Here is a 57,671-nt window from a genome sequence, read left to right on the forward strand (position 1 = left end):
AATTGGTGAAAAGTATAGAAGATTATGTGAAATTAGAACCCCAATATTATCGGTATGTCTTGGCAAACTATCAAGAATTGTTTGTCCAAAAATTTGCTGAGCTTGACACGAGTAAGATTGATAATGTGGTGATTTATGCAACAGGTTCAAGTGCTAATGCTGCTTATGGCGCCTTACCCCTGATGAGTAAAGTGCTGGGGATGCCGGTCCAGATTGAGGAACCATCTATTGCTGAGAATTACTTGCTAAAGGTGAAGCAAAACACCCTTTGTATTGCAATTTCTCAGGGAGGACATAGTTATTCAGTAGTTAAGCTTATTGAACGGTTGCAAGCAACTGGTCATGCGGTCTTTACGTTAACTAGTGAACTCACTAGTCCGGTTGCCCGTGTCAGTCAAAATGTCTTAACAATGGGTATGCCAGTTGAAGAAATGCCATACGTTAGTGCAGGTTACAGTATCGAAATTTTGGATCTAATGATAATTGCTCTAACTATTGCTCAAAAAGAACAAAGGCTAACAACAAAAGAATTTAACCAATATTTAGCCGAATTAAGGACCATAGCCCAAAATTTACCTGACGTTATCAGGCGTGCAAGTGAATGGGTTGCTCGGCAGTTACCTAGCTTTGTCACCGCTAAAAGACTAATGTTCATCGGTTATGGTGCGGCTTATGGTGTAAGTCGTGAAGGAGAAACTAAGACTACTGAAGCCGTGCGGATTAGTTCTTGGGGCAAAGAGCTAGAAGAATACATGCATGGGCCCTATCTCGGACTCACAGCTGATGATTTCATCATTTGTTTGGAACCAAATGGTAAGTTGCAGAAGCGGGCAGACTTGCTAAAACAATTTTTGGATAAGCATGTTAATAACATCTATACCATTTATGCCAACGATGCGCGGAATAAGCAAGGTCATGACTTGAGTCTTGGCATCGAAACGGATGAATTATTGACGGCACTCTTTATGACCGTACCGGTTCATTTGCTGGCCTACAGTTTGTCAAAAGAGCACGGTCATGACTTGCAACACTCTGCTTACCCAGACTTCGATGAAATCACTTCGTCAAAAATATAAGTACTACTAGCAATAATTTTAGAAAACAAGAGGAATAAGATGCGTAAATATAATCAAGAAAAATTAGTTAACAGTATGAATGGCGCGCTTAAGTTGCGTGAACAGATTAATGAGATCATCGATCCCTTATTTGAACAAGGGATTTCAAATATTTGTTGGTTGGGCATTGGTGGTACATACGCTTCTGGGATGCAGGCCAATATCCATATGAAAGAAAAGACCGCCCTAGAAACGTTTTATCAAAATGCTGCTGAGTATCTCGTTACTGGCAACAAGCGAATTACTGCTAAAACCTTGGTAGTGATTTCATCAGTTACTGGTAACACGCAGGAAATGGTCGATGCTGTTAAGCGGTTGAATGAGGTAGGGGCAACTATCTTGGGCTTCATGGATGATTCTAAGGCCAAACTAGCTGCAAGTTTAACCTACTGCATTTCATACCCGGAAAATGAACAACTGAAGTTTTTCATGGTTGGTGACCGGCTAATGTACCTAAATGGTGAATTTCCAGACTACGAAGACTTCTATCAGGAAATGGACGCCCACTTTGCTGAAGATATTGCTCAAATTGGTAAGCAAGCAGATGATTTTGCGCAAGAGTTTGCTATTAAGCACCATGAAGATGCACTTCATTACTTTGTTGGTGCCGGTAACCAATGGGGGGCAACTTATTCTTACGCTATGTGTTATTGGGAAGAGCAACACTGGCTTAGAACGCGCGCAATTGAGTCTGCTGAATTCTTTCATGGAATGTTTGAAGTGGTGGAACGTGATACTCCCGTTACGGTATATGTTGGCGAGGATACACAAAGAGCACTCAGTGTGCGGGTAGCTAAGTTCTTACCGGAAATTTGTGGTAATTACACCATTATTGATACCAAAGATTATGCTTTACCAGGCTTTTCAGAAAAGTACCGCGGAACTTTGTCGCCCTTTGTTTTCCATGAAATTAATAACCGGATTGATGTCCATATTGAACATCTCAACCGGCACCCGATGGATATCCGGCGCTATTATCGTGCCTTAGATTATTAAAAAAGGTGGGCTTGACCGTAATGACTGGAGTGATAATCTGTACCCATGGCAGTTCTGCACCAGAATTATTGAATTCTGCGGAAATGATTTGTGGAAAACAAGTAAACTGCCGTACTGTAAACTTTGCAATGGGCGAATCGCTAGATGATTTAGAGCAAGAATTGCGTCAAGCAATCGCCTCACTTTCTGGACCAATAATCGGTCTAACCGACTTGAAAGGTGGGACTCCGTTCAACATCTTGGTAAAACTAGTTGCTAGCCAACCAGATATGGAAATTGTGACCGGAGTGAATATTCCACTACTACTTGAATTGTTTATTAACCGTGAACAAGTTGCGCTTAAAGAGTTAGTCAAGCTAGCGGTTGAAGCAGGGAAAAGCGGTGTATACCACTATCAAGAGGAAACACCAAGCAAGACTGATGAAGAATTTTAAGGTAAAAATGCGAAGCGTAAAGCGACGCATTTTTTATTTTATTTGTGAGTGAAAGTGCTATCATGGTAAGTATCTAAACAGAAGCAAAAAAGCTTTAATTAAGGAGGCAAAATCATGTTTTTATCTGAAAATTTAGCCAGTTTGTTAAAAGGCAGTGTTATTGGCAGAGTGAGTGCAGTAGTTCTTGTTGTTTTAGGGCTGGTTGAGCTGCTACTTAGCATAAAATACAGTAAGCAAATATTACAAAAAGGGACCCAAAATGGTTTTGCTCCAATTTCAATAGCTTCGTCCTTATTCTTTGGTCTTGTCTTACTGGTAGTAGGTATTATGCTGTTGATTGCGACGTTTTAAGGGCTAGGCAAACTAGTTATTTTCAATGGGAATTTCACTTTTTTATAGAAAGCGCTAACGCAAAAGTGCTATAATAAAGTAAATCTTATGATACATTCAGGAGGAATACACTATTATGGCAAAACAGACAATTATGCTAAATTGTAGTGCTGGAATGAGTACTTCATTACTGGTAACTAAAATGCAGCAGGCAGCCGAAGAACAAGGGATTGATGCGAAGATTTTCGCTGTTCCAGCAGCGGAGGCCGATAACCACATTGAGCAGGATGATTTGGATTGTGTTTTGCTGGGGCCACAGGTTCGTTACATGGAAAATGACTTTAAAAACAAGGTCAAAGGTCGCGGAAAAGATGGCAAAGATATCCCACTAAGCGTGATTGACATGCGCGCTTACGGTATGATGGACGGCAAGAAGGTTTTACAACAAGCTGAAGACCTAATTAACGGGTAATACAGGAGATAGAGATGGCAGAAAATAATACATCTGAACAGGCAACTTTGGAATCAGCGATGGGCTTAATTGTCAATGGTGGTAACGCCAAAAGTTCGGCATTTGAGGCTATTCGGCTGGCAAAAACAGGTGATATTGAAGGTGCTCGGGCCAAACTGAAGGAAGCTGATGAAGCGCTCAACGAGGCCCATAATTCGCAAACAGGAATGCTAACCAAAGAGGCACAGGGTGGTCATACCACGGTTACCTTGCTGGTGGTGCACTCACAAGATCACCTGATGAACGCAATTACCTTCAGAGATTTAGCTGGTGAAATGGTCGATTTATACGAAAAACTGTATGAATCTGGTACTTTAACCAAGTAACTGGCAGTTTACTGTTATTGAATGCAAACAAAAAGCGAAGTTAGTAATAACTTCGCTTTTATGATGCTTAAAAATCCTAGTCGAGATCTAAACCGTTAGTTTGGATCACTTTCTTATACCAGTCAAAGGAATCCTTGCGTGAACGCATTAGGTTACCTTCGCCAGCGTCATTTTTGTCAACATAGATAAAGCCATAACGTTTATCCATTTGACCAGTACCTGCTGATACCAGGTCAATTGGTCCCCATGGCAGGTAACCCATCAAGTCTACACCATCGATTTCAACTGCTTTTTCCATTTCTGAAATATGCTGTTTCATATAGTCAACTCGGTAGTCATCGTGGATTGAACCGTCAGCTTCGACCTTATCGTAAGCACCTAAGCCGTTTTCAACGATGAATAATGGCTTGTGATAACGGTCGGTCAAGTGGTTCAGAGAAATCCGCAAACCTTCTGGATCAATTTCCCAGCCCCAGTCGCTTCGCTCCAAGGTTGGATTGACAGCAACGGCTTTTTCTAAATCATTTAGTTGATCGGGATTAACTTTTTCGGCAGAAACGGTTGTTGACTGGTAGTAACTAAAGCCAACATAGTCAACTGTGCCTTCCTTTAGAACAACGCGGTCCTCATCTGTAATGTCAGGCCGATAGCCGTTACGGGTAATGTAAGCCTCAACCTCGTTAGGATATTCACCGAAGACGTGAACATCGGAGAACCAAGCGCGTCTTTGTTCATACTTGTCTGCCAGCAGCACGTCGTCTGATGAAGGCGTTAATGGCCGGACCGGAGAATAGTTAATCATACAACCAATTTGGAAGTCGGGATTGATCTTGTGACCAATTTTAACGGCTAAAGCAGAGGCCACCAGCTCGTAATGGGCTGCTTGGTACATTGCTGCTTCTTTTTCTTGATCGGTGAGCTTATCTAAAATCACCCCGGAATTAGTAGCCATCAAAAAATCATTATTGTAGGAAGATTGGTTGTCAATCTCATTGAAAGTCATCCAGTACTTAACGCTGTCCCGGTAACGTTCAAAGCAGACCGTTGCAAAGCGAACAAAAAAGTCGATTAACTTGCGGTTGGTAAAGCCACGATATTTTTTGACTAAATTAAACGGAATCTCAAAGTGTGAGAGGGTGATTACCGGTTCAATTCCATATTGGTGGCACGTAGCAAACAGGTCATCATAGAATTTTAGACCGGCCTCATTGGGCTGCTCATCGTCCCCATTTGGAAAAATTCTGGTCCAAGCAATTGAAGTTCTGAAGGCCTTAAAGCCCATTTCAGCCATTAACTTGATATCTTCCTCATAGTGGTGGTAAAAGTCAATTGCGCTGTGATTAGGGTAATTTTTCCCGGCAATAACTCCATCGGTAATTTCACGAGGCTGAGTAGCTGAGCCAACAGTCATGACATCGGCAACGGACATGCCCTTACCGTCAACATCCCAAGCACCTTCTAATTGGTGAGCAGCAACGGCGCCGCCCCATAAAAAACCATCTGGCATTTTTGCTGAATACATTTTGTCTCCTTACTCAATTAATTATACTGATAGCGTTAACACTTATATTTTATACCAAATGAGACAAGGACAGCAAGTTAATCTATAATAAACGTAAACTAATGTGATAAGCATATAATTAAAAACATTATTAAATCAAGTGGGGGAAGACATGACAGACAATAAAGTTAAGGCAAACGAAGTTGAACGTAAAAAACGTGAAGATAAAATTAAATATCTCTATTTCAGTCGATATTTAATGTTGCGGTATATTGTGACCTTTTTTTTATTTGCCAACCTCTTTTGGTGGTTGATTTTAATCCAGGATAAAGTGGGAGTAGGGATGACGGTTGCGGGCCTAATGACGGTTGGTGCTGGAGCCGCAGCGGTGGAACAACTGACCAAATTGCATCATCGGAAGCTTGATGTGCCAGTGACACGTATCTATCTTTGGCTGCAAGTGGCGGTTAATCTGTTCTTAAGTTGCCTTGTTGTTCTGCCAATCAGACCGTGGTTTTTCCCTTTTATCACGACGAGCAATACGGCCTATGTAGTTCTGGCTATCCTGCTGAGTGGAATTGTGCTTGCGTGCGTAGCTGAACAGCGGATTCATAATATTCTTATTGGCAAAGACAAGTATCAGCAAGTAATTGATATCTATCAAAAAGAAAAATAAAATTTGGAATTCCCTAAGAAAAGGCTTACAATAAATCTTATCTTAAATTTAAAACCAAATAAAGAATGGAGTTTAAAAAATGGGTGAAACAACAAAGATACCGTTAAAGGATCGGATTGGCAATGCGGCTGGCAAGTTTGCGGCTAGCCGGTTTGTAAGAGCAATTATGGATGCGGGCTTCAGTGTCATTCCGTTTTCTATTATCGGATCGATCTTTCTGATTTTGACGGTGTTACAGCAAGCGGTACCAATACCGGGCTTTGATGTCTGGTATACAGCTACAGTTGGGCACTTTACCAACTTATTTCAATCGGTCTATAATGCCACCATGGGGATAATTGCACTGGTCTTTTCAGGTACATTTGCTTATTCTTATACCAAAATTTATCGGGATGAGGAACAGTTAAACCTAATTCCAATAGATGGGTTAATGATGTTTTTAATGGGCTTCTTCATTACGGTTGCCGAACTAGTTTGGAAGAACGGCAGAGTGGAATTTCTGCAAACCATCACTAAAGATAAGATGGTTGCTGGCGGCTATCAGGCTTCAACTGCGGGTATTTACCGCATTGGGGCGGTTGGTATTTTTGTAGGCCTGGTGGTTGCCTGGCTGACAGTGCAGATCTACCGCTATACGGTCAAGCATAACTGGCAAATTAAGATGCCACCTTCAGTTCCATCGGGAGTGGCTAACTCGTTTAGTGCGATTATTCCGGGCTTCTGCGTTGCGGTAACTATATCCGCAATTAATATGGCCCTAGTTTTTGCCGGCACGGATTTATTCAATCTGTTGTTTATCCCTTTTTCGTTCATCAGCAATATTGTTGATACTTGGTGGGGATTCTTGATTATCTTGTTCTTAATTCACTTCTTGTGGTGGTTTGGGATTCACGGTGCAACTATTATCAGTTCATTCTATTCACCAATTGTGTTGGCCAACATGACGGCCAATTCTCATGGTGCCCACCACATCTTTGCCGGTGAGATTCTGAACGCTTTTATCACGATTGGTGGTTCGGGTGCTACTTTAGGCTTGGCAATCTGGCTCGTGCTACGGGCCCGGTCGGCTCAATTGAAAGAATTGGGTAAAGTAGAAATAGTTCCGGCATTCTTTAATATTAATGAACCGATTCTGTTCGGCTTACCAATTGTCTATAACATTAGTTTGATGATTCCGTTTATTTGCGCACCGCTTGCATCTGGGGTGGTTGCATACACTGCATTTGCAATGAGGCTGGTGCCGGTGATTAGAATTCAGCAGCCTTGGCCTACCCCGGTCGGAATTGGTGGTTATGTTGCGACGGCTAGCTGGCAAGGCGGTGTGCTGGCAATTATTTGTGCAATCGTGGCCTTTATCGTCTGGTATCCATTTATTAAGCATTATGATAATGTGTTGCTAAAACAAGAAAAAACTACTGCGACCGCCTAGTAAAGGGCTAGTCATGGTTGATTGAAGTAGTAAACAAATCTTTAGTAATCTAACCGCTTTCCTGCTAAGATGAAGGTGTCAAGTAAAGTATCTAAGTGGAGGCGTTTTGATATGAAATATCCTAAGACAAAAGAAGTATTAAACCAACTGGTTGCTGACCTTACGCAGATGCAGATGATTGTCCACCAACATCATTGGTATATGCGGGGCAACCGTTTCTTAAAATTGCACCCGTATTTGGATAAGGTCATGGACGAGTTAGCAGACCAGCTTGATCAAGTGTCGGAGCGCCTGATTACACTTGACGGTTCCCCGGTTTCTACTTTAAGTGAAATTGCCGCCAAAACTAAAATTAAGGATGAACCAGGCAACTGGAATGAAACGATCGATGAACGCTATGCCAAGATTATTGCGGGCTATCATTACCTTGATCAACTCTATGAACAAGGGATCAAAGCTAGTGATGAGGAAGGCGATTATTCTACTAATGATCTACTGACCGGTTTTCATACTGAGATTGAAAAGCGGATTTGGATGATGGCAGGTGAAATTAACCAGGCGCCAGAACTTGATCCGGAATAAAAAGTTAATTAAGTAAATAAAGGCGGTTTGGTTAAACCGCTTTTTTGCTATAATAAGTTTAATAATGGTAATTGGTAAAAAGAAGGAAAATGATGGATAAACAAGCACAAGATAAGCTCAAGGAGCAAGCTGGCGTAAAGGCTGCTAGCTTGGTTAAGTCCGGGATGAAGTTAGGCGTGGGGACGGGTTCAACCGTTGCCTATTTGATTGCCGAATTGGGTCGACGGAAAAAAGAAGAGGGCCTAGAGTTAGCAGCGATTGCTACGACTTCTAGTAGGAGTAAGAAGCAGCTAGAAGACCAGGGTTTCATGGTGACAGAGCTAGCCGCCATTGATCAGCTAGATCTGACCATTGACGGGGCTGATCGCTTGGCCACGAATTTTGATGGTATTAAAGGTGGCGGTGGAGCTCTAACCATGGAAAAAAACGTGGCAATTAATTCGAAGCGGGTAATGTGGATTGTCGACGAGTCTAAACTAGTTGACCGTCTGGGTGGCTTCCCCCTGCCCGTTGAGGTCTTGCCCGTTTCTTGCGAACAGAATTTCCGCCGCTTTCAGGCAGAGGGGTTAAAGCCAGCCTGGCGCATGGCAGGCAATCAGCGCTTTGTGACGCATTATGGTAACTATCTGATTGACCTCAAGGTCGATCCCATCCCTGTGCCGCATAGTCTAGCCGCATACTTGGATCAGACCGTTGGTGTCGTAGAACATGGTTTGTTCCTCGACATGTGTGATGAAGTTATCATTGCGCACACGAGTGGTGCAATAGAGGATCGCCAGAAGTATTAAGCAAGTATAGATTAGCTGTTAGTAATAAGCTGGATTTTTGCTGATTAGAAAAGCAAGGATGGTCTATATTTGGTATGATTACCTGATAGACTTATTGATAAAGAGGAAACCTTATGACGAAAAAACCGTTGATCATTAGTACTGATCCTGGAATTGATGATGTAGCGGCAATTACGATTGCCCTGTTTGCCGAGCAAGTTGATGTTAAGCTGCTAGCAGCAACTTGGGGAAATGTCCCTTTAGCCAAAACATTAATCAACACGCTAAAATTAGAGACCTTTTTAAAAACTAAGGTGCCAGTCGTTAGTGGGGCTACCCTGCCGCTAATGCGGAAGATTATTGATGCTGCTGATGTTCACGGCAAAAGCGGGATGGCAGGGTATGAATTCCCTGAGCCCGACCAGAGTTTATTAGTTCCTGGTCTTGCAGCTGAGCGCATCCATGACTTGGTGGCTAATAGCCCTGAAAAAGTCACTTTGATGCAAATTGGGCCAGCAACCGATTTTGCCCTTTACTTTAGACAATTTCCTGCTGATTTGGCTAACATTGAACAGCTAGTAATCATGGGTGGTGCAATCGGCCGGGGTAACTGGGGGCCATACAGCGAATATAATGTTGCTGGCGATCCCGAGGCCGCACAGATTGTTTTTTCGAGTGGGGTCAAGATTTTACTAGCTCCGCTAGAATTAGGCCACCAAGCCTTTGTAAGTCAAAGCACCCTGCATGAATTACAGACTTTAGGTCGAACTGGCGATATGCTCTATCATTTGTTGACCAACTTAAATGATAAGACAGACACGGATGGCCGTGAAATATATGACGCGTTGGCTGTTGGGATGTTGCTTAATCCGGCAATGTACACCTTCAGACCAGCCTATGTCGTTGTTGATACTAAGAGTCCCAGTGCTTATGGCGCTTCAATTATTGATTTTGACAACTTCTTTAAGCAACCGGCCAATGTTCAAGTGGGAGTCAGCGTCGACCGTGAGGCTTTTGCGGATTGGTTCATTACCGCAATCAAAAAAGCGCACTAATTGAGGTAGATTATGGCAGATTTCGTTTATCGAACTGTGATGCATGACATTAAACAGAATATTTTAGATAACAAGTACGAAGGGATGCGTCTGCCAGATGAGCGGAGTTTAGCTGAACACTACCAGGTCAGTCGTTCTTCGATGAAGCGGGCAATGGAGCAGCTCTCACAGCAAGGGATTGTTTTTAAAAAAAGGGGCAGTGGCACCTTCATTAACCCACTTTATTTAAAAAATCAGTCCCTCTTTCGTTATGAGGGGTCAAATCTGGGCCTGACTGACAGTCTGAAGATGCCAGGGAAGACTCAGGGGATTAAGCTACTTGACTATCACGTCATTGAAGCACCCAAGGCAATTGCCCAGGATTTATTTCTTAATTCCGGCGACTTTGTCTATGAGTTTCGGCGTCTGCGTTTGTTAGATAACCGTCCATTTTTGATTGAAACCGGCTACTTACCGATCAAGATTGTACCGGAGTTAAAGCCTGAACACTTGCAGAAGTCGCTCTTTAATTACTTGGAAGACACGCAAAATAAAGTAGTGACTAAATCATTTCTCAATATTACGGTTGAACCCTCCAGTCAGGAAGATCAGAGTCGTTTAAACTTAACTGCGACCGAGCCCGTGGGCGTGTTGGAAGGAATTTTCTTTTTAGACGACGGTACGCCGTTTGAAGTATCTACGATGCGGATTCATTACCAGTACATGCGCTTCAATACCTTTGTTAATTTGAATAAGTAAAAACAGCAGGCTAAAACCTGCTGTTTTCAGTTGGATACATTCTATTTAAAAGAGGAAAGTTAAATACTGCTAAATTGATGTGCATCCGTGAGCGGTCCTGAATAAACAAAGTTCAAATTAATGTTTTTGGTCTGGTCCGCTAGCTTGTGCAGTAATTGGCGTTGTTGCTTGGTTAACTGTAAGTGATTAAGGGCAAGTTGTCCCTGAATATACATTACCAACTTGCCAGTATAAGCTAGCGGATGGTCACAGGCGTCAAACTTACGCATGACTAGCCCAATCGCATCACGAATGTGCTTATATTTAGCAATATTCAATTCATTATAAATATTGGAAAAAAAACTACAATAAAATTGCTCTAATTCTTGATACACTTCTTTATTTAGTAAGTCACGTTTTTGCGCCGAACTACCAATAAAAAAGGCTTGCATGGCCTCACCTCCTTAGTACTGGAATAATCTGGGTATTTGGTGAAAAATTGCTACTAAGTTCTTGGGGCAGAGGTTCGTCCGTAATCAGGACATCGATCTGACTCAAGGGGATCGACAGGTAAGGAGAATTATTTCGACTATTGAACTTGTATTTTTCGGCGACTACCACAACTTGTTTAGCTCTTGAAGCGGCAACCCTAATTAGTTCAGAATCACTCATTTTGGCCAGATAGATACCATCACTTCTAACGTTAGAAGTACCGATAAAGGCGGTATTAAAACTCATCCGTTTAAGCGTCTCAAGTGCCGTAACTGAATAACTGAACCGGTGGGTTTTATCAATTTTTCCGCCGAGCAGGCGGACTTGCGGCAAGGTAGCCTGCATTAATTCCAGCGAATTATCGATCGAATTAGTGACAATTTGTAAGTTCAGGCCATCGATTAGTTCACACAACTTTTTTAGGGTAGTTGAGGGACCAATAAAGTCGCATTGATTGGGATGGACAAAGCGTTTAGCCATTTGGGCCATCTTGGTCTTAATGGGAGAAGCAATTTGACTTCTTGCTAAAAAATTGGGCACACCGTCCTGATTGTTTGCAATTAGCCCGCCGTGTACCCTAATCGCTTGCCCAGTCGAAGTCAACTGCAAGACATCACGGCGGGCGGTGTCAAAGGAAACGGCAAAATAGGTCGCCAAGTCCCTCGTCACTAAATGGTGTTTTTCGGCTAAAAGTTGCTTAATCTTGTAAATACGCTCTTCTTGAGTCATCTTTCTGCTCCTTACTGTAATTTAGCATGTCTGCCAGGATTGTTTAACGATTATTTCAGCGTTATAGCTATAACTTAATCATTTATCAGTATTTGATCATTAAAATGCAGCTAAGTAAAGAGCGATTGCTTGATATAGCAGACTTTTGCATGCTTGCACAGCAGGCAACTACAGTTTTTAAAATTGGTACGTTCCAATTATCAAAATGGTTGAACTATTTTGAAAACTTGCTATAATTAATTTAACAAATTCTAAGCAAGTAAAAATGGTAAAGGAGATTATAAATGGCAGTTGATTATGATTCGCAAGACTTCTTAAAAAGCGTTGACGCACACTGGCGTGCCGCTAACTATCTTTCAGTTGGACAGCTCTTTTTGATGGACAATCCATTGTTAAAACATGAGCTAGTGGCTACTGAAGTTAAGCCCAAGCCGATTGGTCACTGGGGGACAATTTCTCCGCAGAATTTTTTGTATGCCCACTTAAATCGGATAATTAAAAAATATGATTTGGACATGTTTTACATTGAGGGCTCTGGTCACGGCGGTCAGGTAATGGTTTCTAACGCCTACCTTGATGGTTCTTACAGCGAACTTTATCCTGAAATTCAACAAAATGAAGCGGGAATGGCCAAACTGTTCAAACGTTTTAGTTTTCCTGGTGGTTCGGCTTCTCACGCTGCTCCAGAAACACCTGGTTCCATTCATGAAGGTGGTGAATTGGGCTATTCCATCTCTCACGGTACTGGGGCAATCTTGGATAATCCAGATGTGATTGCTGCGGTTGAAGTCGGTGATGGCGAAGCTGAAACAGGCCCGCTGGCTGCTAGTTGGTTCAGCGACAAGTTCATTAACCCAATCAAAGACGGGGCTATTTTGCCTATTTTGCAAATTAATGGCTACAAGATTTCTAACCCAACCATTGTTTCCAGAATGTCCGATGAAGAATTAACTAAATATTTCGAAGGGATGGGCTGGCACCCTTACATCATTTCGGCATACCAAGGCGGCGAGTTTGATGGTTATCAAGACCACATGCAGGTACACGCGGAAATGGCCCAGTTGATGGACACCGTGATCGAAGAAATTAAGGCGATTCAGCACCATGCACGAGCAAATAACGATGCGACCGTACCACACTGGCCAATGATTATTTTTCGGGTGCCGAAGGGTTGGACTGGTCCCAAGTTTGATGTCGATGGCAACCCGGTGGAAAACTCATTTAGAGCCCACCAAATTCCCCTGCCAGTGGACCAAGACCACATGGAGCATAAGGAGATGCTGGTTGATTGGCTCATGTCTTACCGACCAGCAGAATTATTTGATGAAGCGGGCGCGCCGACTGCGCTCGTCAAAGCAGACAATGTTAGCGGCGAACAGCGCATGGCCATGAACCCAATCACTAATGGTGGCCAAGCGGCCAAGCGCCTGAATTTACCCGACTACCGCAAGTATGCCCTCAAAATTGATCAACCTGGGTCAGTTGAAGCAGAAGATATGACAGAATGGGCTAAATATCTTAACGAAATTGCCGACCTAAATCCGGATAACTTCCGTGGATTTGGTCCGGATGAGACTAAGTCAAACCGGCTATTTAAGTTGCTTGATCAACAAAAGCGGCAGTGGGAAGGTTCAATCCATACACCTAATGATGAAAACTTAGCTCCAAGTGGCCGCCTGCTTGACTCCCAACTATCGGAGCACCAGGCTGAAGGCTGGCTTGAAGGTTATGTCTTAACGGGGCGGCACGGTTTCTTTGCTACTTATGAGTCTTTTGGTCGGGTAGTTGACTCAATGTTGACGCAGCACATGAAATGGTTGCGCAAGGCTAAGGAACAATATTGGCGTAAGGACTATCCGGCACTTAACTTTGTTGCCACCTCGACGGTTTTCCAGCAAGATCATAACGGGTATACACACCAAGATCCCGGTATTTTGACTCATCTGTATGAAAAGAACCGGCCGGATCTGATTCATGAATACCTGCCAGCAGATACCAACTCGCTTTTGGCTGTTTCCCAGAAAGCCTTCAGTGAGCGGGAATGCATTAATATTCTGGTAACTTCCAAGCAGGTTCGGCCGCAATGGTTCTCAATCGATGAGGCGACTAGGCTTGCTGACCACGGTCTATCCTATATTGATTGGGCCTCAACGGATCAAAATGCTAAACCGGATGTGGTCTTTGCTTCGACTGAGACCGAACCAACGATGGAAACATTGGCGGCCATTGATCTTTTACACAAGGAGTTTCCAGCGCTTAAGCTGCGCTACATTAACGTCATCGACGTGATGAAGCTAATCAATCCGGTGGACAACCCAGAAGCAATTTCGACCACCGAATTTGACCAACTATTCCCAAGTGATGTTCCGGTAATCTTCGCTTGGCACGGCTACAAGGCAATGATGGAATCAATCTGGTTTGGGCGCAACCGTAGCAACGTTCATATTCACTGCTATGAAGAAGAGGGCGATATTACTACCCCCTTTGACATGCGGGTGGTCAACGAGCTTGACCGCTTCCACTTGGCCAAAGATGCCATCCTGAGTGTGCCCCAATACGCCGACCAGAGTGCTGGCTTTGTAAGTAAGATGGATAATTTGTTAGCCAAGCACCACCAATACATTCGTGACCATGGTAAGGATATGCCGGAAGTGACGGGGTGGAAATGGTCCGGCTTGAAGCAAAACTAAAGCATCTGTTATTGAACTAAAGGCGGGCAGTTGCCCTAGCATAAAATCCTCCTATTTCGCAGGTAGTGCGAAGAGGAGGATTTTTTTGTTGTTTAAAAGAGGCTTTGCCCAGAAGGCTAATTTAAAAGTAAAATGACTAATTTTGAAAAAGCATTGCTGTTGATAAGTCGTTTATTATAAAATTAAAAGCGTTGTTGAAGTTATTTTATTACACTAGCGTAAAGGAAAAATGATGAGTAAGCAAATCAATGTGTTAACTACCACCGATCTGCATGGTTTTATTGCCAATCAGGGCGATCAGCCGGCTTTAGCTCTGCAAGGGTTAAAACAAAAATTTTCGCATTCATTACTAATGGACAGTGGCGATTTTTTTGTAGGGAATCCCTTAACAACCTTTTTTACAACGGAAATGGCGGTTTCACCCTTGGTCGCATACGCCAATAAAGTTGGCTTCGATGTGATGGTGCCAGGCAACCATGACTTCGATCACGGCATTGCCTATTTAAAAGAGCAGGTTAAACACCTGGATGCAGACTATGTTTGTTGTAATGTCTTTTCAGAGGAAGGTGAACTGATTTTCCCACCATTTGCCATTAAAGAAGTTGCGGGCATCAAGCTTGGCGTAATTGGTCTTTTAACCAGCAGGATGTCGATGATCAGTGACTTTGAGGTAACGCGTGGCGTGGTTGTAAAGGAAGCCTTGCTCGAACTGAAAAAGCAAGTAGCAGCCCTGCGTGAGCAAGTTGACTTAGTTCTGGTTGGCTACCATGGTGGACTTGAGCGGGATTTAGCGACTCATAGCGAGATTAATTATGCCACCGGTGAAGATGAAGCATACAAACTAATATCACAGACTGAAGGAATTGACGGTTTCAGTTGCGGTCACCAACACCGCGTTAATCATGGTCAACTTAAGCAAACCTTAGTTGTGCAGTGTGGCTATCGCGGCAGCTATTTTGGTCATTTGACCTTTGACTTTAATGAACAAACGGAAGTCGTTAAGCGCCAGGAAGAAGTGCTGGCAACGAACTCTTTACTACCAGCGCAAAAGGGCGATTTTTATAAAGAGGAAGACTACCAGAAGTGGCTAAAGGAATCATTGGACCTCACTCATTTGACCGAATTTTTGCAGGAAAAATATGGTCGCCAGCACATGGGGATTTTTATTAGTTTGCAGGGTAAGAGCAGGCAGCAAGTGATAAACTCCTTCACTATTCCTTATGGTGTCAGGATCTATCACCTGAGTTTAGCTGAATATCAGACCCTGCTTAAACAGGATTGGACGTTTAAAGTAGAAGATTATCCAGCAGGTGCGCAAGACTTTGTGATTATGACTAATTCATATGAAGTACCAGAGTACCGGCTAACAGATCAGTTTGTCGATAATATTTTTGACGAGTATTCATACTACTTGAAGCAGCACGATTAAGGAGAAAATAATGGGAATAATTGGAATAGTATTAGTGCTTGGACTATTATACTGGGCAAGTTTTGATCGCCAAAAGGTTGATTTTAAGTCAATTCTGTTTTTGTTTGTGACCGAATTGGTGATCTTATTTTTGATTTTAAAAACATCGATTGGTAATTCGATTATCAAGGGCTTGTCTGGCAGCCTAAATATTATCAGTGCATCAAGCAGCAAGGGAATTAACTTTGTGTTTGGGGACCTCAAAAATCCGGCGGCGGCTTCACAGTTTTTCTTGGACGTGCTGCTACCCTTAATCTTTATCTGTGCCCTGATTGAGTTGCTGCAGTATCTGCGCATTCTGCCATTCATAATTAAATATGTTGGTAAGGTGCTAAAAAAGCTTTTCCACATTGATGAAATTAACGCCTTCACGATTTTGAGTTATCCTTTTGTCAGCAACGGGGTTTTTGTTCCGTTCAAGGATCAAATGAAGAACATGTCGCCCAACCAGCTGTTTACGCTATCAATTTATACACTATCTAATACGACAGTAACGATGCTGGCCTCATACATGCATATCATCAAGTCGGAATACATCATTGTGGCGTTGGTGCTCAACCTGTTTACTTCGATTATCGTTGCAAAAATTGTTGCACCCTACGATGTTAGCCAGGTTAACTATGAGATTTCAACTAAAGATACTAACCAAAAGTCGTTGATCACCCGTCTACTTGACAGTATGAACCTCGGTTTTAAGTTAGCCATCAACATTTCTATTTCAATCATTGGTTTTGTCTCACTGATTACCTTTGTTAATATCATTTTCAAGGCAATTTGTGGCAAAACGTTGACGGCGTTAATTGGTTATGTTTGTGCACCGATTGCTTTCTTAATGGGGATTGATCTGCATTCAGCAATTAGTGCAGGCACGGTTCTGGCTACCAAAGCCTTTACTAATATCTTTGTGGCAATCGATCAGATTAACATGAATACTGTTCCAGTTAAAACTCAGGCGATCGTTAGCGTTTTTTTGATTTCCTTTGCTAATCTGCCTAACTTGGGTACAACCCTGGGGATTATGCATACCATGGTTGATGAAGACCATGGTGAAGCGATCGCCAGCCATGCCTTGCGCCTGTTCTTGGTTGCAACCGGGGTCAGCATTATTAACGGTGCCTTAGCTGGGCTATTCTATTCATTTTAAACTTTGCGCTTGTTAATTGGGTTAGTTTTATTTATAATAAAATTAACCATAAGGGAGTAACGGCAATTACTTGCGATAAGCCCAACAACCGAAGAAATACTTCTGGACTTATCTTAATTAGTGAGACTTGTGTGTGTTAGGCACATAAGTCTCTTTTTATTTTTGGAGGGTCAAGATGGCGCAAAATTTTTACCAGCAAGCAGTTAAGGACGTTGAAAAAGAACTGGCAACGTCCCAGACTAGCGGACTAAAGTCAGATCAGGTGAAGCAACTGCAAGAAAAAAATGGTCCCAACAGTTTGGCTGGGACTAAGAAAACTAGTATTTGGCAGCGTTTTTTAGCTCAATTTAAGGATTTCATGATTATTGTGTTAATCATTGCCGCCCTCTTGTCCGGCTTTGTAGCTCAGGAATGGACGGATGCAGCAATAATTATGATTGTTGTTCTGCTTAATGCAGTTCTAGGGGTTTTTCAAGAAACGCGGTCCGAAGAAGCAATTAATGCCCTAAAGAAGATGGCAACCCCTAACGCGCATGTCCGGCGAAACGGCCAAGTAGTTGTATTACCGAGTACCGAACTGGTGCCAGGTGATGTAGTCCTGCTTGAAGCTGGTGATGTGGTTCCCGCTGACTTGCGCTTGGTAGTCACCAAAAGTTTGAAAGTTGAGGAGTCGGCCTTAACGGGGGAATCTGTCCCAGTTGATAAGGATGCAGCCGCGATTAATGCGGCCAAAGTCCCGCTAGCTGATCAAGTTAACATGGCCTTTGCCAATACTAATGTGACTTACGGTCGTGGTGAAGGAATTGTTACTCAGATTGGGATGGGGACTGAGGTTGGCAAAATTGCAACTATGCTCAACAATGCTGATGAAACCGATACGCCACTCAAGCGCAATTTAAACCAACTGGGTAAGACACTGACAATAATGATCCTGTTGATCTGCGCGGTTGTCTTTGTGGTCGGTTTTTTGACCAAGCGGGGAAGTGCACCAGCAGACAAGCTGGCAATTGACATGTTCTTAGTTGCTGTTTCACTTGCAGTAGCTGCAATTCCCGAAGGGCTGCCGGCCATTGTTACGATTATCTTAGCTCTGGGTACCCAAGTAATGGCTGCCCACAAGGCGATTGTGCGCAAGCTGCCAGCAGTTGAGACATTGGGGGCAACCGATGTTATTTGCTCAGATAAGACGGGAACGTTGACCCAGAACAAGATGACAGTTGAGCAGCTGTATTATAATGGAAGAGTTCAGCAAGCAGACCAAGAGATTACTGAGGATAATCGGGCACTGCTAGCAATGATTTTGGCGAATGACTCTAAACTAGATGAAGCCGACCAGCTTCTTGGTGATCCTACTGAAACTGCCTTGGTGCAGTATGCCCTTGACCAAAAAATTGCCGTCCGAGCATTAATTGATGGTCACAAGCGAGTTCAGGAAGTACCATTTGACTCTAGTCGTAAGCTGATGAGTACGGTTAATGAGAATGACGGCCAGTATTTTGTGGCGGTTAAGGGTGCGCCTGACCAGCTTTTAGAGCGGGTAACCCAGATTGATCTGGCTGGCCAAGTGCAGAAAATCACGGCTGCCCAAAAAGACCAAATAATGGCTGCCAACCAAAAAATGGCCAAACAGGCTTTGCGGGTGTTAGGCTTAGCTTATAAAACAACTAAGCAGCTGCCAGTTGACCCAACGACTGACAATGTTGAAACGGATTTGACTTTTGCTGGATTAGTGGGAATGATTGATCCGGAACGACCGGAAGCTCAGGCGGCAATTGTAGAAGCCCGCAATGCTGGCATTCGTACTGTTATGATTACCGGTGACTTCCAGGTTACTGCTCAAGCAATTGCGGAGCGCTTAGGGATTTTAAAGGCTAACCAAGATGATCGGGTGGTCACGGGTAGCCAGCTTGATGAGTTCAGTGATGAATATCTGCAAAAACATGTTCGTGACTATAGTGTCTATGCGCGTGTTTCACCTGAACATAAGGTTCGGATTGTAAAAGCTTGGCAAGCCGCAGGTAAAATTGTGGCTATGACCGGTGATGGGGTGAACGATGCGCCGAGCCTGAAGCAAGCCGATATTGGTATCGGCATGGGCATCACGGGGACTGAGGTCTCAAAGGGTGCCAGTGACATGATTTTAGCGGACGATAATTTTGCTACAATTGTGGAAGCCGTTAAACAAGGGCGCAAGGTCTTTAGCAATATTCAAAAGGCCATCCTGTATTTGATGAGCTGCAATGTCGGAGAAGTTCTGACCGTCTTTATGATGACCATGTTGGGCTGGGATATTCTGGCTCCGGTACAATTATTGTGGATCAATCTAGTTACCGACACGCTACCGGCGATTGCTTTGGGCCTTGAACCGGTCGAAAAAGGCATAATGACGCGCCTACCACGCGGAAAGAAGTCAAACTTTTTTAGTGGAGGTGTTTCCAGCTCCATTGCCTACCAAGGAATTTTAGAAGGAATAATTGTGTTATTGACCTATCAGTTAGGCTTAAATATGGGTCCGCACGTGGGTAACGCTAACATGCAACACGGTGATGCCTTAACCATGGCCTTCTTGACTTTGGGTCTGATTCAACTTTTCCATGCCTTTAATTCTAAGTACATTCACCAGTCAATTTTTTCCAAACAGACCTTTACCAATAAGTGGTTTAACTGGGCGATTGTGATTTCGGCACTGGTAATGGCAGCGGTCGAATTGCCTTTTTTGACGAAGTTCTTCAATGTAACTGAGCTCAATGGTATACAATGGCTGATAGTGCTGACCGCTGGTCTTAGCATGATTATCATTGTGGAAGTAGTTAAATATTTCCAGCACCGACTGGGTCAAAAGTAAAATAGTTAAAAGAGCTCTTCGAGGAAGAAGGGCTTTTTTAGTATGAAGTTTTATTGCCAAAGTAAAAAATAGCGGCACCACAATTTTGTAACTATTATTTTTATAAATTTTAATTAAAAAGAGAGCTTAACTTTTAAAAATCTTAACAGCTATAGTAAAATGTGATAAGCACTCATTGCATTTCACTGTGATGACTATGAAAGGGGCGATAACAATGTCGATGATAGAATTCCATGATGTGCAGAAATATTATGGCCATTTTCATGCACTGCACGACATTAATTTAGAGATTGATCAAGGTGAAACGGTGGTTCTGATCGGACCATCCGGTTCAGGTAAGAGTACCTTGGTACGTACCGTGAACGGACTTGAGTCAATTCAAGAAGGTCAGTTGATTGTTAATGGACACGATTTGTCCGATTCCAAGACTAACCTAAACATCTTGCGTAGTGATGTAGGCATGGTTTTTCAGCACTTTAATTTATACAAAAATAAAGACGTGCTTGAGAATATCATGCTGGCACCGCGAATCGTCAGTCACATTCCTGAAGAAGAGAATAAGAAACAGGCGATTGAACTGCTTGAAATGGTTGGCCTAGAAAAGTGGGCTCATAATATGCCATCACAGATTTCCGGTGGGCAGAAGCAGCGGGTGGCTATTGCCAGAACGCTGGCGATGCGACCAAAGCTTATTCTTTATGATGAACCAACTTCAGCGCTTGATCCGGAAATGATTGATGACGTTTTACAAGTTATCAAAAAGGTTACTAATGAAAGTGGCATGACCTCCCTGATCGTGACCCACGAAATGGGCTTTGCCAAAGAAGTTGCCAACCGGGTAATTTTTATGGATAAGGGTCAAATTGTTGAAGATGATGATAGTCAAAGTTTCTTTAAGCAGCCTAAGACAGAGCGTGCCCAACAGTTTTTGAGTAAGATTATTTCGCACTAAGGAGGCCAATGATGAAAAAGAAATTTTGGCTACTTCCCTTATTGGTCGGTGTTCTTTTTTTGACAGGTTGTGGTAAAAGCTTATCGGACCAGTCCGTTTTAGATAATGTTAAGCAATCTAATACCATTACTTGGGGCGTTAAAGGTGATGTTAAACTTTTTGGGCTGATTGATGTCCGTGATGGCCAACAAAAAGGCTTCGACGTTGATATGGCTAAGCATATTACTAAGCACATTTTGGGCCCGAAAGGGCAGGCCAAATTTGTCACGACTACCTCCCAATCAAGGGTACCACTGCTTAAGAACGGTAACGTTGATGCAGTGATCGCGACCATGTCAATTACCCCAGAACGAAAAAAAATTATCTCTTTTTCTAAGTCATATTTTGATGCCGGTCAATCACTCTTGGTTTCAAAGAAGTCCTCAATTAAGAGTGCGAAAGACTTAAATGGCAAAACGGTAATTGGGGTAGTTGGAGCTAATTCGGTCCAAAATATCAAAAAAGTGGCGCCCAAAGCTAAGGTAATTGAGCTCCAAGACTATGCTCAGGCGATGAACGCGCTGAAGTCAGGCCAAGGCGATGCCTTGACCACCGATAATGGTATTTTGTTTGGTTTAGCCGTTCAAAATCCGGGCTATGTAGTCCGCGGAGGTACTTTTACAGTAGAACCTTATGGCGTTGCAGTTAATAAGGGGCAAACCTCATTCACCAAGGCGGTTGATCAGGCCGTGCTTGAGATGCAGCATAACGGTGAATACAACCGTTTGATTAAAAAGTGGTTTGGCGATGTCCCAGGATTCAAGTATAAGGAGCTGTATCGCCAATGATTAGTATCTTTACAAAATATAGCAACGATTTGCTTATCGGTTTAGGTTGGACGGTTTTGTCCAGTGTGATTGCCTTGTTTTTCAGTTTAATAATTGGTACGGTATTTGCGATTATGGAGGTCGTTCCGAGCAAAACAATGCGGACAATTGGACGGGTATACGTAGAGATTTTGCGTAATATTCCCCTGCTGGTAATCACCATGTTCTTCTACTTGGTTATTCCCAAGTATGTGGTTAGTATCAATGGGTTTACTGCCGGCACGATCGGCTTAACGCTCTATACTTCGGCATTCATTGCCGAAACGATTCGTTCTGGTATTCAGTCTGTTTCAGGCGGCCAGATGGAAGGGGCCAGATCGACCGGAATGACCTACTGGCAGGCCATGCGTCACATTATTTTGCCGCAGGCTTTCAAGATTGTCATCCCACCGCTTGGTAACCAGTTTGTTAATTTGGTTAAAAACTCGTCAGTACTCGCTTTTGTGGCGGGCTTTGACTTGATGTATCAAGCAAATACAGTCGCTTCAGCTACCTTTGATACGATTAATAGTTACTTGGTGGTAGGGTTTTTGTACCTAATTGTTACTTTGCCGCTAAGTTATTACATGCAGCATTTAGAAAAGAAATTAGCCTAGAAGGGGGACGGTAAAATGCAAAATTGGATTAACGCCTATTCATGGCTTAATATGCGCTTTTTATTGATGGGCCTCTGGGTAACGATTTATGTATCAGTTATTTCGGTTGTTCTTAGTTTTATTTTAGGCTCAATTTTAGGCATTATTAGATATTCAAAAATAAGATTCTTGGGTATTTCCAAAATAGTTGGCTTTATTATTGATATTATTCGTAATATCCCACTACTGCTGATTATCTTCTTTACCTACTTTGGTCTACCCAACTTTGGTTTAAGACCAGAAACGATTCCGGCAGCGATCATTGCAATGACCGTGTTTGAATCAAGTATGATTGCGGAAATTGTCCGTTCGGGTATTCAATCAGTATCATCTGGTCAGATGGAAGGGGCCAGGTCAACCGGAATGTCCTTTGTTCAGGCCTTGTGGCACGTTGTGCTGCCGCAGGCCTATAAGAACATGATTCCCACCATTATCAGCCAGTTTGTTTCGCTGATTAAGGATACATCGCTGGCTACGATTATTGTGGTACCGGAGATGATGCAGCACGCACAAGTGATTTACGGCCAGAATGGTAACTACATGATTCCAATGTTTGTCGCACTGGCAGTACTTTACTTCATTGTCTGCTTTACCCTGTCGGTAATTGGCAATCAGCTGGGTAAGCATTTGACGTAAAATTAAATTTTTACTTAATAAAATTAAAGTAGATTTCACAAATTTGTGAAATCTACTTTTTTATTTACTTTGATATATCAGTTATTGGTTTATAAAAATTCACAATAAGACAAGTATGATGACCGATTTTAGTTGATTACGATTAAAATATTTTAATAAAAAGCTTGACAGATTAAAATGGGATAATTATATTATTATATAACATCATATAACAATTACTGATTGAGAGGTTTATTAATGAAGAAAGAATATCAACAAGAAATTGCCAAGGTTGTTGCTGCAGTCAAAAAGCGGGGAGACCTTAATCACGTGTATTTTGCAGCTTGTGGTGGCTCCATGGCCTTCTTGCAGCCAGGTGAATACATCATCAATCGCGAATGTGATATTCCAGCAACGGTATTACCAGCACGTGAGTTTACCACTCGTAACCCCCACGACTTAGGAAAGCACAGTTTAGTGGTAACTTGTTCTCATTCGGGGAGTACGCCGGAAACTAATGAGGCAACCAAGTTTGCCAGCCAAAAGGGCGCAATGACGGTTGCAATTACGTTTGCTACTGGTTCAGACTTAGAACAGAATGCTGATTATACTTTGCATTATAGTTGGGGGAAGGGAACAGACGCAGCTGATTTGAATACAGGGGTCTTGTACGGGTTCATCTTTAGCCTATTAAAGGCAGTAACGGGTGACGGTAAATTTGATAAGGGCTTGGCCGCACTGGCTGATTTAGAAAAAATTGCGGCCAGAACTAGAGCACAATTTGACGCTATCACGAAGAAGTGGACTAGTGAGTTAAAACGAGAAAAACTAATCTATGCAGTCGGTTCGGGCATTAATGCGGGTCAGGTATATTCGTTTTCAGCCTGCTGGCTACAAGAAATGCAGTGGATTAACAGTAGTTATATTAACTCTGGTGAATACTTCCACGGTCCATTTGAAATTACTGACTTTGATGTTCCCTTCATTATCTGTATTGGCATGGGAGTCACGCGCGAGATGGACCAACGTGTAGCTAACTTTGCCCAGCAGCATAGTGAAAAAGTTTATCTAATTGACAATAGTAAGTTTAATTTGCATGAAATTGATCCAGAGTTCCAAGAGTATTATTCACAAATTCTTGCTGGTGTAGTCTTTCGGCAATTGGCTGAAGGCTTTGCTTATGAGCGGGGTCACTCACTTGATGTTCGCCGCTACATGTGGCACTTGGATTATTAGAAAGTAGTTACTGATGAAACTAATTTCAATTGGCGATAATGTAGCCGACACATATGTTAAGCAAAGGAGTTACTTTCCTGGGGGGAACTGTGTTAACGTTGCGGTTGACGCCAAAAAGGCTGGGGCTGAGGTGTCCGCCTACCTAGGGATTCTGGGTGACGATGATCGCGCACAACACATTGAAAAATCATTACAAGCAGAAAAGGTCGATTTGGTTAATTGCCGCAAGGCATATGCACCAACTGCACAACCACGGGTTTTGCTCACTACAGCGGGAGATAGAACCTTTAAGGCTGGCCCGAAAAATTCGGCCTTGCACCTGCTGTCTTTGAGACTAACCCCAGACGATTTCAAAAAAATTGCTACTTTTGATGTTAGTCACTTGAGCATCGATTCTGGCATCGAAGCTTATCTTCCTGAACTTCATCGCCTAGTTAAAGTATCATTTGATTTTTCAGATTTACGCGATGATGATTACTTCAAAAGGGTTTTGCCTAACGTTGATTATGCTTTCTTTTCAGGGGCAGCTTTAGAAGATGAGCAAGCGGTTGAATTTGCCAAAAAATACTTAACCTTAGGTCCTGAAGTTGTTGTAATTACCAGGGGTGAGCAGCCAGCATTAGTGTTAACTTCGCAAACTGCTTGTTATCAAGATCCCCAAAAAGTTGAAGTCATCGATACAATGGGCGCTGGAGATAGTTTTATCGCAGGTTTTTTGGTTTCTTATTTTGACCACAAAAACTTGGTTCAGGCAGCGCAAGCAGCCAGCAAAAATGCTGCTGCCACTTGTCAAATACAGGGTGGTTTTGGCCACCCAAAATCTTTTTAGAAAAGAGGGATACTCATGAAAAAAGGCACAAAAATATTAGCTGCTACTGCTGCATGTTTAGGTTTATTTCTGACTGCTTGTCAAAAAAATGCAGATTCTGGTACGAACAACCAGACTAAAATCACGGTTGTTCAGAATGCGGCCGTTGACTCGCTAGATCCAATTCTAGCCTACCAAAATACTTCGTCAACAGTGGTGGCAAATGTGAATGAAGGGTTATATACCATTGATGCTAATGACAAAACACAGTTAGGACTGGCCGCCAGCGTTAAGACCAGCAATCACGGATTGACAAAAACGTTTACCATTCGTAAGAATGCGAAGTGGTCAAATGGTGATGCAGTTACAGCTAACGATTTTGTCTTTGCTTGGCGGCGCTTGTCTGATCCTAAGTTGGCTTCAGCTTTCAACTTCCAACCGGGAGCTGCAGGAATCAAAAATGCCAATGAGATCGTAGCTGGTAAAAAACCAGTTGAGTCATTGGGGGTCAAGGCAGTTGACGCCAAGACCCTAGTGGTCAATTTGGATCATGTCGTCCCCTATATGGATAAGCTACTGGCTTTCAGCGACTTTGCTCCAGTTAACCAAAAGTATTTTGAACGGGCTGGTAAGAAGTTCGCTCAGGATTCAAACCACTTAATTTATTCTGGCCCATACCAACTCAAGGATTGGAAATTAGGGGATAACACTATTCAATTGGTCAAAAATTCCAAGTATTGGGATGCCAAGAACGTTAAAGTTAAAGAAGTTAAGCTTGACGTTATCACCGACCCCGAAAAGGCAGCAATTGCTTATGAAAATGGTAGTGCTGACTATGTTCATTTGAGCGGTCAATTAGCTGCTAAGTACCGTAAAGATAAAGGCTTTGAAAACGACGTAGGGAACTTTACCCAGTACATTATGTTCAACCTCAAAAAGCCCGGAATGAATAATGAAAACTTGCGGAAGGCAATTTCTCACAGTATTGACCGACAAGAAATCACTACCCATATTTTAAAAGATGGTTCAATTCCGGCACACTCAATGGTTATGAAGGATTTGGTTAAGAATCCGGCTAATAATAAAGATTTTGCTGACGAATCAACAAATAATTTAACAAATTATGCGCCTGCTGCTGCCAAACAGTACTGGAACAAGGCTAAAGCGACAACTAAGGTAAGAGACTTCACCTTGTTATACGATGATAGTGATCCATCGTATGCCAATGTGGCGGCCTATATTAAAGCTCAAGTTGAAAAACATCTTCCTGGCATGAAAGTCAACCTGCAACAAGTAGCCAAGAAAACCAGATTAGATAAAATGTCGAAGGCCACTTATGATGCAACACTGACTCGGTGGGGGCCAGATTATGCGGATCCAACTGCTATTTTGAGCATGTACCAATCTAAGAATGACAGTAATTATGGTCATTGGGCCAATGCTGAATTTGATCGTTTGCTAGCGCGAGCAGACCAGACGACTGACCAGAAGAAGCGCTATCAGCTTTTGCTAAAGGCCAACAATGTCTTAATTGATAGTGCTTCTTGCCCGCCGCTCTATCAAAACGGCGCGCCTGTTCTGAAGAGAACAAATATTGAGCACCTACCAATGCATATTGCCGGTGTACCGTTCTTCTTCAAGTATGCATCAATTAAGTAAATTAATTTAAGCCAAGTTGCAAACGGGGCTGGGATGCGATCTCAGTCCTGTTTGCTTATCTTAGGAAGTAAGGAGGGATAAAGTTGAAAAAATACGTTTTAAAAAGAATTTTAATTGCTATGGTAACCCTATTTTTGATTACCTTGATTTTGTTCATGTTGGAAAAGGCAATGCCGGGCTCCCCGTTTAACGATGAAAAAATGTCACATGACCAGGTTGCCGCTCTTTATCACAAATATGGACTAGATGGTCCTGATCCGCTGCAATTTTTGAACTACCTGAAAAATATGTTGACTGGTGATTTTGGCATATCGTATACAGTTCAAGTTAATACGCCAGTCACAACGATGATTCTGCAGCACTTTACTATTTCATTGCAAATTGGCTTACAAGCAACTTTGCTAGGCGCAATTTTAGGATTCTTCATGGGAGTTTTAGCAGCTATCAAAAAGGGCACAATCTGGGATAACCTGATGACTGGTATTTCGGTTTTAGGCATTAGTTTGCCCAACTTTGTGGTAGCGTTGATTGTTTCTTTGCTGTTTGCCTACAAGTTGATGATTTTTCCAGGGACTTACCAGCAGACCCAACCATTTATTTCAAGCATTTTGCCGACAATTGCCCTCAGTACTTTTACTATGGCAAGTATCGAGCGCTATGTGCGCAATGACATGATTACTATTATGAATTCTGATTATTATCGATTGGCAGATTCTAAGGGAATAAAGAAAAGTCAACTAATTATGCACCATGTCATTAGAAATACCTTGATCTCAGTGATTACCGTTTTAGCACCACTGATGATTGACCTGATTGCGGGGAGTATGGTAATTGAAAAAGCATTTGCAATTCCCGGATTGGGAACGCTCTATATCAGCGCAATTCAAGCCAATGACTATAATGTCGTGCTTGGTATTACCTTCTTTTATGCTGTGCTGTTCATCGGCATCATGTTAGTGGTTGATATTCTTTATGGCTTAATTGATCCGCGAATTAGATTAGATGAGGGTGAATAATTATGACAAATAAAACAAATACTGATTTTACTTTTGTCTCTAAACCTGAAATCGTTGACCATTATGCGGGTAAGTCTGCTTCTTACGGTCAGCTGGTTTGGCGGCGCTTTTTAAGGAACAAGGGAGCGGTGGTTAGTGCAATAGTGCTAATTGTCATTGCCTTGATTGCATTTTTGGCACCGTATTTAAGTCAATTCTCACCAACTACACCGTATCCGAGCCAGTCTAATTTGGCTCCCGGGACAAGTGGTCATTGGTTCGGAACCGATAACTTGGGGAGAGATATCTTCGTCAGAGTGGCAGCTGGAACTTCCGTTTCATTGCGCGTTGCCCTGGTGGCAATGGCCATTGATCTGGTGATTGGAACTAGCTATGGGCTCATCTCGGGTTATTTCGGTGGTAAAGTCGACTTGTTTATGCAGCGAATTACAGAAATTTTGAGTACCATTCCAATGATTATTATTGTTACACTATTAGTCTTAGTAATGCGGCCTGGGCTGGTAAGTATTATTACTGCGATGATGATCGTCGGGTGGATTAATATGAGCCGCATCGTTAGGGCGCAGGTGCTCGAACTAAAAACAAGAGAATTTGTTTTGTCAGCCAAAACAATGGGAGAAGCAAATAGCAAAATTATCTTCTCCCAGATTTTGCCCAATGCACTAGGACAAATTATTACTACCTTTATGCTGTCTGTTCCTAATGCCATCTTTTTAGAAGCCTTTTTGGCCTTTATTGGCCTGGGCGTCCCGGCACCACTTGCTTCCTTAGGAACAATGATTAACGATGGCTATACCCAAGCAATCGTCTATCCTTATATGGTGATTTTCCCAGTTTTATTCTTGGCGCTAATTATGTTGAGCTTCAACATTATTGCCGATGGTTTGCGCGATGCGCTTGAAGGGAGTTAGGAGATATGTCTCAAACGGTGTTAGAAATTAAGAACTTACAGGTCGCCTATCAAACTGAACATGGAGAAGTGCAAGCAGTTAGAGGAATTGACTATCAAGTCCAAAAAGGTGAAACAGTGGCTTTGGTGGGAGAATCAGGTTGTGGTAAATCAGCCAGCGTAAAACCAATTATGGGTGAAAAAGAAGCCAATCAAGTAATTAAGACTGGTGAAATTAAGTTTACCTATCAGAGTAAAACCGGCGAAAAGACAATTGATTTGTTAAAGGTCAATGCTAAAGTAATGCAAAGTCAAATTAAGGGTAAAGAAATCGCGATGGTTTTCCAAGATCCGATGACTTCGCTAGATCCAACCATGAAAATTAATAAACAGGTGGCAGAGGCGGTTAAAGCTTCCTATCCAGACCTAAACAAGCTACAAGTGAAGCAAAGAGTTTTGGAGTTGATTGCAACAGTTGGTATTCAAAATGCAGAAGTTGTGCAAGAGCAGTATCCCCATCAACTGTCGGGTGGGATGCGCCAGCGAATTGTTATTGCGATTGCTTTAGCAGGTAATCCTAGTCTGTTAATTTGTGATGAACCGACTACCGGACTCGACGTTACAATCCAAGCCAAAATTTTAAACTTGATTAAGCACATCCAAAAATCCAGAAAACTAGCAGTGATTTTCATTACGCATAACTTGGGCGTAGTAGCCAACATTGCGACCTTTGTGAATGTAATGTATGCTGGCAAAATTGTTGAAACAGGGACAAGTGAAGATATTTTCTTTGATCCTAGACATCCTTATACTTGGGGCTTGCTGACTGCTGTTCCTGACGTTAATGAACAAGTTAAGAAGCTGCCCACCATTGCCGGGACGATTCCTAACCTGACCCAGCCAATTGTAGGCGATGCCTTTGCCCCGCGGAATAATTATGCTTTAAAGATTGATTTTGAACAGCAGCCGCCAATGTTTAGAATTAACCAGCACCACTATGCCGCCACGTGGCTCCTGGATAAGCGGGCTCCGCGAGTAGAAATGCCGGCATTACTGCAAACACGAATTGCTAAAATGAAGGGAGCGGGTGAGGCTGATGGCAAATAATATTTTAGAAGTGCAGCATTTAAAACAGTACTTCCCGGCGTCCAGTAAAAAGCTGGTTAAGGCCGTTGACGATGTTTCTTTTTCGATTGCCAGTGGTGAGACCTTTGGCCTAGTAGGAGAATCTGGTAGCGGCAAAACGACAATCGGTCGATCAATAATTCGCCTGTACAAGCCCACGGCGGGAACCGTCACCTTTGAGGGCGAGCAGATAGCTGGTTCATTGAATAAAGCACAAGCGGCGAAATTACGCAAAGACATACAGATGATTTTTCAAGATCCAATGTCTGCGCTTAACCCCCGTAAAAAGGTGGGTGAAATTGTCAGACTGGGACTTGATATTCATTATCCACAGCTTGATAAAACGGAAAAACTAACTCGTGTTCGAAAGATGCTTAAAGTGGTGGGACTCGATAGCTCATTTATTAACCGTTATCCGCAAGAGTTGTCTGGCGGTCAGCGGCAAAGAGTGGGCATTGCACGAGTTGTGATTATGCACCCGCGGCTAATTATTGCCGATGAGGCGATTTCAGCATTAGATGTGTCGGTGCAAGCGCAAGTGGTCAACTTGTTGCAAAGCATTCAAAAGGAAAGTGGCAGTGCCATGCTCTTTATTGCGCATGACTTAGCAATGGTTAAACATCTCTCCAGCCACATTGGGGTAATCCATTTGGGACATATTGTGGAGACTGGTCCCACCGCTGAGCTTTTTGCTAATCCGGTTCATCCCTATACTCAAAGTTTGCTTACCGCAATTCCATCAACTAATCCTTTGGCAGAACAAAACAAGCAGTTGACTGACTATCAGGCTAATCGTCAGCAATATGAACATAAAGCAATGAAAGATCTTGGTCAGGGGCATTTGGTCTTAGCCGATGGATCTTGGCCAATTTAAACTGATTAATTTAGTTATATTAATTTATACAGTTTATATAAAATAATATTACACAAAAAGCTTAAGCAATAATGTACTGCTTAAGCTTTTTACCTGTTGTGAACAAACTATGCCAACTAGTCAGTTAAGTTTGCACTGATTTGCCGTTTGAGTAGAGTCATATCGGCGGAGTCATCAGCAGCTTTAAGGTTAAACAGCTTAACCTGAATCACATACGCTAGCATTGGGCTAATCAGAATGCGCAGAATTTGGACAGGCGTCAACTTTTGATTGATTTCGGTAAAACGATGCTGTAAGTTCTGACAATATGCCAGTACTCCTTTTTCACCAGCGACGTATTTTTTGATGAGGTTAAGCATGTTCTGGTTGGTCAATAATTCCTGGAAAAATAGGCTGAAAAAATCAAAATTAATGAGCAGAAAATGAACGCGGTCCTCAACTACAAAAGCTACTAACTTGGATAAATCTTGGTAGTCATTTAGCTGCACAAAAAAGTTTTCTTGGACTTCTTTTAGTAGTGGATTCAATAGTTTAGTCAGGAGATCATCCTTTGATTTGAAATACTTGTAGATCGTCCCTTCACTTACGCTGGCTTCATGGGCTATCTCAGCTGTTGTAGTTGCGTGAAATCCCTTTTCAGAAAATAATTTTAGCCCGGCTAGCAACACCTTTTTTTGGCCAGAAGGTATTTTTTGCTGGTTGATTTCTTCTTTGTAACTTGCTAAAACTTTTGCCATAATCACATCTCCATCATTATTGTTATACTTTACGATACCGCTTTAAGCCGAGGATATTCAAGTACAATAATATTATCAAAAAAATCAAGAGTGCTCCAATATCGTTTGTGATATTGGATAAGCCTTGGCCATACATCATAATCTTGGTTAAGGCGTCACCGGTATAAGTTAGGGGTAAAATTTTTCCGATATACTGTACCCACTGCGCCATTGAATCTAGTGGAATGAGTCCGGAAAAGAAAACTTGTGGCACTATAACTACCGGAATTAGTTGCATCATCTGAAATTCAGATCCAGCTAAGGTTGAGAGCAATAACCCAAAAGCTAGTGCAACAAGGGCTAACAGAAAACCGATTAAAATCACATTAAAGAGGCTACCAACCACTTCGACTTTTAACAACCAAATTGTTGCAAGTACAATAATCGTAGCCTGTACAATTGAGATCAGGCCGTAGCTAATTAGATAACCAAAGACAATTTCGCTTCGCCTGACAGGTGTGGCTAGTAAGCGATCGAGGGTGCCACTGGTGCGCTCTTTGAGCAGTGCCATACCAGAAATTAAAAAAACAAAAAGAAAAACGAAGAAACCGAGCAAAATTGGTACCATTTTGGCAAAGAAGCCAGTGTCTTTGTTGCCGTACCGATAATGATTATTAATTTTCACCTTAGAAGTTTGCTTGGGTTGCTTTATCTTTGAAGCAATTAGAGGATCAGCCTTTAACAATACTCTTTGGATTTGCTTAAGTTTACTCGTTAACGTTGAAAAGTTTTCTTTTGTTAGCGCTGCGCTCAGTGCTTGCTTAGTTAGGGTGGTTTTACCAGAATCGGTGTTAGCGTAAGTAACATCGTAAGTGTTATTTTGGTATGAAATAGCGGCATCAATTTTGTTGTTTTGTAAGTTAGCGTTAGCGCGCTTCTTTGAGTGGTATTTCTTAACCGTAACATGGTCAATCTTATTAAGTTTCTTATTAACAGATTGACTAACATTAATGGTGGCAATAGTTGTTTCTGTTTGCGAATTTGCCGAAAACATAACATTCATCAACCACATGACTAAGATTGGTGCAAGAAACATTAGTATCAATGACCGCTTGTCGCGGAATAATTCCAACCAAACTTTTTTGGCAATAGCTAAAGTTCTCATTATTCTTGTTCCTCACTTTCGGCTTTTAGGAAAACTTCTTCAATTGTATCAACACCATATTGCTGCTCGAGCTTTTTGGGTTCCGCAAAGGCAATGATTTTTCCGCCTAGCAAAAGAGCAACCCGGTCCGTTAATTCAGCTTCGTCCATAACGTGTGTAGTAATTAAAACACTGCGTCCTTGCTGTCGAATTAAGGCCAGTTCATGCCATATTTTGCGGCGCAGAGAAGGGTCAATTCCAACAGTCGGCTCATCGAGCACAAGCAAGTCAGGTGCGCCCAACAGGGCAATTGCTAGTGATAGTCTGCGCTTCATCCCACCAGAATAATTGCTAACCTTTTTATTTAAGTCATTAGTCAATTCGACTACATTAGCAGTATAATCAATTTCTTCGGCAAGTTTATTACCTGTGACACCTTTCATATTACCAAAAAACTCCAGATTTTCTTTAGCTGTTAGTGCTTCATACAAGGCATCAGACTGCGCCATATAACCAATTTTTACAAGTATTTTGCGAGCCGGCATGGTGGTATTAAGAACTACTGCATCACCGGAGTCAACTTTTTCCATACCCAGCATAGTTTTAATAGTTGTCGATTTACCGGCCCCCGATGGACCAATCAGCCCCACAATTTCTCTTTTTTTAACAGTTAAGCTAATATTATTTAGCACTACCTGCTTGCCATATGCCTTGTACAGTTGACGTAAATCAATGATGTTTTCCATGTTTTGCTTTCCTCCTTATTTAATTTAGCGAGTGATTACTCACTAAATTATTAAAACGATATTTTAGCCAGTTAATACTACCTTGTCAATCAAAAGGTAACTTAATTCAATTTTTTATGAACTGAGTTACTGGAACTAATAAATTGTTATTTCTTTTTTAATTTAGTAATATTGGAATGATGAAGGAGCAGAGAAATGAATTCCGATAAGACAATTGCGGCCGTTCCGCTCTATAGAAAAGTTTATCTGGATTTGAAGCGGCAAATCCAGCAGGGGCAATTAAAGCCAGAACAAAAATTACCAAGTGAACAATATTTGTGTGAGAAGTACCAGGTTAGTAGGATAACGGTGCGCCGCGCGCTCAAGTTACTGACAGAGGAAAGGTTAATTGCCACAATTCAGGGCAAGGGGTCTTATGTCAATGCCCAAAAAATGAGTGGCAAGTTGGAGCAGATTCAAGGTTTTTCAGAGTTTGCGCTTTCCCGTGCAAAAACTAACAAACAGCTTATTATTAAACGTGAAATATTACAAAATGCTGATGTTGCCAAAGTCCTGCTTTTACCTGAACAGGCGGATTTGATTTATATTAAACGCCTTTCCGAAATAGCGGGGACACCAATGGCAATCGATGAGGCTTGGCTTTCGGCGGAACGCTTTCCCGATTTATTAGTTAACATTAATACTGCTACTTCACTGTATGAGTACCTGGAAGAAAAGTACCATGAGAGCCCGGCAAGTTCATACCGGGAGATTGGAACCATCTTGCCTAATGCTAAGCAAACGCACTTGCTGAAGTTAACTACGACTGTACCTTTATTTGAAGTAAATAAGACGGTTTATAACCAGTTTGAGCAGCCGCTTGAGTTCTCTCACTATGTTGTCCGCGGTGATGAAATGACCTACACGATTGATTCGACGTCGGATAGCCACATTTACTTTAACAATAAGAAAATGTCGTAAAAGACCATAAAAAGCCAGTTTGAACAGTCCCTTCGGGACCATTCAGACTGGCTTTTCTTGTTTTGGCTAGGGAGCTTGGTGGAATGGAAAATTAGTGAGTTTTGACAATACAATAACAAGGGCATACTACTCAAGGAAGACGGTCAAGAAATGACTGAGACTATTCCATGATTTTTTTCTAAATGCATTTTGATGGGACTTTGTATTAGGTTGCAATGGTGTAATAAGCAATATTACGGGCTGGCTTGCGCTAAAATAAATTGCTAAAAAGTTGTTAATACTTTTTTAGTGGGTGAATGGTTAAAAAACTAAAAAATAATGCAAAAAAGCTTGAGTTTGCGCAGGTGTTTTCTGTACCCTTAAGCTAAGTGAAAATTGGAGAAGGTTAAGAATGAAGAATTTTTTGTTTCGGCTGTATCTGCGTCTAATGAAGCTAGGCGCGAGTTTGACGAAAATCAATCAAAAGCACCTAGTGATTTTGAATGGTGCGGGGAGATCGGGCTCCAATGGTTACCTTTTTGCTAAGTACATGAGGGCTAACCATCCCGAATACGATGTGACTGTGGTTGAACCATGGCCATCATCACATTTATCATTTAAGACCTGGCGCAAAATTGGCCGGGCCAAGTTTGTCTTGACTACTCATTCTCCCTTTAAGGTCCATGCTAAGCAGGTTAATATCCAATTTTGGCACGGCATTCCGCTCAAACGGATGGGCATCATGGCCAATAATACTACTAGTAGAGCCGATTGGCGCAATGCCAAGTTATGGCAAAAGAATACTGACCTTGTTTGCTCCAGCTCTGACCTCTATGAAACCCTGATGAGTGCTTGTACTGCGGTAGAGGCAGCTAAGTATCATAAAGTAGGTTTTCCCCGTCTTGATGCACTATCAAGGCCGGTAATTTCTAAGGATCAATTACTGCAAGACTTGTTTAAGCAAAGGGATGAACAAGCGCAAATCGTTATTTACATGCCAACTTTTCGCTATGAGCTGGCCGACCAGGAAGTTATGGCGCAAATTAGTGCAGGTAACTTTTTAACCCTACCGGATTTTGCTGCAGCGCGCTTGAATGAATCACTTAGAATTAACCACCAGTACCTAATTGTTAAGCTGCATCCCTATGAGCTGAGTCTAATCGGTGACTTGAACAGTCACTTTTCCAATATTAGTTTTCTTAATAATGACTACTTAACTGAACACGATGCCGATCTTTATGAACTCTTGGGCAGTACGGATAGCCTGATTACCGACTTTTCCTCGGTTTACTTCGACTACTTGAACTTGGACAAACCAATCATCTTTGTGACTAACTACCTAAAGCAATATGAGCAGGAGCGGGGGCTACTGCTTGGCCCGTATGATCGCGTTGTCCCCGGTTCCTGTGTTAAAACGCAGGCTGAATTGGTGCATGCCCTGGCTGCACCAGATAAGTACCAAACCCAGCGCAAGTACTGGCTAGACCTGACCAATCAAGTTCATAGTGATTCGTACTGCGCTGATATCTTTAATTTGATGATACAAAAAGGTGAAGAGGATAAACTGTGAAAAAAACATTTTTGAATATTTTATATAATGCGGTTTACCAAATTTTCCTTGTCTTAGTGCCACTGATCACGGTACCCTACCTGTCGAGAATTCTAGGGCCAAAAACATACGGGGTCTACAGTAATGTGAACAATATTGTCCAATTCTTAATGATCTTTTGTACATTATCAGTTTCTTATATCGGTATGCGGACAATTTCGCAGACGCGCGCTTTTGGCAATAAGGCCGACCTTACCGAAGCGTTTTGGGGTTTATGGTATTTCCAAGCAATCGCTGGTGCAGTGACTATTGTGCTTTTGGTAGTCGTTACTAGTTTTTTTCATCTCAAGTACGGCCCCTACCTGTTGCTCATGGTGCCCTACCTAATTTCAGCTCAGGTTGACATTTCTTGGTTTTTTCAGGGCCTTGCGGCCTTTGGCCGGGTGGTAGCAAAGAACACGGCAGTTAAACTTGTTTCCGTTATCCTGATTTTACTTTGGGTGAAAGAACCTGGTGACCTCTGGAAGTATATGCTGATTATGTCGGTGTCGACGATGTTGGGATCATTTGTCTTTTGGCTCGATATTCGCCGTTATGTTGGTCGGCCAGTGGGGCATTTTTACCAGTATCAAACGACGGTGCGAGCAATTATTACCTTGCTGGTTCCGCAGATTGCTACCCAGATTTATACCTCACTCGATAAACCACTTTTGGGCCTTTTTCAGAACTCAACGCAGGTGGCCTTTTATGACAATTCGCAGCGTATTTCTAACATGGTTCTGGGGATCATTACCAGTATTTCACTGGTGATTATGCCTAAGATGGCCGGTGAAGGACAAGGCAAGCAGAAGGTGATCTTAAAAAAATCGCTGGAAGCGACGGTCATGCTGGGAACGATCTTTGCAGTCATCATCATGGCCAATACCAAGGAATTTGTCCCCTTTTTCTTTGGCCATAAGTTTATTCCGATGACGCCGTTGATGTTTTTCTTCACCTTGACCATTATTATGATTCCAATGGGCGGTGTTTTTGCCAATCAGTTTGCCTTGGCCAATCACCGAGATCGTGATTATGCTATTCCGGTAATTGTTGGTGCAATCCTTGAATTGGTGCTAAGCTACTTCCTTGACCGCTGGTACGGCGCCACAGGAGCTATGGTGGCCATTCTACTAACGGAATTCATTGTGCTCCTTTTGCGGCTCTGGATTGTGCGTGATGGTTATGATTTCAAATATTCCTTCCGTGAAATTCCCAAATATTTGCTGATTGCGGTAATTGTCTTAGCTGTTGGGATGGTACTACCGCAGCTGGTTTCGTCCGCCTTTCTGAATATGACCCTAAAGTCCATCATTATGTTTGTTTTGTATATTTTACTGATGTTTATGATGAAGCTTGACTTTAATGAAGATATAATGATGTTACTTAAACGTTTTTTTACACGAGGCTAAAATGATTCCCAAAATTATCCATTACGTTTGGGTTGGGGGTAACCCTAAACCCAAGAACATTCAACGTTGCATGAAAACCTGGAGTAAGCACCTGCAAGACTACCAAATTATTGAGTGGAACGAGCAGAACTTTAATATTCACGAAAATCCCTACATTGAACAAGCCTACCAGGAGCAAAAATGGGCCTTTGTGTCAGATTATATTCGGGCCAAGGCAGTTTATGAGCAGGGCGGCATTTACCTGGACACCGATGTATTGGTTTTGGATGATTTGACAAGCCTATTGGCTGATCGCGCGTTTGTTGGTTTTGAAAATAAAGCTAATCCCTTTACTGCTGTTTTTGGTGCGGAAAAAGGACATCCGCTGGTTAAGGACATGTTGTCCTACTATGATAACCGTGATTTTACCTTTGACACCAAAGATCAACTAGCAGGAGTCAACACGCTTTCCGTTTCGGACATCCTTAAAGACAAGTATGGCGCCAAGCCAACTAACCAGGAACAGCTATTGCCAACGGGTATTCATGTCTATCCTGACGGAATCTTGTGCAATCCCTCTGCTGCTTCTAAGACGATCCACGTGTTTACTGGTACCTGGATGGAGGGCGCTAAGCCTTTTAAGCGCAAGCTGGTGACGGCGCTAAAGGTCAGAATCAGAAGTAAAGCTGCTGCGGGACTTTACGCTAAATTAATCAGATAAGATGACTGAGCAAGAGTTACAAAAATTGGTAGAGCAGATATCCCTTACTTACTTTGGTCGTCCCTTTAAGCATCGCGTAAAAATTAACCGCCGCTTAACCACCACTGGGGGCCGTTACCACTTAGAAGACCATCATCTTGAGATTAATGCGCATTTTTTAGTAAAGCAGTATCAAAGTGAACTAGTGGGAATTATTAAGCATGAATTGGTACACTACCATCTCCACTTAGCTCAACGAGGATACCGCCACCGTGATCGGGATTTTTCCAGGCTGCTTAAGCGGGTAAACGGTTCGCGTTATGCCCCGGACATTGGTTTGAGTCGCAAGCAATCGCCGCGTTATTGCTACACTTGCCAAAAGTGTGGCCAAAGCTATCAGCGGGTGCGGCGAATCAACGTTTTTAAGTATGCTTGCGGAAGGTGTGGCGGTCGCCTGAGTGTTGTTAATCAGCGGTAAAGCCAAGTGAGAGGTGAGGAATTATCGGGGTGGCCTAGCAGCTACTTTGTTTGACAAGTGATTAGTAAGCAAGTTATAATTCAAGTATAAAATTTAGGTACCTAACTATTTTTTGAAAAGGAGTTATCTCATGAGTCAAACAAGCGATAAATTAATGAAGCAACTAAGTTTTGTCATGCGGGCCAGTCGCTACTTTATGTTCGAAAATAAGCAGCCAATTTCAGGGCAAAAGCGGGTGTTAGCTGTACTCAAGTTGGGCGATGGCTTAACCCAGAATTACTTAGCAGAAATCCTGGCCTTAAGACCGGGATCGCTAGCTGAATTATTGAAAAAACTGGAACTAAAGGGTGATATCAGACGTGAAACTGATGACCAAGATAAGCGGGTAAAACGGGTATATTTGACTGAGGCCGGCAAGAAAGAGGCTAGTCTGCTTGATCAGGAGCAAAAAGAGTATGATACGGCAACTTTTTTTGCCGGGTTGAACGAGGATGAACAAGCAGAATTGAGTAAGTCGTTGGAAAAGATTTCTAATGGTTGGGATGAAGGCTTCCGTAAACAAACGCAAAGGTTTGTTGATCCGACTTACCGGATGAAAGCACTGGCTAAGTGGCACAAATTTTCTGACCAGCAAGATTATCGCACTGCGGATATGCAGGATATGCGGCGTAAAATGAGGGCGTGGCGGCACGAGTTTAAACGAGAAGATTTTCCTGAAAATCACCATAAATGTGCTAAAATACGTCAATATGACCAAGACTTTTGGCAAAAGTTTTGGGATAATAAGAACGAAGAAAGTTGATTAAGAAAAAGTGCAAAAAGTTTTTCAGCTTATGAAAAGCTTTTTGTTTGGATCAAAGTACTAGAAAGGCTACCTTCATGACGGTTAAACCACGTAAAAATAAGAATAAGACAGTTAAGCTACGGGATTTTTTTCACCTGTTGAGCGGATTACAGCTGAAAAAGTCACTATTTGTACTTGGTCTATTCCTCAGCTTGATTACCAGTGCAGCTAACTTAGCGCTGCCCCTACTAACCAGGAATTTGGTCGACACCAGTAAGTGGGATAAGTTTAATTACACCAGCATGGTAATCATTGTTGTAGTCTTTATCTTGCAGCTGGTCTTAAGCACGTTGGGCGGCTTTATCTTGCGCTACTTTGGCGAAAGCGTGGTCAAGACGCTGCGTGAACGGTTGTGGGCACACTTGCTAAAACTCCCTGTATCGTACTTTGATGAGAATAAGGCTGGGGAAAGTAGTTCCCGGTTGGTTAACGATACTGGTGTCATTAAGGATCTAATTGCAGCTCAATTCCCCAACTTTATTACGGGTGGAATTCAGCTAGTTTGTTCATTGTTTATCTTGTTTGTGATGGACTGGCAGATGGCAACGTTGATTTTTACGATTGTACCGATTGTCGTGCTCATTCTATTACCGATTGGGCGGATTATGTCAAGACTGGGGCGTAAGTTACAGACAGCCACTGCCGAACTCAATGGTGATGTTAGCGAAAAATTAGCCGATGTACGTTTGATTAAGGCAAGCAATGGGGAGCGGTTTGAAAAAGACCGCGGCAATGGCTTAATTGACAAGATTTTTGGTATTGGTGTGGCCGATGCACGAGTGGAGGCAATTCTCCAACCGGTCATGATGACTTTGATGATGGCGGCCTTTGTCGGTATTCTGGCTTTTGGTATTATTCGGATTGGTCAAGGAACATTAACTAGCGGCTCGCTAGTTGCCTTTCTCCTGTACTTGTTCAATGTGATTTCGCCAGTTGCCACCTTTGCCACTTTCTTTTCGCAAGTCCAAAAAGCACTGGGCTCAACCGAGAGAATTCAAGCTATTTTGAAGTTGCAGCCCGAAAAGGCGGCCTCGAACCAGCAGTTGGATTTAACTGATAAGACCTTGACTGCCAAAGCAGTCAGCTTTAGCTATAAGGTAGGGGAGCCAGTTCTCAATGAGATTTCCTTTACTGCGCAACCTAATTCGGTAGTCGCATTCGCCGGCCCTAGTGGTGGCGGAAAGTCCACTATTTTTGCCCTCTTGGAGCGTTTCTATCAACCTGCTAGTGGTCAAATTATGATTGGCGAGCGAGATATTCAGGACGTTGACTTGGACAATTGGCGGGCTCAACTTGGCTATGTATCACAAAATAGTGCGATTTTTTCCGGGACGATTCGGGAAAACTTAGTCTATGGCTTACCGCGCACGATCACCGACGATGAATTGTGGCAGGGTCTAGCACTCGCCTATGCAGACGGCTTTGTCCGGGAATTTCCCCAGCAAATGGAAACGGAAATTGGCGAGCGGGGCATTAAACTGTCTGGCGGACAGAAGCAGCGGTTGGCGATTGCCCGAGCCTTCTTGCGCAATCCAAAGCTTTTGATGTTGGATGAAGCGACGGCCAGCCTGGACTCGGAGTCAGAAGGCAAGGTTCAGCAAGCACTTGACCAGTTGATGGTCGACCGAACAACATTAGTGATTGCCCACCGGTTGTCCACGATTGTCAATGCTGATCAGATCTACTTTGTTGAGCACGGCCAGATTACGGGACATGGTACCCACCGTGAGTTGATGAGTCAACACGAACTGTATGCGCGCTACGTGAATGAGCAGATGGTTGATTAGCCAGTTTTTTCGCAAAAATAGTGCAGAAAGTATTGTGCTAAAATCAATTTTGGGTTATAGTATTGATTGTGCTTGCGGGCATGGCGGAATTGGCAGACGCGCAAGACTAAGGATCTTGTGATCGTTTTTAGATCGTGGAAGTTCGAGTCTTCTTGCCCGCACTGAATAAAAATGGAGCTTCGGCTCCATTTTTTTGTTTTGCGCCAGGCTAGCGCCCGGTTTATTTTAAAAAATAATTACATTGCATAATTTCACCGTAAGACGGGTATACTTAAGGTAATAAGTTAAAGGTAAGGGTTTTATATGGCGAAAAGACGGAAGAGCCGGAAGCAATCTAACTGGCAGATTATTATCCGAACGTTCATAATTTTATTTGTATTAATTGTTGCATTTGCCGCTTTTCGGTACTACCGCCGACAGGCAATTCAGTCTGAGCAGCTGCGTCAGGAGCAAATCGCCCGCGAAGAAGCTAGACAAAAGATCATTAGACAGCATAAGGCCTTTATTAAAGAGATTGGCCCGATTGCCAAGGAAGTCAACAAGTCTTTTGAACTGCTGCCGAGCATTGCTATTGCTCAGGCCTGCCTGGAGAGTGACTATGGCCAAAGCAGTTTGTCGCAAAAATATAATAATTTGTTTGGCGTCAAGGGGACCAATCCCAATACTTCAGCGATTTTATCAACTAAGGAATATGAAAAGGGTAAGTGGGTCGTAGTGAAGGCGCGTTTTCAGATTTACGATTCCTACGAAGCATCAATTCGGGCCCATTCACGCCTTTTTCAAAAGGGGACTAGTTGGAACGCCCACCAGTACCAGCATGTTTTGGCGGCGCAGAACTACCGTAAACAGGCTTACGCACTAGTCAAGGATGGCTATGCCACCGACCCGGAATATGCCGAAAAGTTGATTAAGTTGATTGAGCAATACCACCTTGACCGCTTCGACAAATAAAGGGCGATTCAATCAATTAGCCCTTATTTTTGGTACAATAAAATAGTTATAATTTTTCAGGTTGAAGGGAATTAGAATGAGCGAAGAATCGATTTTAGCAGGATTAAACCCGCAACAGCAACAGGCCGTTAAGACAACCGAAGGGCCATTGCTTGTCGTCGCCGGTGCCGGTTCGGGCAAGACTTCGGTTTTGACCCGCCGCATCGCCTACTTAGTTGATGAAAAAGAGGTATTGCCGTGGAATATTTTGGCCATTACCTTTACTAATAAGGCTGCTAGCGAAATGCGGGAGCGGGAACGAAAGTTACTCGGAGACCGTGCTAGCAGCATCTGGATGTCTACCTTTCATGCCCTGTGCGTGCGGATTTTGCGGCGTGATGCCGAAAAAATTGGCTACGGGAGTAACTTCTCGATTGCGGATGCAGCGGAGCAATTAACGCTGGTTAAACATATTGAACGGGAGCTCAACATTAACCCGAAGATGTACGAACCGCGGGGTATTCTGGCGGCGATTTCCAATGCTAAAAATGACTTATTAACACCCGCTGCCTTTGAGGCCAGCAGTTCTTCGCCGTTTGACAAGGTGGCCGCTGAAGTCTATCACGAGTATCAAAAGCGGTTGAAGCATGACCAAATCATGGATTTTGACGACTTGATTATGCAAACTTTAGTTTTGTTTAAGCAGGATCCAACCGTGCTGCATTATTACCAGAATAAGTTCCGGTACTTGCTTGTTGATGAGTATCAAGATACCAACCAAGCCCAATATGAACTGTGCCATGAACTTGCTGCTCAGTATAAGAATATCTGTGTAGTGGGGGATGCCGACCAGTCAATCTATGGCTGGCGCGGTGCCAACATGGAAAATATTATGAATTTTGAGCAAGATTATGAACAGGATGGGGTGCAAACGGTTAAGCTAGAGCAGAATTACCGCTCCACGGGCCATATTCTTGCCGCCGCTAATGCGGTAATTAAGAATAACGGTAACCGTAAGGCCAAGAACCTGTGGACTGACCAGGGTGATGGCGCAAAAATCACCTATTACCGGGCCCAAAGCGGTGATGATGAGGCGCATTTTATCATTGCCAAAATTCAGGAAGAGGTTGAGGCCAATAAGCATGCTTACAATGACTTTGCCGTCCTCTATCGGACCAATGCCCAGTCGCGAACAGTTGAAGAGGCCTTTGTGAAATCAAATGTGCCTTATCAGATTGTTGGTGGCCATAAGTTCTATGACCGTAAGGAAATCATGGATATTATGGCTTACCTTAAGTTAGTGGCTAATCCAAGCGATACAATGAGTTTTAACCGCATTGTCAATGTGCCCAAGCGGGGCATTGGGCAGGTCAGTGTGGATAAGTTTTTGACTTTGGCTCAGGACAATAACCTGTCTCTATTGGAGGCCTTTAATCATCTTAATATGGCAGGTCTATCGACCAGGGCAGCCGCCAAGCTGAGTGATTTTGGCGCTAAATTGCGCGATGCTATTATCTTTGCCAAAGATCACAGTGTAACCGGTTTGACTGAAAAAATTCTGCAGGACTTTGGTTATACGGATGCGCTTAAGGCAGAACATACCATTGAAGCTGAAACAAGATTAGAAAACCTGGATGAATTTTTGTCGGTAACCAAGCGGTTTGATGATGAATATGAAGCAGAAGACGATGACGCCAGCGTGCTCAGTGATTTTTTGGCTGAGGTTTCGCTATTAAGCGATCAAGATGACCTGGCTAATAATGATGAGCAAGTTACCTTGATGACTCTACACGCGGCCAAGGGCTTGGAATTTCCAGTGGTCTTTTTGGTGGGGATGGAAGACGGGCTCTTCCCACTGTCGCGGGCCTTAATGGAAGACGACCAGCTCGAAGAAGAACGCCGTCTTGCCTATGTCGGCATTACCCGGGCTAAAAGCAAACTTTTTTTGACTAATGCATATTCGCGAATGATGTATGGCCGCATGCAGAACAACCCACCTTCACGCTTTTTGGAGGAGATTGATCAGGCGGATCTCGATGCCGAAAATGCGGTGGTAACCAGTAGTGTCAATAACGGCTTCCAAGTTCAGACGGCGCCGTTTGCTACGGCTGATGAACGGGCCCGGGCTCAAGTTTATACTAGTCCGCAGGTAAAGCCTGCTGGTGCAATCGGAGCTGAGAAGAAGGGCTGGAATGTTGGTGACCAGGTTGACCATAAGGCCTGGGGACGCGGCGTGGTTGTTAAAGTTAACGGCCAAGGCGAAGACATGGAGCTCGATATTGCCTTTAAGGATAAGGGGATTAAACGGCTTCTAGCAGCCTTTGCCCCAATTAAACAGGTATAATGAAATAAGTAATAAGACAAGATTTTGAATCAGGAGGGGTAAAATGGCAGATTTGACTCTTGATGAAGCCAGAAAAGAAGTGGTCGCGCTTAGAAACAAGCTCGATAAGTGGGCAGATGAATACTATTCTAAGGATGAGCCGGAAGTCACAGATAGGGTCTACGACCAGAACTACAACCGCCTACTAGAACTGGAGCAAAAGTTTCCGCAATTGGTGACGCCAGATTCGATTACGCAGCGGGTGGGCGGACAACTTGATAGTGCCTTTACCAAAGTTACGCATGAAGTGCCAATGCTTTCAATGGGTGATGTCTTCTCCAAGGAAGAATTGCGTGAGTTTGACGAACGGGTGCAGAAGCAGGTTGGTCATGCCGTTGACTACAATGTGGAACTCAAAATCGATGGTTTGTCGATTAACTTAGAGTACACCGCCGGAAAGCTAACGCGGGCTTCAACGCGTGGCAACGGTGTGGTGGGTGAAGATGTGACTGCTAACGCTCGCTTCATTGCGGATATTCCGCAGACGCTACCGGAAAAATTAACTACAGAAGTTCGGGGCGAGTGCTATATGGGCAAGGAAGCCTTTGCCAAGCTGAATGCGCAGCGTGATGAAGAAGGAGCCAGTGCCTTTGCTAATCCCCGTAATGCAGCTGCTGGTTCGCTCCGCCAGCTTGATGCTAGCGTAACCAAAAAACGGCACCTTAGCACCTTTATTTACACCTGGGTTAACCCGCCAGCAGATATCACTAGTCAGCACCAAGCAATTGCAGAATTGGACCGGCTGGGTTTTCATACCAACCAAACGGGCCGCAAGCTGGCTAAGCTAGACGAGATCTTCGCCTTCATTGATGAATACACCCAAAAGCGTGATGATCTTCCCTATGGGATTGACGGCATTGTCCTCAAGGTTGATGACTTGCAATTGCAACAAGCCTTAGGCAATACGGTCAAGATTCCGCGCTGGGAAATTGCCTATAAGTTTCCGCCTGAAGAACAAGCAACGGTTGTTCATGAAATCAAGTGGACGGTTGGCCGTACCGGTGTGGTAACGCCAACTGCCATTATGGATCCAGTCCAACTAGCTGGAACAACCGTTTCGCACGCTGTGTTGCATAATGCCGACTTACTGCGAGAAAAGGATGTCAGGCTTGGAGACACCGTTATGCTGCACAAGGCGGGTGATATTATCCCTGAAATATCGGAGGTAGTTCTTGCCAAGCGGCCTAAGGGGACGGAGCCTTATCCAATTCCCACGGTCTGTCCCTCCTGCGGGGAAAAGTTGATTCACCTGCAAGATGAGGTTGCACTGCGTTGTGTTAATCCGGCCTGTCCTGCTCAGATTGAAGAGGGCATTACGCATTTTGCTTCACGTCCGGCCATGAATATTGATGGTCTGGGACCTAAGATTGTGCGGCAGTTAATTAACCGTAAGCTGGTGCACAGTGTCGCTGACTTGTATCACTTACAGGCCAGCGACCTTGAACAACTGGACCACTTTAAGGATAAGGCTATCAGTAACTTGCTGACGGCAATTAATAACTCAAAGCAAAATTCGGTTGAGCTGCTTTTAACGGGACTGGGAATTGACCATGTGGGTGCAAAAGCGGCCCGCTTAATTGCGCAAAAGTTTAAAAATATGACTAAGATTATGGCAGCGGACGTGCAGGAAGTTGCAGCAATCGATACAATAGGCATGACCATTGCCGAAGCACTAACGACCTACTTTGCCCAGGATGAGGTTAAAGAACTAGTTGACCAGCTACGGGCCAGCGGGGTCAATATGGATTACCGCGGTCCCAGCGAAGAAACCCAGGCCGCCATTCCAGATAATTACTTCAAGGATAAGACAGTTGTATTAACGGGCACGCTGGCATATTATACGCGCAGCGACTTTACCAAAAAACTGCAAGCGCTTGGGGCCAAGGTGACGAGTTCAGTTTCGGGCAAGACAGACTACTTGATTTATGGTAAGGATGCTGGTTCAAAGTATACTAAGGCCCAAAAATTAGGTGTGCAGTTATTAACTGAGGAAGCAGCAATCGCTCAAGTTAAATAAAGGAATAGAGAAATTGAAGAAACACTTGCAGATTTTAGCGATTTTAGGAGCAGCATTGAGCCTGACTGCTTGCGGAAATTTAAAGAATTCCAACTTGGCCAACAATGCTAAAACATCGTCAGATTCGAATAATAAAACCTATCAAACAGCTGAAACGGGTAACAATGGTTATACGGTCTTGCTGAAAAACGGACACTACGTTACTAGCCCCATTGCTGGCTTAACTGCCACCAACAATGATAATTCGGTTGATACTCGTGAACTTGAACGCGGACTCGTGCAAATTTCTAAGGGGGAATATTCGACTAACTCTTTTCTTTTTCAAGAAGGGCAGTATATCAGTTCCACGGTTGCTAATGACTGGTTGGGGCGTAAGTCGAAGGCCAATCCAGCTGGACTTAACCCGGCATTGGGGTCTAAGAAGCAATATAATCCTTATTATTTAGAAGAGATTATTGAGCAAGACTATTTGACGGGCTCTGGTTCAAACTACCACATTGGTGGAATGAGCATTGGTCTGGCACTTAATTCAGTTGATTACTACCAAAAGACTAAGGATGGACCGGAATACCAGGCCGCCATTTCACGGTCCAAGCAGCAGCAGTACGGGCAAGCGATTGCCCAGCAAATTGTTGCCCGCTTGCGGAAGAAGAATGCACTAAAGAACGTGCCAATTACAATTGGTCTTTTTTCCAAGGAAAGTAAGGACGCGTTAGTTTCTGGAACTTACTTTTTGAGCGGGACAGCCGCTGCTAATAGTAGTAAAATAACTAAATGGAAAACTATTACTACCCAGGCCGAGGTATTGCCAACAGTTGGCAATAAGAAGGCAATTAATAGCAGTGACGCATCGAATTTTAACAGCTTTAAGCAATCAATTCAGAACTATTTTCCCAATATTAGTGGCGTAACTGCGAACTTACGCTATGAAAATGGCAAATTGGCGCAGGAAAATATCTCGATCACAACTCAATTTTACGGGTACGAGCAGATTCAGAGTTTTACCAGATTGGTTTTAGCCACCGCTAGAAAATATTTGGCTAATGATGTGCCGATTGAAATAAAAATCGGCTCGGTTAATGACGTGCAAGCGTTGGTTGCCAAAGAAACGGGCGATAGTAGTTATCAAGTCCATATTTATGGTGGGGAATAAGGAGGTATTTACGTGAAAATCACAGAAGAAACAATTAAACACGTTGCGGTCTTATCGCGACTGGAAATCAATGAAAAAGACCTTGGTCAGGTGACCGAGCAGATGAGTTCAATTATTAATATGGCAGATCAGTTATCAGAGGTTGATACCGCTGTTGTTGAAGAAACTGTTCAAGTAGTTGACCGTGACACCGTCTTTCGAGCAGACCAGCCAGAACACTGGCAGGATCGGACTGAACTGATGAAGAATGTTCCTGACCAGGCCAACGGCTTTATCAAGGTTCCGGTAATTATTAACAAGGATGAGGACGAGTAATGAACTACTTAAATGAAGATATTGACTCATTAAATCAAAAATTAGCCCAAGGAACGTTGGAGGCTGATCAACTGGCTCAAGATACGGTGGCCAATATTAAGCAGACTGATGACCAGTTGAATGCTTGGATCACGGTGCAAGAAGATGCCAAGCCCGACCAGGACCTGGATTTTGCTCATCATAAGTTAGCTGGAATTCCCATTGCCATAAAAGACAATATTATTACCAAGGATGTCAAGACAACTGCTGCTAGTCACATCCTGGATAACTATTTACCAGTTTATGATGCTACGGTTATTGAGAAGTTGAAAGAGGCACATGTTACCTTTGTGGGCAAGACCAACTTGGATGAGTTTGCAATGGGTTCGTCAACGGAGCATTCATACTTCGGTATTACCCACAATCCGTGGAACTTGGACAAGGTTCCCGGTGGTTCTTCCGGTGGTTCGGCCGTTGCGGTTGCTTCGGGTCAGGTAGTGGCCGCCCTGGGTTCTGATACCGGTGGTTCAATCCGCCAACCGGCTGCCTTTAACGGCATTTTTGGCATTAAACCAACCTACGGTCGCGTTTCCCGCTGGGGCCTGATTGCTTTTGCCTCATCGCTTGATGAGATCGGCGTAATGAGCAAGCGGGCCAAAACCTCAGCTCAGGTCTTGAATGTGATTGCTGGTCAAGATGAGCACGATTCTACCTTATCAACTAGAGCCGTACCGGATTTCACTCGATTTATTGGTCAAGCTGTCAAGGGGATGCGGGTTGCTGTTGTTAAAGAATACCTCGATGCAGTTGATGGCGACATGCACGATGTAATCGAGCAACAAATAGCCGTTTTGAAAGAGGCTGGCGCCATTATTGATGAGGTTTCTTTACCGCTGACTAAGTATGTTGTGCCAGACTATTACATCATCGCTTCAAGTGAAGCTTCTTCGAACTTACAGCGATTTGACGGTATTCGCTACGGCTACCGGTCCAAAGATGCTAAAGACTTGCTTGATGTTTATGTTAAGTCACGGTCTGAAGGCTTTGGTGAAGAAGTTCAGCGCCGGATTATGTTAGGGTCGTTTGCCTTGTCAGCTGGTTCATATGACCGCTTCTTTAGACAAGCGGCTAAGGTTAGAACCTTGATTTGCCAAGATTTTGACAGGATTTTTGCCGACCATGACGTGATCGTGGGACCTACGACGACTACTCCAGCCTTTGATATTGGCAGTGAAATTGCTGATCCAATCAAGATGTACAATAATGACATCCTGACCATTTCGGCCAATTTAGCCGGAATTCCAGCGGCCAGTGTACCAGCCGGTTTGGTTGACGGGATGCCGGTTGGCTTGCAAATCATGGCCAAGCGCTTCGATGAGGGCAGCATCTTCAAGGTAGCCGACTTTATTGAACGTAGTAACAAGTTCTATGAACAAACACCAACTGGAATGGAGGATTAATTGATGAATTTTAAATCAACGATTGGGTTCGAGGTTCACTTCGAATTAAAAACGAAGAGTAAGATTTTTTCACCTTCACCAGTAAGTTACGGTGCCAAGCCCAACACGGAAACTAATGTGATTGACTGGGGCATGCCCGGGGTGCTGCCATACGTCAACAAGGACGTTTACCGGTTAGGAATTATGGTTGCGCTAGCTACGCACGCTCATATTTTGCCTAACACGCACTTTGACCGGAAGAATTACTATTATCCCGATAGTCCGAAGGCTTACCAGATTACCCAGTTTTTTCAGCCATTAGCCCGCGACGGCTACGTGGAAATTGAAGTGCACGGCAAGAAGAAGCGCATCGGTATCCATGAAATGCATATTGAAGAAGATGCTGGTAAGAACACACACGGTACCAATGGTTTTTCTTATGTTGACTTGAACCGGCAGGGCGTGCCGCTACTGGAAGTTGTTTCGGAGCCCGAGATTGCTGATCCAGACGAAGGCTATGCTTATTTAGAAAAACTACGGAAAATCGTTCAGTTTACCGGAGCTTCCGATGTTAAGATGGAAGAGGGTTCAATGCGGGTTGACACCAACATTTCAATCCGTCCAGCTGGTCAAAAGGAACTGGGCACCAAGGTTGAGATGAAGAACCTGAACTCCTTTGAGCACGTGCGCAAGTCGCTGGCTTATGAGCAAAAGCGCCAAGAGCAGGTTTTACTTGCTGGCGGTCGCGTTCAGTTGTCGACCCGCCGCTTTGATGATGCTACGGGCAAGACGGTCTTAGAACGGGTAAAGGAAGGCGATGCGGACTACCGCTACTTTCCAGAGCCTGACCTAGCACCAGATCACATCAGTCAGGAATGGATTGATGAGATTGAACAGACCCTGCCGCGTTCCGCTGAAGCGCGCTACCAGCAGTATACCGGTGAGTTTGGCCTTAAGGACTACGATGCCGAGGTACTGTTGCAAACCAAGGAAAGCTCTGATTTTTATGATCAGACCGTGGCTGCAGGAGCCGATCCGCAACTGGCTGCCAACTGGATGAATACTCAGGTCAACGGTTACTTGAATGATAACCGTGTTGACCTAGCCGATATCGCGCTTACGCCGGAACACTTGGCTGCCATGATTAAATTGATTAAGGACGGCACGATTTCATCCAAGATTGCCAAACGAGTCTTTGCCGAAACCGTTAAGAATGGTACGGATCCGCAGAAGTTTGTTGAAGATCAGGGCATGGTTCAGTTATCCGATACCAGTGTACTTGAGCCGATGGTCAAGGAAGTCGTTGACAATAATCCACAATCGGTCGAAGACTTTAAGAATGGTAAGGACCGGGCAATTGGCTTTTTGGTTGGTCAAATCATGAAACAGACCCGCGGCCAGGCCAATCCGAAAGTCATCAACCAGCTTTTGAATAAAGAATTGCAAAATCGTTAAGATGCTTTGGTAAGAAATTAAGTAAGGGATAACTATGACTAAAAAAGCAAGATTGATCTATAATCCTGTATCTGGTCACGAACAGATGCCCAAAAATGTTGCTGATATCCTTGATACCATGGAACAAGCGGGGTATGAAGCGAGTGCTTTTAGAACTACGCGGGAAAAGCAGAGTGCACAAAAAGAGGCCACGCGGGCAGCCCAAGCAGGCTTTGAGCTGATTGTAGCGGCTGGTGGTGATGGTACGATTAATGAAGTTGTCAATGGCATTGCCTTTTTGGATAAGCGGCCGAAGATGGCGATTATTCCTGCTGGCACAACTAATGACTATGCCCGTGCCCTGCATATTCCGCGCGAAAATATTGCGGAGGCTAGCAAGGTTATTCTCAAGCATAAAACTCAAAAAATGGATATTGGCCAGGCAACTTTTGCCGGTGAAAATCAGTACTTCGTCAATATTGCGGCCTGTGGTTCATTGACAGAATTAACCTATGGGGTGCCATCCGAGATTAAATCTGCCTTGGGTTATACGGCTTACTTGATTAAGGGGGCAGAAATGCTGCCGAACTTGACTGAGAACGAGCTCCGTCTAACCTATGATGAGGGCGTTTATGAGGGTAAGTTGGCGATGTTGCTACTTGGCATGACCAATACGATTGGCGGCTTTGAGCAAGTGATGCCTGATGCCGAACTTTGCGATGGCCTGTTTCAGTTAATGATTGTCAAGACATCCGAGCCGGTAAAATTACTAAGGCTCATGGTTTTGGCGATGAACGGCAAGCATGTTGACGATAATGACATTATTTATACCAAAACGACCAGCCTGAAGATTGAACTACTGGGTAAGAGTGTTGGCAAGAAGCTGCCAGTTAACCTTGATGGCGAAATTGGTGACTACTGTCCAGTTACCTTTAAGAACTTACAGCAACGGATTGAATTTTACGTTGGCGAATAAATTAAAATAAATAGGCTTCTACTTAGAGTAGGAGCCTATTTAATAGCAAAAAAGCGGCCGGCGCCGCTTTTTTAATTTAGATATTCGATGTCTTCTTGAGGATTTACTTTGAACGTCCGGTAGTTGGGTTCTTTAGCCAGTTCTGGAGTCAACTTAACACATCTAATGCGTTGGTTGCCATAAGTTGAATAATAGTAGCTGCGGGATTCAGCGCAAATGTAGGCTGAGTAGCAGGTGTAATCAAAGGTACCGTCCGTAGTTACAACGATTCCGCGCGGGATGCTGACCGATTCCAGCATATGATGAGCGAGACTGACTGCCGCAAACTCATCTGGGGCTTGTTCAACGTTGTTTTTCATGAAGGCGGTTCTGATGAAACGGGACACAGGGGTAAAGTCTCCTGGTAGACCAAAGGTACCTGAACCTTGACTAAATGGCCTGAGGGTTTTACCAAGGAATTCAATCTCGGCGTGTTGTTTAGGTCTGACAGCAAGGTAATTCCGTAAGTTGGTTTCGTGCCAATGGTAGTCGGGGCTATTCGTCATCACGCCGACTGAATCCTTAATAACGTGGATACCATCAGCTTGGGGCTCAATAATTACACTGGTACCAGAAGTATCGGAGAAGATGTAGTGTAGCGGCGGCACAACTTTCAAGGTCGGACTGGCCTCGTTGACCAGAGCCAGTTTATTTTGGAACAGGTCCTCAACGTCAGTCAAGGAAGCGGCTTGCGATAAAACGGCGGAGATTACCTTGTCAGGAGAAACAGCCCACTTGTTGGCCTCAGCTCGCTCCACATAGTTGGCGTAGCCAGGGAAGTATAAGACGGCTCCGGTTACGCCGGCGTCGTTGACTCCGTCAAAGGTAATGGGCGCATTGTCGCTATCCTGAAGTTGTCCCATACCGAGAAAGGCGTGTTTGCTGGTGATTTCTTGCTGATCCTGATATGAAACGATGAAGGGCTGGTCTTTTGGGGTAAAAACAAGCTCCTGGGCCATCTCCATCATAAAGTCCATTGTTCGGGACAAAAAGTGCTTTTTGTCCTTGGTTTCCATTGTAAAACTGCTACAACCAATCATATTATTCCTCACTTGTTCTAGTAACATTAAAATTAAATATGATAAAATTATAACCTGCTTAAGCATTCGGTGCAAGGCTTAATACTATATGACTGGCCTTGTTAATTGGCTGCCGGCGCTGTATCAATGGGTAAGACCTGACCAGGACGAGTAACAAAAACTAGCAAAAAAGTGCCTTTAATAACTAACAATCTTCGTTAATTATTAAAAGCACTTCACTTTGATTAAAATATAATGATGATATAACTAGTTGCGACTACTACCACCAAAGATCTCCAGTAAGAACAAGAAGATGTTGGCGAAGTCTAGGTAGAGCTGCAGTGCTCCAATAGTAGCTAGACCGGTAGAGGAAACTTGGTCGCCGTAATTATTGTAGATATTCTTCATCTTGTTGGCGTCACTAGCGGTTAAACCAGTAAAAATTATTACGCCGATGAAGGAGAAGATGTAGGTGATGGTCGGGTTGTGCAGAAACATGTTAACAATCCAAGCCACGAGGAAACCGAGCAGTGCGGCACTCAGGTAGGAGTTCCAGTTAGACAGGTCCTTCTTGGTGAAGGTGCCAAAGGCGGCCATCGCGATGAAGACCACCGCTGATGAAATAAAGGCAGAAGTAATCTGCGTGCCAGTGTAAAAACCTGCAATCAGAGCAAACTCAAAGCCATAAATCGCGGCAAGGAGACCAAGCATAATCAGGCTGGCAACTGGGTTGCGGTTGGCTTTAGCGCTGATTCCCCATGATAGGCCAAACGGCACGAAGAGCAGTATCCACATGAAGGTAACTGGCATACCCATTACGGCAGACCGAAAGACGGTCATGGTCAGGTAGGCGACTAAGGCCGAGACCAGCACTGAAGCACCCATCAAGGCATACATTTTGGTCAAAAAACCATTAGTTTCGGAAATGGAGTGGATTTGGCGTCTGTCTGAATTATTTTCAAAGTTATTCATAAAGCACGTCCTTTCTTTAATTATATTAATATTTAAGCTAACACATCGCGGAGGAAGAGTGAAGGAAAACGAATTAACTTAAGGTAATATTTAAGCTAACGCAAGTAATTACTTTTGCTGCATTTTCGAGTAAAATAGATATGTTAACTAATGTTTGTAAAAAAGGACAAAAGATGGAAAAGAATCAAATTATCGACTTAGAAATTACTGACTTGTCATATGAAGCCATGGGCGTCGCCCACTACGAGGGGATGACGGTCTTTGTCACTAGTGCCCTGCCGGGCGAGACGGTCAGCGCGAAGGTCTTGAAGGTGAAGAAGCACTTCGCCTTTGCCAAAATCGAAAAGATTATCAAGGAAAGCCCCGATCGCGTCAACATTAAGCTCAACGAGTGGGTGCAGACGGGTCTGGCGTCACTGGCCCACATCAAGTACGACAAGCAGCTGGAATTCAAGCGCACCCAGGTGGTCAATTTGCTTAAAAAGGCCCACCTGGACAACGTTGAAGTTGGCGAAACGCTGGCTAGTCCTGAAGAGACGGGTTACCGCAACAAGGCTCAAGTACCGGTGCGCGAAGTTGACGGCCAACTCGACATCGGCTTCTTTCGCCGCCACTCGCACGATTTGGTGCCGCTGACCAACTTCTTCACGACCGATCCCGAAATTGACCGGGTCCTGGTCGCGGTACGTGATGTCTTGCGTCAGTATCGGGTGCCAGCCTACGACGAAATCCACAACAAGGGTGAAGTCCGCTATTTGGACGTCCGCCGGTCGAAAGCGACGGGCGAAATCATGGTGATTTTGGTCTGCCTGCACAAGGACTTCCGCCAGTTACCTAAAGTGGCCGAAGCCATTAAGGAAATTGACGGCGTGACCAGCCTGGTCCTGAATTATAACCCGAAGAAGACCAACGTCATCCTGGGCAAGGTTGACTACCTAATCTTTGGTAAGCCTCAGATCACTGACCAAATCGGCGATGTTAAATTCCGCATTTCACCTGAAAGTTTCTTCCAAATCAACTCGCTGCAGACGCCGCGCCTTTATGATTTAGCCATCAAGCAGGCCGACCTTAAACCAACTGACTTGGTCGTTGACGCCTATTCCGGCATCGGCACCATTGGCTTAAGCGTAGCGGGTCACGTTGAGGCCGTACGCGGGATTGAGAGCGTCCGCGACGCGGTCAAGGACGCCAACAATAATGCTGAACTGAACGACATCCATAACGCCAAGTATGTTGCCGGTAAGGCCGAAGAAGTCATGCCGAAGTGGGCTGCCCAGGGTATGAAGGCCGACGTGATCTTCGTTGATCCACCAAGAAAGGGCCTGACGCCAGAATTTATTGAGGCCGCCGTCAAGACTAGCCCCAAGAAGATCGTTTACGTCTCCTGCAACCCGGCCACGCTCGTGCGCGACCTGCAGGACTTCCAAAAGCACGGCTACACCTTCAGCCGCATCGACCCCGTTGATATGTTCCCGCAAACCCCGCACGTCGAAGCCGTAACGGTGCTGGAACGCACAAAAAAACGCGGATTTGATAGCATTTACGAGTAATCGAAAGTGTACTAATTCTGATTTGGACGATCGGAATTAGTATATTTTTTGCTTTTGGGGCTGGCGGGTCGAGTTTTCTATATTTTATTTCGATAGGGGAGTACATGACCATCCAATTAGCACTGAGATATTTAAAGTATTGTTAGTCCCTTTTCAAGCTAGACAAGTGTTTTTTGTATTGTCAAGAAATTATTTAGTGCTGCCGATACTTTTTTAGATGCTAGAATGCCATAATCAGTAGTGATATTAGTTTTGAGAGGATTTGAAACTAACTTGGGGTTAAAGAACGCTATGGTAAAGTGTATCAAATACTACAATCAAAATAGAATCAGGTACATGCTAAAAGACCGCATCTCAATTGAATATCGGAATACGCCCTTGACGAACATGAATTAATGTTAACGTCCAACTTTAGGGTTTAACTTCATACATTCTATCTGTTATGAGCTTTTATCTTTAATTCGACACTGTGCCACATTGTTCGCTAATGAACTAATGATTAGAATACGTTAAGTATTTACATTGCAGACAGTAAATAAGTATTGATAAGTTAAACCAATAGTATATCATTATAATTAAATGTAAAATTGGAGCGATGCATAAATGCTAACGACGAAACAGGTACAAATTAAATTAAATGTAACGCGGCAAACACTTTATTTATGGCGTAAACAAGGGCGTATAACTACAATTAAAAAAAAGAATGGTCAAATTCTTTGGAATGAATCTAAAGTTTTAGAATTAAAAAGCAAACGAGAGAGAGAGAGTAATACCAAAAATAAGAAAATGAATTTTGAAATTCAAAACCGAAGATATCTTGGATCGAAGGAAAAACTATTACCTTTTATTAGCAAAATTGTACATAAGCACATGAGAGAAGTGAAAACTGTTGCTGATATTTTTGGTGGAACAGGTGTTGTGGCAGATATGTTTGCTGGAGAAGGTAAACGTATCATTGTTAATGATATTCTTCATTCTAATTATTTGATTTATCAAACGTTTTTCAGCAATGAGGAAATTGATTCTGGACTAATTAGACAAGCGCTAAATTATATGAACAGTCTTCAAGGATATGGTGATGGATATCTAAAAAAAGTATACGGTAATAGGTATTTTAGTTTAAGAAATGCGGATAAAATTGGTAGTGCACGTCAATGGGTTGAGGACAATAAGACACAATTTAATCATCGAGAATACGCTAGTCTTATTACTTCTATAATCTATGGTAGTGATAAGATTGCTAATACTGTTGGTCATTATGATGCATATCGTAAAAAAATGGACTCTTTTAATGATGTAACATTTAAAATGCCGGTAATTCATAATTACAGTAATAATAATATATACAAAGAAGATGCTAATAAACTAGTTCGTCATATCTATGCTGATTTAATTTATATTGATACACCATATAATTCACGGCAATATGTGGATACATATCACGTTTTGGAAAATATTGCTGATTGGAATAAACCAGAGGTTGTTGGTGTTGCTAGAAAGAGTATAGATAGAAAAGGTAGGAAAAGCGAATATAATTTAGTTAGTGCTCCACAAGCGTTTGATGATTTAATAAGTCATATTAACGCTAAATATGTTTTGGTATCGTTTAGCAATATGTGCCACAAAGGTGCAGGACGATCAAATTCAAAGATATCTCATGAGGAAATAATCACCTCTTTAAGCAAACGTGGCCAAGTTAGTGTATTTTCTAAGGAATTTAAACCATTTTCTTCTGGTAAGTCTAATATTAAAAATCATCAAGAATTATTATATTTGTTACGGGTGAAGCAGCATGATTAAATCATTTTTAAACTACACAGGAAGTAAATATCGTATCATGGACCAATTAATATCTTTATTTCCTGGTCACTGTGATTCGATGGTTGATATTTTTGGCGGTAGCGGTGTGATTACCGTTAACTATCAAGGTACTGATAATTTTATTTTCAATGACAATAATAAACCGTTAGTAGACCTTATCAATTACATTGCAAACCACTCTATAGAATCCATTGAAAAATCTGTTGATAAGATTATTGCCGAATATGGTTTAACAGATACAATGTCCCATGGATACGAATACTATCAAGCTTCTTCGACCAAGGGACTTGCTGATATTAATAAATCCGGTTACTTAAAATTACGTAAAGATTACAATAATTCAAAAGATCTAACGCTGAAGCCTTTGTATTTATATACTTTAATTATTTTTGGATTTAATAATCAGATTAGATATAATAAACGAGGACTTTTTAATAATCCTACAGGAAAACGTGACTTCAATAAAAATATGAGAAAAAAGCTTCAGGCTTTTAGTAGTGCATGGAAAGCAAAATCTCCTTATATAGTTTCAAAGGACTTTCGTAATATTGAAATTGCCAAAAGTGATTTTGTGTATGCTGATCCTCCTTATTTAATAACAACAGCTACTTATAATGAAAATGGTGGTTGGACTGCTAAAGATGATCAGGATCTTTTGGATTATTTAGATAAAATTGAAAAAAAGGGAGCAAAATTTGCTCTTAGTAATGTTTTAGAACACAAAGGAAACGAGAACGTTAAGCTCATTAATTGGAGTAAAAAGTATAATGTATTTAATATTACCAACACATTTAAAAACTCTAATTATCATACGAAGCGTTCATCAAGTAAG

At 43.0% G+C, this 57,671-nt stretch carries 53 protein-coding genes and 1 tRNA gene (1 of these 54 running past the window's edge); 46 read left to right on the plus strand and 8 right to left on the minus strand.

Annotated elements, in window-relative coordinates:
- Window positions 1–5: 5 nt before the first annotated feature.
- The 6 genes from R8389_RS02155 (at window position 6) to R8389_RS02180 (ending at window position 3,712) form a co-directional block, all read left to right on the plus strand.
- Window positions 6–1,076 carry an SIS domain-containing protein gene (locus R8389_RS02155; protein ID WP_317637842.1) on the plus strand — a complete coding sequence of 357 codons (1,071 nt, stop codon included), beginning with the start codon at window positions 6–8 and terminating at the stop codon, window positions 1,074–1,076.
- 39 nt (window positions 1,077–1,115) lie between these two features.
- Window positions 1,116–2,111, plus strand: coding sequence for an SIS domain-containing protein (locus R8389_RS02160; protein ID WP_317637843.1), 996 nt, complete (start codon window positions 1,116–1,118; stop codon window positions 2,109–2,111).
- Between the two features lie 20 nt (window positions 2,112–2,131).
- Entirely contained in the window at window positions 2,132–2,545 is a 414-nt protein-coding gene (locus tag R8389_RS02165; protein WP_317637844.1) for a PTS sugar transporter subunit IIA, read from the plus strand.
- A gap of 114 nt (window positions 2,546–2,659) precedes the next feature.
- A complete protein-coding gene (locus tag R8389_RS02170) occupies window positions 2,660–2,896 on the plus strand; it encodes a hypothetical protein (protein WP_317637845.1) in 237 nt (78 codons plus the stop codon).
- A gap of 115 nt (window positions 2,897–3,011) precedes the next feature.
- Window positions 3,012–3,347, plus strand: coding sequence for a PTS sugar transporter subunit IIB (locus tag R8389_RS02175; protein ID WP_317637846.1), 336 nt, complete (start codon window positions 3,012–3,014; stop codon window positions 3,345–3,347).
- 14 nt (window positions 3,348–3,361) lie between these two features.
- Window positions 3,362–3,712 (plus strand): PTS sugar transporter subunit IIA, encoded by a 351-nt coding sequence (locus R8389_RS02180; RefSeq protein ID WP_317637847.1) that lies wholly within the window; start codon window positions 3,362–3,364, stop codon window positions 3,710–3,712.
- 76 nt (window positions 3,713–3,788) lie between these two features.
- Here the strand turns inward: R8389_RS02180 and R8389_RS02185 are convergent, their stop codons facing one another.
- The gene (locus R8389_RS02185) at window positions 3,789–5,234 is read right to left on the minus strand and encodes a 6-phospho-beta-glucosidase (RefSeq protein ID WP_317637848.1); all 1,446 of its coding nucleotides are present in this window, start codon (window positions 5,232–5,234) and stop codon (window positions 3,789–3,791) included.
- 151 nt (window positions 5,235–5,385) lie between these two features.
- Here R8389_RS02185 and R8389_RS02190 point away from each other — a divergent pair, with 151 nt between their 5' ends.
- From R8389_RS02190 to R8389_RS02215, 6 genes are all read left to right on the plus strand, one after another.
- Complete coding sequence (locus R8389_RS02190; RefSeq protein ID WP_317637849.1) at window positions 5,386–5,889, plus strand: PTS cellobiose transporter subunit IIA; 504 nt, start codon at window positions 5,386–5,388, stop codon at window positions 5,887–5,889.
- A 79-nt stretch (window positions 5,890–5,968) separates the two neighbouring features.
- Window positions 5,969–7,318: a PTS cellobiose transporter subunit IIC gene (gene celB, locus R8389_RS02195; RefSeq protein ID WP_317637850.1), complete on the plus strand. Its 1,350-nt coding sequence runs from the start codon at window positions 5,969–5,971 to the stop codon at window positions 7,316–7,318.
- Between the two features lie 111 nt (window positions 7,319–7,429).
- Window positions 7,430–7,900, plus strand: coding sequence for a Dps family protein (locus R8389_RS02200; RefSeq protein WP_317637851.1), 471 nt, complete (start codon window positions 7,430–7,432; stop codon window positions 7,898–7,900).
- 92 nt (window positions 7,901–7,992) lie between these two features.
- Entirely contained in the window at window positions 7,993–8,688 is a 696-nt protein-coding gene (gene rpiA, locus R8389_RS02205; protein WP_317637852.1) for a ribose-5-phosphate isomerase RpiA, read from the plus strand.
- 113 nt (window positions 8,689–8,801) lie between these two features.
- Window positions 8,802–9,722: a nucleoside hydrolase gene (locus R8389_RS02210; RefSeq protein ID WP_317637853.1), complete on the plus strand. Its 921-nt coding sequence runs from the start codon at window positions 8,802–8,804 to the stop codon at window positions 9,720–9,722.
- A gap of 12 nt (window positions 9,723–9,734) precedes the next feature.
- Window positions 9,735–10,460: a GntR family transcriptional regulator gene (locus R8389_RS02215; RefSeq protein WP_317637854.1), complete on the plus strand. Its 726-nt coding sequence runs from the start codon at window positions 9,735–9,737 to the stop codon at window positions 10,458–10,460.
- 59 nt (window positions 10,461–10,519) lie between these two features.
- On the opposite strand, the gene R8389_RS02220 is transcribed toward R8389_RS02215, so the two are convergent.
- Together R8389_RS02220 and R8389_RS02225 are read right to left on the minus strand one after the other, a co-directional pair.
- On the minus strand, window positions 10,520–10,891 hold the full coding sequence (locus R8389_RS02220; RefSeq protein ID WP_317637855.1) for a bacteriocin immunity protein: 372 nt from the start codon (window positions 10,889–10,891) through the stop codon (window positions 10,520–10,522).
- A 4-nt stretch (window positions 10,892–10,895) separates the two neighbouring features.
- Window positions 10,896–11,660 (minus strand): DeoR/GlpR family DNA-binding transcription regulator, encoded by a 765-nt coding sequence (locus tag R8389_RS02225; RefSeq protein WP_317637856.1) that lies wholly within the window; start codon window positions 11,658–11,660, stop codon window positions 10,896–10,898.
- Between the two features lie 284 nt (window positions 11,661–11,944).
- Between R8389_RS02225 and R8389_RS02230 the strand changes: the two genes are divergently transcribed.
- The 15 genes from R8389_RS02230 (at window position 11,945) to R8389_RS02300 (ending at window position 30,482) form a co-directional block, all read left to right on the plus strand.
- Entirely contained in the window at window positions 11,945–14,350 is a 2,406-nt protein-coding gene (locus R8389_RS02230; protein WP_317637857.1) for a phosphoketolase family protein, read from the plus strand.
- 232 nt (window positions 14,351–14,582) lie between these two features.
- Complete coding sequence (locus R8389_RS02235) at window positions 14,583–15,779, plus strand: metallophosphoesterase (RefSeq protein WP_317637858.1); 1,197 nt, start codon at window positions 14,583–14,585, stop codon at window positions 15,777–15,779.
- Between the two features lie 10 nt (window positions 15,780–15,789).
- Complete coding sequence (locus R8389_RS02240; protein WP_317637859.1) at window positions 15,790–16,962, plus strand: nucleoside transporter C-terminal domain-containing protein; 1,173 nt, start codon at window positions 15,790–15,792, stop codon at window positions 16,960–16,962.
- Between the two features lie 175 nt (window positions 16,963–17,137).
- A complete protein-coding gene (locus R8389_RS02245; RefSeq protein ID WP_317637860.1) occupies window positions 17,138–19,807 on the plus strand; it encodes a calcium-translocating P-type ATPase, PMCA-type in 2,670 nt (889 codons plus the stop codon).
- 214 nt (window positions 19,808–20,021) lie between these two features.
- Window positions 20,022–20,759 (plus strand): amino acid ABC transporter ATP-binding protein, encoded by a 738-nt coding sequence (locus R8389_RS02250; protein WP_317637861.1) that lies wholly within the window; start codon window positions 20,022–20,024, stop codon window positions 20,757–20,759.
- 11 nt (window positions 20,760–20,770) lie between these two features.
- The gene (locus tag R8389_RS02255) at window positions 20,771–21,586 is read left to right on the plus strand and encodes a transporter substrate-binding domain-containing protein (RefSeq protein WP_317637862.1); all 816 of its coding nucleotides are present in this window, start codon (window positions 20,771–20,773) and stop codon (window positions 21,584–21,586) included.
- Window positions 21,583–22,221 carry an amino acid ABC transporter permease gene (locus R8389_RS02260; RefSeq protein WP_317637863.1) on the plus strand — a complete coding sequence of 213 codons (639 nt, stop codon included), beginning with the start codon at window positions 21,583–21,585 and terminating at the stop codon, window positions 22,219–22,221. The genes R8389_RS02255 and R8389_RS02260 overlap by 4 nt, the downstream gene beginning before the upstream one ends.
- Before the next feature lie 15 nt (window positions 22,222–22,236).
- On the plus strand, window positions 22,237–22,896 hold the full coding sequence (locus R8389_RS02265; RefSeq protein ID WP_317637864.1) for an amino acid ABC transporter permease: 660 nt from the start codon (window positions 22,237–22,239) through the stop codon (window positions 22,894–22,896).
- Between the two features lie 237 nt (window positions 22,897–23,133).
- Window positions 23,134–24,111, plus strand: coding sequence for an SIS domain-containing protein (locus R8389_RS02270; protein ID WP_317637865.1), 978 nt, complete (start codon window positions 23,134–23,136; stop codon window positions 24,109–24,111).
- Between the two features lie 13 nt (window positions 24,112–24,124).
- A complete protein-coding gene (locus tag R8389_RS02275; RefSeq protein WP_317637866.1) occupies window positions 24,125–24,940 on the plus strand; it encodes a PfkB family carbohydrate kinase in 816 nt (271 codons plus the stop codon).
- A gap of 15 nt (window positions 24,941–24,955) precedes the next feature.
- The gene (locus tag R8389_RS02280) at window positions 24,956–26,578 is read left to right on the plus strand and encodes a peptide ABC transporter substrate-binding protein (protein ID WP_317637867.1); all 1,623 of its coding nucleotides are present in this window, start codon (window positions 24,956–24,958) and stop codon (window positions 26,576–26,578) included.
- Window positions 26,579–26,661: 83 nt separating this feature from the next.
- Window positions 26,662–27,594 (plus strand): ABC transporter permease, encoded by a 933-nt coding sequence (locus tag R8389_RS02285; protein ID WP_317637868.1) that lies wholly within the window; start codon window positions 26,662–26,664, stop codon window positions 27,592–27,594.
- A gap of 2 nt (window positions 27,595–27,596) precedes the next feature.
- A complete protein-coding gene (locus R8389_RS02290) occupies window positions 27,597–28,505 on the plus strand; it encodes an ABC transporter permease (RefSeq protein WP_317637869.1) in 909 nt (302 codons plus the stop codon).
- 5 nt (window positions 28,506–28,510) lie between these two features.
- Window positions 28,511–29,590, plus strand: coding sequence for an ABC transporter ATP-binding protein (locus R8389_RS02295; RefSeq protein ID WP_317637870.1), 1,080 nt, complete (start codon window positions 28,511–28,513; stop codon window positions 29,588–29,590).
- On the plus strand, window positions 29,580–30,482 hold the full coding sequence (locus R8389_RS02300; protein ID WP_317637871.1) for an ATP-binding cassette domain-containing protein: 903 nt from the start codon (window positions 29,580–29,582) through the stop codon (window positions 30,480–30,482). The genes R8389_RS02295 and R8389_RS02300 overlap by 11 nt, the downstream gene beginning before the upstream one ends.
- A 116-nt stretch (window positions 30,483–30,598) precedes the next feature.
- Here R8389_RS02300 and R8389_RS02305 read toward each other — a convergent pair whose 3' ends face one another.
- From R8389_RS02305 to R8389_RS02315, 3 genes are read right to left on the minus strand one after another with little or no spacing between them, the layout of a single operon-like run.
- On the minus strand, window positions 30,599–31,219 hold the full coding sequence (locus tag R8389_RS02305; RefSeq protein WP_317637872.1) for a TetR/AcrR family transcriptional regulator: 621 nt from the start codon (window positions 31,217–31,219) through the stop codon (window positions 30,599–30,601).
- 22 nt (window positions 31,220–31,241) lie between these two features.
- Complete coding sequence (locus R8389_RS02310) at window positions 31,242–32,363, minus strand: ABC transporter permease (RefSeq protein ID WP_317637873.1); 1,122 nt, start codon at window positions 32,361–32,363, stop codon at window positions 31,242–31,244.
- A complete protein-coding gene (locus tag R8389_RS02315; protein WP_317637874.1) occupies window positions 32,363–33,088 on the minus strand; it encodes an ABC transporter ATP-binding protein in 726 nt (241 codons plus the stop codon). Before R8389_RS02315 ends, R8389_RS02310 begins: the two co-directional genes overlap by 1 nt.
- Before the next feature lie 195 nt (window positions 33,089–33,283).
- Between R8389_RS02315 and R8389_RS02320 the strand changes: the two genes are divergently transcribed.
- The 16 genes from R8389_RS02320 (at window position 33,284) to R8389_RS02395 (ending at window position 51,438) form a co-directional block, all read left to right on the plus strand.
- Entirely contained in the window at window positions 33,284–34,048 is a 765-nt protein-coding gene (locus tag R8389_RS02320) for a GntR family transcriptional regulator (protein ID WP_317637875.1), read from the plus strand.
- Between the two features lie 391 nt (window positions 34,049–34,439).
- On the plus strand, window positions 34,440–35,597 hold the full coding sequence (locus tag R8389_RS02325) for a CDP-glycerol glycerophosphotransferase family protein (protein ID WP_317637876.1): 1,158 nt from the start codon (window positions 34,440–34,442) through the stop codon (window positions 35,595–35,597).
- On the plus strand, window positions 35,594–37,024 hold the full coding sequence (locus tag R8389_RS02330; protein ID WP_317637877.1) for an oligosaccharide flippase family protein: 1,431 nt from the start codon (window positions 35,594–35,596) through the stop codon (window positions 37,022–37,024). The genes R8389_RS02325 and R8389_RS02330 overlap by 4 nt, the downstream gene beginning before the upstream one ends.
- Before the next feature lies 1 nt (window position 37,025).
- Entirely contained in the window at window positions 37,026–37,724 is a 699-nt protein-coding gene (locus R8389_RS02335; protein WP_317637878.1) for a glycosyltransferase family 32 protein, read from the plus strand.
- A gap of 1 nt (window position 37,725) precedes the next feature.
- On the plus strand, window positions 37,726–38,181 hold the full coding sequence (locus tag R8389_RS02340; protein ID WP_317637879.1) for a SprT family protein: 456 nt from the start codon (window positions 37,726–37,728) through the stop codon (window positions 38,179–38,181).
- A gap of 130 nt (window positions 38,182–38,311) precedes the next feature.
- Window positions 38,312–38,983 (plus strand): MarR family winged helix-turn-helix transcriptional regulator, encoded by a 672-nt coding sequence (locus tag R8389_RS02345; protein WP_317637880.1) that lies wholly within the window; start codon window positions 38,312–38,314, stop codon window positions 38,981–38,983.
- A 77-nt stretch (window positions 38,984–39,060) separates the two neighbouring features.
- Window positions 39,061–40,812 carry an ABC transporter ATP-binding protein gene (locus R8389_RS02350; RefSeq protein ID WP_317637881.1) on the plus strand — a complete coding sequence of 584 codons (1,752 nt, stop codon included), beginning with the start codon at window positions 39,061–39,063 and terminating at the stop codon, window positions 40,810–40,812.
- A 74-nt stretch (window positions 40,813–40,886) separates the two neighbouring features.
- A tRNA-Leu gene (locus tag R8389_RS02355) sits at window positions 40,887–40,973 on the plus strand.
- A gap of 142 nt (window positions 40,974–41,115) precedes the next feature.
- Window positions 41,116–41,763 carry a glycoside hydrolase family 73 protein gene (locus R8389_RS02360; RefSeq protein WP_317637882.1) on the plus strand — a complete coding sequence of 216 codons (648 nt, stop codon included), beginning with the start codon at window positions 41,116–41,118 and terminating at the stop codon, window positions 41,761–41,763.
- Window positions 41,764–41,839: 76 nt separating this feature from the next.
- Entirely contained in the window at window positions 41,840–44,086 is a 2,247-nt protein-coding gene (gene pcrA, locus R8389_RS02365; RefSeq protein WP_317637883.1) for a DNA helicase PcrA, read from the plus strand.
- 43 nt (window positions 44,087–44,129) lie between these two features.
- Window positions 44,130–46,142 carry an NAD-dependent DNA ligase LigA gene (ligA, locus tag R8389_RS02370; protein WP_317637884.1) on the plus strand — a complete coding sequence of 671 codons (2,013 nt, stop codon included), beginning with the start codon at window positions 44,130–44,132 and terminating at the stop codon, window positions 46,140–46,142.
- A gap of 13 nt (window positions 46,143–46,155) precedes the next feature.
- Window positions 46,156–47,295 carry a CamS family sex pheromone protein gene (locus R8389_RS02375; protein ID WP_317637885.1) on the plus strand — a complete coding sequence of 380 codons (1,140 nt, stop codon included), beginning with the start codon at window positions 46,156–46,158 and terminating at the stop codon, window positions 47,293–47,295.
- A 12-nt stretch (window positions 47,296–47,307) separates the two neighbouring features.
- On the plus strand, window positions 47,308–47,610 hold the full coding sequence (gatC, locus tag R8389_RS02380) for an Asp-tRNA(Asn)/Glu-tRNA(Gln) amidotransferase subunit GatC (protein ID WP_317637886.1): 303 nt from the start codon (window positions 47,308–47,310) through the stop codon (window positions 47,608–47,610).
- Window positions 47,610–49,049 carry an Asp-tRNA(Asn)/Glu-tRNA(Gln) amidotransferase subunit GatA gene (gene gatA, locus R8389_RS02385; protein ID WP_317637887.1) on the plus strand — a complete coding sequence of 480 codons (1,440 nt, stop codon included), beginning with the start codon at window positions 47,610–47,612 and terminating at the stop codon, window positions 49,047–49,049. Before gatC ends, gatA begins: the two co-directional genes overlap by 1 nt.
- Before the next feature lie 3 nt (window positions 49,050–49,052).
- On the plus strand, window positions 49,053–50,483 hold the full coding sequence (gene gatB, locus R8389_RS02390; RefSeq protein WP_317637888.1) for an Asp-tRNA(Asn)/Glu-tRNA(Gln) amidotransferase subunit GatB: 1,431 nt from the start codon (window positions 49,053–49,055) through the stop codon (window positions 50,481–50,483).
- A 34-nt stretch (window positions 50,484–50,517) separates the two neighbouring features.
- On the plus strand, window positions 50,518–51,438 hold the full coding sequence (locus R8389_RS02395) for a diacylglycerol kinase family lipid kinase (RefSeq protein WP_317637889.1): 921 nt from the start codon (window positions 50,518–50,520) through the stop codon (window positions 51,436–51,438).
- A gap of 71 nt (window positions 51,439–51,509) precedes the next feature.
- Here R8389_RS02395 and R8389_RS02400 read toward each other — a convergent pair whose 3' ends face one another.
- Together R8389_RS02400 and R8389_RS02405 are read right to left on the minus strand one after the other, a co-directional pair.
- Window positions 51,510–52,517: a choloylglycine hydrolase family protein gene (locus R8389_RS02400; protein ID WP_317637890.1), complete on the minus strand. Its 1,008-nt coding sequence runs from the start codon at window positions 52,515–52,517 to the stop codon at window positions 51,510–51,512.
- A 246-nt stretch (window positions 52,518–52,763) separates the two neighbouring features.
- Entirely contained in the window at window positions 52,764–53,468 is a 705-nt protein-coding gene (locus R8389_RS02405; RefSeq protein WP_317637891.1) for a Bax inhibitor-1/YccA family protein, read from the minus strand.
- Window positions 53,469–53,641: 173 nt separating this feature from the next.
- Between R8389_RS02405 and rlmD the strand changes: the two genes are divergently transcribed.
- The 3 genes from rlmD to R8389_RS02420 all read left to right on the plus strand — a co-directional run.
- Entirely contained in the window at window positions 53,642–55,018 is a 1,377-nt protein-coding gene (gene rlmD / locus R8389_RS02410) for a 23S rRNA (uracil(1939)-C(5))-methyltransferase RlmD (protein ID WP_317637892.1), read from the plus strand.
- A 603-nt stretch (window positions 55,019–55,621) separates the two neighbouring features.
- Window positions 55,622–56,818: a DNA adenine methylase gene (locus tag R8389_RS02415; protein WP_317637893.1), complete on the plus strand. Its 1,197-nt coding sequence runs from the start codon at window positions 55,622–55,624 to the stop codon at window positions 56,816–56,818.
- Window positions 56,811–57,671, plus strand: partial view of a Dam family site-specific DNA-(adenine-N6)-methyltransferase gene (locus tag R8389_RS02420; RefSeq protein ID WP_317637894.1) — the 5' portion only. Its footprint extends 36 nt past the window's final position; 861 of the gene's 897 nt are visible here — the first part of the coding sequence; the start codon lies at window positions 56,811–56,813; the stop codon falls past the right edge of the window. The genes R8389_RS02415 and R8389_RS02420 overlap by 8 nt, the downstream gene beginning before the upstream one ends.

Source organism: Lactobacillus xylocopicola (genome assembly GCF_033096005.1).
Classification (GTDB): Bacteria; Bacillota; Bacilli; order Lactobacillales; family Lactobacillaceae; genus Lactobacillus; species Lactobacillus xylocopicola.

Bases quoted from the DNA above. Each gene is read 5' to 3' on its own strand.
- R8389_RS02160 (WP_317637843.1), top strand. From the start codon at position 1,116: ATGCGTAAATATAATCAAGAAAAATTAGTTAACAGTATGAATGGCGCG.
- R8389_RS02165 (WP_317637844.1), top strand. From the start codon at position 2,132: ATGACTGGAGTGATAATCTGTACCCATGGCAGTTCTGCACCAGAATTA.
- R8389_RS02170 (WP_317637845.1), top strand. From the start codon at position 2,660: ATGTTTTTATCTGAAAATTTAGCCAGTTTGTTAAAAGGCAGTGTTATT.
- R8389_RS02175 (WP_317637846.1), top strand. From the start codon at position 3,012: ATGGCAAAACAGACAATTATGCTAAATTGTAGTGCTGGAATGAGTACT.
- R8389_RS02180 (WP_317637847.1), top strand. From the start codon at position 3,362: ATGGCAGAAAATAATACATCTGAACAGGCAACTTTGGAATCAGCGATG.
- R8389_RS02185 (WP_317637848.1), bottom strand. From the start codon at position 5,234: ATGTATTCAGCAAAAATGCCAGATGGTTTTTTATGGGGCGGCGCCGTT.
- R8389_RS02190 (WP_317637849.1), top strand. From the start codon at position 5,386: ATGACAGACAATAAAGTTAAGGCAAACGAAGTTGAACGTAAAAAACGT.
- celB (WP_317637850.1), top strand. From the start codon at position 5,969: ATGGGTGAAACAACAAAGATACCGTTAAAGGATCGGATTGGCAATGCG.
- R8389_RS02200 (WP_317637851.1), top strand. From the start codon at position 7,430: ATGAAATATCCTAAGACAAAAGAAGTATTAAACCAACTGGTTGCTGAC.
- rpiA (WP_317637852.1), top strand. From the start codon at position 7,993: ATGGATAAACAAGCACAAGATAAGCTCAAGGAGCAAGCTGGCGTAAAG.
- R8389_RS02210 (WP_317637853.1), top strand. From the start codon at position 8,802: ATGACGAAAAAACCGTTGATCATTAGTACTGATCCTGGAATTGATGAT.
- R8389_RS02215 (WP_317637854.1), top strand. From the start codon at position 9,735: ATGGCAGATTTCGTTTATCGAACTGTGATGCATGACATTAAACAGAAT.
- R8389_RS02220 (WP_317637855.1), bottom strand. From the start codon at position 10,891: ATGCAAGCCTTTTTTATTGGTAGTTCGGCGCAAAAACGTGACTTACTA.
- R8389_RS02225 (WP_317637856.1), bottom strand. From the start codon at position 11,660: ATGACTCAAGAAGAGCGTATTTACAAGATTAAGCAACTTTTAGCCGAA.
- R8389_RS02230 (WP_317637857.1), top strand. From the start codon at position 11,945: ATGGCAGTTGATTATGATTCGCAAGACTTCTTAAAAAGCGTTGACGCA.
- R8389_RS02235 (WP_317637858.1), top strand. From the start codon at position 14,583: ATGAGTAAGCAAATCAATGTGTTAACTACCACCGATCTGCATGGTTTT.
- R8389_RS02240 (WP_317637859.1), top strand. From the start codon at position 15,790: ATGGGAATAATTGGAATAGTATTAGTGCTTGGACTATTATACTGGGCA.
- R8389_RS02245 (WP_317637860.1), top strand. From the start codon at position 17,138: ATGGCGCAAAATTTTTACCAGCAAGCAGTTAAGGACGTTGAAAAAGAA.
- R8389_RS02250 (WP_317637861.1), top strand. From the start codon at position 20,022: ATGTCGATGATAGAATTCCATGATGTGCAGAAATATTATGGCCATTTT.
- R8389_RS02255 (WP_317637862.1), top strand. From the start codon at position 20,771: ATGAAAAAGAAATTTTGGCTACTTCCCTTATTGGTCGGTGTTCTTTTT.
- R8389_RS02260 (WP_317637863.1), top strand. From the start codon at position 21,583: ATGATTAGTATCTTTACAAAATATAGCAACGATTTGCTTATCGGTTTA.
- R8389_RS02265 (WP_317637864.1), top strand. From the start codon at position 22,237: ATGCAAAATTGGATTAACGCCTATTCATGGCTTAATATGCGCTTTTTA.
- R8389_RS02270 (WP_317637865.1), top strand. From the start codon at position 23,134: ATGAAGAAAGAATATCAACAAGAAATTGCCAAGGTTGTTGCTGCAGTC.
- R8389_RS02275 (WP_317637866.1), top strand. From the start codon at position 24,125: ATGAAACTAATTTCAATTGGCGATAATGTAGCCGACACATATGTTAAG.
- R8389_RS02280 (WP_317637867.1), top strand. From the start codon at position 24,956: ATGAAAAAAGGCACAAAAATATTAGCTGCTACTGCTGCATGTTTAGGT.
- R8389_RS02290 (WP_317637869.1), top strand. From the start codon at position 27,597: ATGACAAATAAAACAAATACTGATTTTACTTTTGTCTCTAAACCTGAA.
- R8389_RS02295 (WP_317637870.1), top strand. From the start codon at position 28,511: ATGTCTCAAACGGTGTTAGAAATTAAGAACTTACAGGTCGCCTATCAA.
- R8389_RS02300 (WP_317637871.1), top strand. From the start codon at position 29,580: ATGGCAAATAATATTTTAGAAGTGCAGCATTTAAAACAGTACTTCCCG.
- R8389_RS02305 (WP_317637872.1), bottom strand. From the start codon at position 31,219: ATGGCAAAAGTTTTAGCAAGTTACAAAGAAGAAATCAACCAGCAAAAA.
- R8389_RS02310 (WP_317637873.1), bottom strand. From the start codon at position 32,363: ATGAGAACTTTAGCTATTGCCAAAAAAGTTTGGTTGGAATTATTCCGC.
- R8389_RS02315 (WP_317637874.1), bottom strand. From the start codon at position 33,088: ATGGAAAACATCATTGATTTACGTCAACTGTACAAGGCATATGGCAAG.
- R8389_RS02320 (WP_317637875.1), top strand. From the start codon at position 33,284: ATGAATTCCGATAAGACAATTGCGGCCGTTCCGCTCTATAGAAAAGTT.
- R8389_RS02325 (WP_317637876.1), top strand. From the start codon at position 34,440: ATGAAGAATTTTTTGTTTCGGCTGTATCTGCGTCTAATGAAGCTAGGC.
- R8389_RS02335 (WP_317637878.1), top strand. From the start codon at position 37,026: ATGATTCCCAAAATTATCCATTACGTTTGGGTTGGGGGTAACCCTAAA.
- R8389_RS02340 (WP_317637879.1), top strand. From the start codon at position 37,726: ATGACTGAGCAAGAGTTACAAAAATTGGTAGAGCAGATATCCCTTACT.
- R8389_RS02345 (WP_317637880.1), top strand. From the start codon at position 38,312: ATGAGTCAAACAAGCGATAAATTAATGAAGCAACTAAGTTTTGTCATG.
- R8389_RS02350 (WP_317637881.1), top strand. From the start codon at position 39,061: ATGACGGTTAAACCACGTAAAAATAAGAATAAGACAGTTAAGCTACGG.
- R8389_RS02360 (WP_317637882.1), top strand. From the start codon at position 41,116: ATGGCGAAAAGACGGAAGAGCCGGAAGCAATCTAACTGGCAGATTATT.
- pcrA (WP_317637883.1), top strand. From the start codon at position 41,840: ATGAGCGAAGAATCGATTTTAGCAGGATTAAACCCGCAACAGCAACAG.
- ligA (WP_317637884.1), top strand. From the start codon at position 44,130: ATGGCAGATTTGACTCTTGATGAAGCCAGAAAAGAAGTGGTCGCGCTT.
- gatA (WP_317637887.1), top strand. From the start codon at position 47,610: ATGAACTACTTAAATGAAGATATTGACTCATTAAATCAAAAATTAGCC.
- gatB (WP_317637888.1), top strand. From the start codon at position 49,053: ATGAATTTTAAATCAACGATTGGGTTCGAGGTTCACTTCGAATTAAAA.
- R8389_RS02395 (WP_317637889.1), top strand. From the start codon at position 50,518: ATGACTAAAAAAGCAAGATTGATCTATAATCCTGTATCTGGTCACGAA.
- R8389_RS02400 (WP_317637890.1), bottom strand. From the start codon at position 52,517: ATGATTGGTTGTAGCAGTTTTACAATGGAAACCAAGGACAAAAAGCAC.
- R8389_RS02405 (WP_317637891.1), bottom strand. From the start codon at position 53,468: ATGAATAACTTTGAAAATAATTCAGACAGACGCCAAATCCACTCCATT.
- rlmD (WP_317637892.1), top strand. From the start codon at position 53,642: ATGGAAAAGAATCAAATTATCGACTTAGAAATTACTGACTTGTCATAT.
- R8389_RS02415 (WP_317637893.1), top strand. From the start codon at position 55,622: ATGCTAACGACGAAACAGGTACAAATTAAATTAAATGTAACGCGGCAA.